We start from the raw sequence: 56,764 nt of genomic DNA on the forward strand, positions 1-56,764 counted from the left end.
TGGACCTGGCAGCAGGTGAAGCTGCACCGGTTGCAATGACTGCACCTGCCATCAACGCGTAGTCGTCACCTGATAACTACTCCTTGATTGGATAGCGAAATAAAAGCCCCCCGCACGCTGCTTCTGGCAGGCCGTGCGGGGGGCTTTTTGTTTGATTTGATTGGCAGAGGACGGGACTGGCGCGATTCGAACGCGCGACCTAGCGCTTAGGAGGCGCTTGCTCTATCCATCTGAGCCACAGCCCCATGTAAGTTAACTGCTTGATCGGGTGGATTAGACCGACTCTGACAGCTAATCACACAGAACAATATAGCAAGTCACTTAGGATTTTTATTTCAGATTTTGTCAAGATTTTGTCCAGCGATCGCCCCACGGCCCGCCGCCTACCTCCAATCCGGCGAGCTGACTGGTCGCCTCTAAAATCATCTTGTCACTAGAAATATCCCATAGCTGTAGTTGCAATTCGCCATGAGTCGTATCCCGGCACAGCCACTGCAAGCCAGTTTGCGTCGGCACTCGCACCCAGGCTCCGGCATCGGTAGCGCTGCCTGTGAGCGTCACTCGATAACGATAGTCGCGCGCCGTCATTTGCCAGTAGCCCCAAGGGTCAACTGCCCAGGTAAAGGCGGTTTTAGTTGAGAGAAATTCGTAGAACTGACCCTGGTAATGAATGCCAATCAGTCCGACATCTTCTTGCCAGGTAATCACGTCGCGGACGCCGCCTACTGCCGTAACGCTCAGCCCAGGGACGTTCGCAAAGGCATTGCACTGTATCCAAAACCATTTAATGGGAAAAGCGCCGCCCCAGTTTTTCTCAGCGTAGGCCGGTACGGTTTCGAAGTGATAGCGTTTGCCCTGCCAGTCAATCCAGCCTGAGGCTAACCCGTGGGCCATTAGCACCTGCCAACCGGGCTCGAAGACGGGCAGATAAGATAGCCAGCCTGCGGTGGACTGCGACTTAGGAGCACCCCAGCCAGCTATCGGACTAATTTGGTAACACCACTCGGCTTTGGTTTTCCCAGCAGGATCTAGCAATTTGCCCTGATGATGGTTAGGGCTGACCTGATAGCCTTCTTTGATATGACGAGTAAACGCTGCAGGGGAGAGGTAGCGAGCCGGACCGGATATATTAGCGCTGCGCCAGTGGCCTAACCCTAGCTGGTGCGGCCAGGCCCAAAACTGATTGACATCTGGAAACGTGCGGCAGTAGTAAGCTTCGTCAGGGCCTAAGATCTGGGCTGCGCCACCGCTGCGATCGCTTCCCCCCGCCGGATCGTCAATCGAATACATAAAGGCAAACGTCTGCGCTGTCTCAGGCAGCGTCAGCCGCAGATACCAGCCCTCAAAGAAACGACCTGACTGACCTCGCCAGTGGTAGCCACTGTGAGGCGTTTGCAGGTCTTCACCCGCCTTGACTGCGATCATGTTTCTACCCAACGCGGCACATAGCGCCAGCCGGTTTTGAGCTGGTCGCGCCACTGCTGGTAATCGGGCTGCTTTTCACCGACGAGCCGCCAAAATTTTGCCGAGTGATTCATATGCACCGTATGGCAAAGCTCGTGGACTAATACATAGTGAACCAGCGGCCTGGGCAGAAATAGCAGTTTGTAGTTCAAGCTGATGTCTTTGTGATTGGAGCAGCTTGCCCAGCGGGTCTTTTGGCCGCGCACTGAGATGCGGCGGCAGGGCAAGTCAAGCTCAAAGCCGAGCTGCCGTAGCCAGGGCGTGAGATCTCGCTGGGCTCTGTGAGCGAGCCATTTTCTTAAGACGGCCTGGCAAGCGGGCAGGTGCTCTGTGTTGCCGCGAATGGTCAGGCGATCGCCCAATGAGGGAATGCAAAGGGTTTTATTGCCCGCACTGGGCTGATAGGCAACTGACCAAATTTCTAGATCGCTGGGGTCTGCTGAACTGGGGCCTGCCGAACCGGGCTGGTTAGGGTCATCTAGCGCGGTTGACTGCCAGCGCAGCGCGATGGTTTCGGGTTTTTCGGCCTGCCAGTCGCTTGAGGTTTGGGCGCGATCGCTGGTCAGACGTGATCGCGTTTTCGCAATCCAGTCCTGCTTCTTCTCTAAAATACCGGGCAGCTGCTTACGATCAAACTTGGGGGGTACGACGACTTCCACCTCACCCTCTACCGAGATTTTGATAGAGACGTGCTTAGCTCGCTTACTCTCGCGTATTTGATAGGCTGGCGTGGCCAAGTGAGAGACGGAGTCTTCTGGGTCTTCAAAAGGGGAAAATAAGGCTAGCTGAGGCATTGTTTTCTAAGCGATCGCCGCACTGATCACAGACCGCAGACTGCGATAAATCTGGGGGCCATCAGCATTATACCTGTTATAGCCTGACATCAAGCTCATCGCGCTGTGGCGCGAGTAACCGGCCATCGGGTGCCCGGATATCTTCCCTCAAGTGACAGAGTTTTACCGGTTGTCGCTGGTAGCGATGTCTGTCTGCAGAGCATTTAGTCACGCAGGCAACTTGGTTAGGCTAGAGCAGTAAAGAAATCGGATAGTGGGCTAGCATAGTCCGCTAGATCGGTTGTACAAATTTTGAGGTATCCCATGACGTATACAACTGTTGATAGTGTCAAGCAGCCGCTAGATGAATTCCAAAAGTTTGACGCTGATACTAAGCTAGCGCTGCTGTGGTACGGCTACTTAGATCTTAAAGAGAACTTGAATCCCGCCCCTCCGAATGATGTGGAAGTGCTAGGTAACACCCTGTTCGACAAAGTAAAGGCTTTGTCAAAAGAAGAACAGCTACAGGCGCAGAGAGATGTTGTCGAAGGCAATGGAACAGACATCAGCAAAGAGTACGGCGCACTCAGCTCAAGCGGAGCACTGGAATTCTGGCTGCTGCTAGCCCAAGGCATGGAAGCCGGTACGATTGTTACCGTCCCTGATGACTACAGTCTGCCCAAGCAAACCAATAGCTTTGTTGAGATGGTGAAAAAGCTCGACTTTGAAGAGCGAGTTAACTTCACCCGCAATGCGGTTACTCAGATGGGTGGCTAAGCCCAGCCATGGCGGGCTTGTAGAGATTCCCTTCGGCAAGCCCGCCAAATCTTCGCATTCTATGGTGAACAAGGCCGTCAGATGGTCTACTACGACGCAATTAAGTGCGCTATCTTTGTCTCGCATCTATTCTATTGAGCGACTAACAGACGGGTTTGCTGCAATCTTGAGCCCTGACTGTGTCCAGATCGCGATGAACTCCTGACTCACGGCTAGCCGATAGTTCTCTGAATACCAGCCTAAAACTGACATCTCAATTTCATTCGATAGGTCTGCCTGCTGCCAGTTACCTCGATGAGTCTTTGGAAAAAACGTGGTGCCATAAAGCCCGGTAGCTTCACTGCCTGGTACGACTGGCAGCGGGCCTGCTGGCTCAAACGGACCAGTAATTTGATCTGAGATATACCAGTACAGCGTCGAATCAGACACGTTGTCAGAACCAATTTCTTCTAGCCAAAGCGGATTGACAAATTCTTTGAAGCAGGAGAAAAACAAATGATATTTGCCTTGAAAATAAATAACCTGAGGCCGCTCTAGATGATAGAAAGGCCATCGTGCGCTTGCGTCTGCTGGCTCGTCAGCAACACTATCCGATACGCTGTCCGATGTAGAGGAAAGCTCTTCTGCAACTACGCCAGGCCCTGCTACAGGAGGGAGTAACCGGTAGGGACCAGCCAGATGATCAGCCGTAGCAACCCCTACGCCTCCCTGATAAAGCGCTGATCCGGTGAGAGACGCACAGAAAAACAGGTAGTATTTTTGCGTGGCAGGCGCTTTTAAAATGTAAGGGTCTCGCCAATGTAGATGGCTCGCCCAGTTACACTTTCCGGCATAGCCAATACCGGTGTTAGTGCACACATCGCAGTCATCTGCGAGCAAGAGCAAGGGTTTATCAAAGCGGTGCCAGTGCTGCCCATCTGTGGAGGTGGCTAGACCAATGGCCTCTTTTGAGATCTCACTTTTGCTTGCCGCTGAATAAAATAAGTAGCGGGTGTTTTCTTCTTGGTAGGCGCTGCCTGCAAATATTCGCCCAGACTCCCAACCTTGACCAGCGAGAGGCTCTAGAACCGGCCCAGTATGATGCCAGTGGCACATATCTTGAGAGTGTGCCTCGCAAATCCAGCTAGTTTGCCACCAGGGGTCTTGGTCGGTGCTGCCGCTGAGATAGAACAACCGATAGGTATCACTTTGCCCAGACCCGTCTTCCTGAAGGAGCCAGGGGTCCCAGCAAGGCGGTTGGGTGGCAGCAGGTGGGGTTGGCATAGGCTTGGCTGCAAATAAAGTTTATTGTCTTAAGCGCGATACGCATTTACATTAGCTAGAGCGTAAAGTTTTATATCACCTTTTCATAATTATTTCTAAAGATAGGGCAGTCCTTCTACTCTAAGACATAATATTTTAAGAGGTCTCGAAACTCTCTTACACCCAAATAAATAGGGATGTTTGACTTATAAACTTCTAAGATTTATGTTTTCTCTCTTACAGCAGTGTTCATCCATTCAGATTACGACAAGACCTGCTGGGAGAATGGTCAGGTATCTGACGCTGGGGTTGGCGATCGCCCTTCCCTTAGCCAGCTGTAGCCAGCCCTCAGAGACAGACCCGTCAGCAACCAGTCAGCCCGCTGGCTCAAATACGGTCAGCGTATTAGGCGTAATCGTCGGTGACCAGCAGGCCAAACTAGAAGAGGCGCTGAAGCCCTTTGAAGAGGAGACGGGCATCGACGTTATCTACGAGGGCACAGACGCCTTTACAACGCTGCTGCCAGTGCGGGTCGATTCGGGTGATTCGCCCGATATTGCTATGTTTCCGCAGCCGGGACTGATGCGATCGCTGGCCGCAGAAGGCGCACTGGTGCCGGTCACCGAAGTGCTTACCCGCAGTGAACTCGAAGCCTACTATCCCGATAGCTGGATAGACCTCTCGACGGTAGACGACCAGATCTACGGTATCTGGTATCGCTCGGCGGTTAAGAGCCTAATTTGGTACAACCCCGAGCAGTTTGCAGAAAAGGGCTACTCAATTCCCGATACCTGGGAGGAGATGACTGCCCTCAGTGACAAAATCGTTGCCGAAGGCGGGAGCGCTTGGTGCTTGGGCATGGAGAGCGGTAACGCCTCTGGCTGGCCGGGTACTGACTGGGTAGAAGATATCTTGCTGCATACTGCTGGCCCCGAATTTTACGATCAGTGGGTGCAGCATGAGGTGCCTTTTAACGCCCCTGAAGTGCAGGAAGCTTTTGGGTATTTTGCTGAGATAGTGCGATCGCCCGGCTATGTTTGGGGCGGTAAAACGGCAGCGCTGAGCATTCCCTGGGGCGACTCGGTAGCAGGGCTCTTTGACGATCCGCCCAAGTGCTATATGCATCATCAGGGCAATTTTATTAGCACCTTTTTCCCTAAAGATGTCGTCTTAGGAGAAAACGTAGACTTTTTCCCGACGCCGGTGATCAATCCTGAATATGGCAAGGCGCTGCTGGTAGCGGGCGATATTTTCTCTATGCTCAACGACACGCCCGAGGCGCGTCAGCTGATGGCCTATCTGGCAACGCCGACACCGCACGAAATTTGGGCAAAGCAGGGCGGCTTTCTTTCTGCCAATAAACAGGTTGACCTGAGCGTTTACCCGGACGAGATCAGTCGCAAGCAGGCTGAGCTACTGACTACTGCAAAGATTGTTCAGTTTGACGCTTCTGATGCGATGCCCGGCGCGGTCGGGACAGGGACTTTTTGGTCAGGAATGATGAACTTTGTAGCGGGTTCGTCGGCTGAGGAAGTGACTGACCAGATTGAGTTTTACTGGCCCGAAGACAGTTCGGTGGTAGAGGGTCCGTAAGTTCAGAAGGCGGGTAAAGCAGCCATCTGTTTTTAGGTGTAGCAGCAGCTCAGTGGAAAGACGATAGAAGAAAGGCTATGGACAGTAACAACATATCGCTAATTTTGAAGGCGCTGCTGGCGATCGCCATCGGGTCAGTCGGCATCATCGCTGTCTTTTATGGGCTGAATATCTTGGTCGAAAAGACTTTGCCGCAGCGGGCACGGCTGAAGGTGCTGCCCTGGATTTACGTTGGCCCATCGGTGCTGCTGCTGACGGCTTATCTGGTGATTCCGGCTATTCGCACCTTTTATCTCAGCTTTTTTGGCAATAGCTCAGATGATTTTGTCGGGCTAAAAAACTACATTTTTGCCTTTACCGCTCCCGACATGCTGATTACCTTTCGCAATAATCTGCTGTGGCTGGTGCTGGTGACGGGCATTAGCGTCGGGCTAGGGCTGATTATCGCTGTTTTAATCGACCGGGTGCGCTATGAGCCTCTGGCCAAATCGCTGATCTTTTTGCCGATGGCGATTTCGTTTGTCGGAGCCAGCGTCATCTGGCGGTTTATCTATGCTTACCGGCCCATCGGGGCTGAGCAGATTGGCGTACTCAATGCGATTGTCGTGGCGCTGGGGTTTGAGCCGGTGGGGTGGCTGGTAAATCGCGGCATTAATAATTTTGCCCTGATTGCGATTATGATCTGGCTGCAAACGGGCTTTTGCATGGTGCTGCTCTCGTCGGCTGTGAAAGGTGTGCCTGACGATGTGATTGAGGCGGCCAGAGTGGATGGGGCCAGTGAGATTCAAATTTTTAGGCGGATTACGGTGCCGATGATCATGCCGACGGTGACCGTGGTAGCCACAACAGTGGTGGTGCTGGTGCTCAAGGTGTTTGATATTGTCTTTGTGATGACTGGCGGCAATTTGCAAACCGATGTGATTGCCAGCCGCATGATCCGAGAGATGTTTAATTTTCGCAACTATGGGCGGGGCAGTGCGATCGCCGTCATTCTTCTGTTCGCTGTCATCCCCGTCATGGTTGCCAATATTCGCCGCTTTCGCCAACAGGAGCTTAACCGATGACCGTCGCTCAGCCGCAACCCCCCGCCCCCCAGCGACCGCAGCCCGACCCCCAACCAGACTATGTGGCCAAGCGTAAAGAGAAGTCTAAGTTTGAGCGCTTCATGGCCAAAGCGCCTGTGCATATTGCCGTTGTGGCGATCGCCATTCTCTGGACACTGCCGACGCTAGGGCTACTGATCAGCTCTTTTCGGCCTGCAGATGATCTGGTTAACAGCGGCTGGTGGACGGTGTTTCTCAATCCGTTTGAGTTTACGCAGTTTACGCTAGAAAACTACAGCACCGTGCTCTTTGACCAGGGGATGGGGCAGGCTTTTCTCAACAGTCTGGTGATTTCGGTACCGGCGACGGTGATTCCGATTGCGATCGCCACTTTCGCCGCCTACGCGCTGGCCTGGATGGAGTTTCCCGGTCGTCAGGCAATTTTCATTGTCACCGTCGCGCTGCTGGTAGTCCCGCTACAGATGACGCTGATTCCAATTTTGCGGGCCTACACCGCGCTGGGCATATCAGGCACCTTTTTGGCGGTCTGGCTGGCCCATAGCGCCTACGGCCTGCCACTGGGCGTATACCTGCTGCGCAACTATATCGGATCACTGCCGCGCGACCTGATTGAGGCGGCGGCGGTCGATGGCGCGTCTCACCTGAAGACCTTTACGCGCGTGATTGTGCCGCTGAGTATGCCGGCGATCGCCTCTTTTGCCGTCTTTCAGTTTCTCTGGGTGTGGAATGATTTGCTGGTGGCCCTGGTGTATTTGGGCGGCAACCAGGATGTGGCTCCGGTGACGCTGGTGCTACGGAATATTGTGGGCGATCGCGGTCAAGATTGGTACCTGCTCACGGCGGGCGCATTTATCTCTATGCTGGTGCCCATGGCCGTCTTTTTTGCCTTGCAGCGCTTCTTTGTACGTGGGCTGTTGGCAGGCTCTGTCAAAGGGTAGTCCGCAATTCTCTTCTCAACCTGTTTATCCTCGGAAACCCATCATGTCTAGCGTCGTTTTTGAAAAAGTCACTAAACAGTATGAAAACGGCTACGTGGCCGTCAAAGATCTCAGTATCGAGCTTGAAGACAAGGAATTTTTAGTCTTGGTCGGGCCTTCGGGCTGTGGTAAAACGACCTCGCTGCGAATGCTTGCTGGCCTGGAAGATATCAGCGACGGCAACATTTACATTGACGGGCAGCGGGTGAATAATGTGACGCCCAAAGACCGCGATATCGCCATGGTTTTTCAATCTTACGCGCTCTATCCGCATATGACCGTGGCCGACAATATGGGCTTTAGCCTGGATCTTAAAGGCATCAATAAAAAAGAAATCAGAAAGCGCGTGGAAGATGCGGCCCGGCAGCTCGGTATTGAACAGCTGCTAGATCGTAAGCCAAAGCAGCTATCGGGCGGGCAGCGGCAGCGGGTAGCGCTAGGCCGGGCAATTGTGCGATCGCCTGCCGTCTTTTTGATGGATGAACCACTCTCTAACCTCGACGCCAAGCTGCGCGTACAGGCCCGCGCCGAACTCAGCCAGCTCCACAAAAAAGTCGGTACTACCTTTGTCTATGTCACCCACGACCAGGCAGAAGCGATGACGATGGGTACCCGCATCGCCGTGATGAACAAAGGCATTTTGCAACAGATTGACACGCCGCAAAACGTATACGACCACCCTAACAACATTTTTGTAGCGGGCTTTCTCGGTAGCCCCTCAATGAACTTTTTTGAAGCGCAGCTGATTGAGAAAGATGGCGTCCCGGCGATTAAAACCGACGGCGACCTCACCGTCCCGGTGCCGACCGACCGGCAGCAGCGCTACCGCGAATTTATCGGGCGTCCGGTGATCTTTGGCATCCGCCCAGAAGGGATTTACCACCCGCAGTATGTGCCGCCGGGCATTGAGCCGGTGAGTGTCAAAGCAACGGCTTCTGTCGTAGAGCTGATGGGTCACGAAGAGATCGTCTACTTTACGCTACCCAACGACATTGAGTTTATCGCTCGCGTAGATCCTCGGGCCAAAATTACGCCGGGCGAAACACTAGATCTGCAGTTCGATCTCACCCGCTTTCATCTGTTTGACAAAGAAAGCGAGCAGGTAATTTAGACGGCTTTGTTGTGTAAGGCTAATAGACAGACGTAGCAGCTTCTACAGAGTCTTGGATCGAGATTGTGTCTAAAGATAGAGACTTTTTGTAGGTCGCACGGGTGGGCAGGCGCAGCGCACCGGATGACTCCGTTTTGAGTTCAGCAGAAAAGATTCTGCTGTAGGTAGCCAACTTTAGATAGACGCTTTTTTAGGGCAACTTTAGTAAATTTAGTCTGCAATACAGTCTATTTTTACATCAGAACTCTTGCAAATTGACCTACTGACCGCGCCTGATCTCAGCCAAAAAGCGATCGCCATTCATCACCGCCTCTGCGAAGCCTATGGTTGTCCGATTGCCTATTTTCATAATTTAGACCCGCTGAGCGAACTGGTATCTTCACTGCTATCGCACCGGACTAAAAACAAAGACTCTGGCCGGGCGTTTAAGCAGCTTAGGGCGGCGTTTCCGACCTGGGAAGCAGTGCGTGACGCGGAGACGGCGGCAGTACAAACAGCGATCGCCCCCTGCACCTGGCCTGAGCAAAAAGCCCCCCGTATTCAGCAAGTCTTGCGGCAGATTACCGCCGAGCGCGGCGAGCTATCGGTCGATTTCCTGACGGAGCTTCCTGTCACCGAAGCCAGAACCTGGCTGGAAACTTTAACAGGAGTTGGCCCTAAAACCAGCGCCGCTGTGCTTGCCTTTAGCACCCTGAGACGACGCGCTCTACCAGTCGATAGCCATCATCATCGGGTGGCGATGCGCACGGGGCTGATCTCCGAAAAGGTCTCCGTCGGGCTCTCTCACAAAATTTTAGAAGCGCAGCTCCCGGCAGACTGGTCAGCTCAACAGGTTTATGATAATCACGAGGTGCTGATGCTGCACGGTCAGCGGTGCTGCTATTACCGGAAGCCGATGTGCGATCGCTGCAATATTTTAGACCTGTGCCCTCACGGTCAGCAGCTCACCAAAGCCCAGCAGCGGACGTGATCAGGGCAGCTCGCTAGCGGCGGACCCGTGCCCCCCGATAGCGCAACTGACTTTTTGCCGCCGACCGCTGCGCAAAGTTGGGCATATCGCCCTGGTGCCCCATGATCATCACCGTGTCGCCTTCATACAAAGCTTCCTGATGGCCCGGATGAATCACAATAGTGCCGTCAGCCCGCTTTAGCGCCACAATGATAAACGTCCCTTTTCCGTGGATCTCGACATCGCCGATAGTCCGACCTAGCAGCGCCGAATCAGCCGATACCGCCAGCTCATTCACCTGTATGTCAATTTCAGCTAGCAGTTCGTTCAGATTGGCCCGGCCATCATCTTGAGCAATAAAGTTCACCGCGTTTGGGTGACTGATCAGGTGGGCCATTCGCAGCGCACCAATCGTCGCCGGTAAAACCACCTGATCCGCGCCCGCTAGCCGCAGCTTTTTCGCTGAAGAGGGCAGCGTACCCCGCGCCACCACCACCAGCTGAGGATTTAGCTCGCGGGCCGTCAGGCTAATAAAAACATTGGCCGCATCGTCTGGCAGTACGGTCGCCAGCACTCTAGCCCGGTCAATGCCGACGGCCTGCAGATGATTTTCATCGGTGGCGTTGCCCAAAAAGACCAGGTAGCCTTTCTCTTGAGCGGCGTTAATCCGGTCGGGGTTGCGGTCTAAGATGATGAACCGCTGATGATCTTCCTGGAGCTTTTGCGTCAGCATTTGCCCCATGCGGCCATAGCCACAGACAATCACATGATTGGTTAAGTTCTGAATTTCTTGAGTCATTTGCCTCACGCGCAGCGTCCGACGAATTTCACCAGCGGTCACCATTTGTACAAAGCCCGCCAGCGTGTAGGCCACCGACAGTGCCCCTGCGATGATTACCAAAATTGTAAACACTCGCAGCTTAGTCGAGTCGAGCGGCTCTACCTCGCCATACCCCACCCCAAACACGGTGATCACCACCATATAAATGGCGTCCAGCGGCGTCCAGCCCGCCAGAATATACCCCACCACCGCAACGACAATGGTGGTAGAGAAAAAGAGGGTACCGGCAAATATGCGCTGAAATGAGCTTTGGATAGGCGATCGCACTCAACTGAATCCTAAGCAGATCTAAACCGACATCTTACTAGGCGTTCATTCATCACATTGTAATGAGCATGACCTTAGTAAGAAGCTGCCATGAGCGTTCTAAAGTAACTTGTCAAGCTCACTAAGCTTTGCTAAAAAGTCAATATAATCGGGCTTGTTAGGCCGGGCCACCAGCTCAAAACAACTAAATAGCGGTTAATACAGATACGGGCTGTCTGAGTCATACGTTGTTTGTGTATGCTGGCGAAATGCTTTATTTTCTATCGGTTAATTACTATTCCACCGAGCTATTGCGTCACCTGCTGCGGTCTGTAGCGGCGCTCTCTTTCCCGCTACCCTACCAGTTTATTATCGTCAATAATTCTCCTGACGATACGTCTGTCTACGTTCTGCAGCAGGAGTTTGAGAATATAGCAATTCTTCCAGCTGCGGGCAACTTGGGGTTTGGCGGGGGCTGTAATTTGGGGTTGGCGTATGCCTATCAGCGGGATCCGCGCGCTTGGGTGTGGCTGATCAACCCGGATGCGGTTTTGGTGGTGGGGGCGATCGCTTACGTCCACACCTGCTTCGAGCACCGGCCCACGCTCAGCATTTTAGGCACCCGCATTCGAGCGAGTAGCAAAGATATCTGGTTTGCTCAGGGCCGCTTCAACCCGTGGACGGGGTCTCTCAAGCATCGATTGCCCGCCGCGCAAACCGTCCACCAGTCAGCAGAGCAGCCTGCTAACGTGCTCGCCAGCCGTTGGGTATCGGGTTGCAGTATGATTTTTAACTTGCATCGGTTCGACCATTGCCCTGAGTTTGATCCCACCTTTTTTTTAGACTACGAAGACGCCGAGATCTGCGAGCGCTACCGCCGTCAGGGGCATGAAATTGGTGTGACTCAGGCGGTGTTGGTAAACCATGCGGTATCGGCCATTACCAGCCGCAACCGCCGCGCGAAGTTTCGACATGCGACCTTTAGCAAACTGTACTTTCTTTTCAGGCATGGCTCCTGGACGGCGCTTGGCCTGAACATTCCCTACCTGCTGATCTGGAGCATCAAGCTACTGCTGCGTGATCGGGAAACGGGTATCGGCCGTTTTCAGGGCTGGATAGACTTTATGAGCTGGTGGGCAAAGTCGTTAACCCATCGGCTACCGCCCACTCCGTTCCGTCCGAGGACGGCTTTTACCCAGTCGCAGCAGCCGCATGAGTAAGTGATAGAGCGTTTGCGGGTAGGCATACCAGGGGCAGTAGCGGAGGAAAATGTAAATAATGGCCGGCACAAACAGGTGAGATTTAGGGTGAAAGAAAGCGTACTTCAGCCCCGCGATCCGCTTGAAATCTTGTTTTTTTTGTGCAGCCGAAAAGTCGTCTTGCAACACCACATGCGGAGCCACGTACGCCTCGATTCCAGACCGTCTGGCCCGCAGAATAAGCTCAGAATCGGCATGATAGTGCGGCAAAAACGCAGCCTGATACAAGCCCACCTGCTCAAAAACGCTGCGATGGATGAGAACGCCATCTCCGGGTAGCGCATCGACCGCTAAAATCTCCTGAGCCATGATGTCTGCGGGTAAATCTTCAGCAAGCGTATTGACATACTGTAGCTGTAAGAATCTGGGCGTGCCCCAGACGAGCTGAGTGCCCAGCGCCCAAACTTGATGAGGCGGCTCCAAATAATCAATGCGGTTTCCGATTATTCTCAGGCTGTGTTTCTGCGCCAAGGCGATCAGGCGCTGTATGTGGTCAGGGGCCACCACCGCATCGTCGTTAATCGTAAAAATATAGTCGTAGCCATGTTCTAGGGCATAGCGGACGCCTGCGTTAGTCGCACCTGCCCAATACTGTTGATCGCTGACCTGCAGCAAGATCACGTCAGGATAGTGTTGCTGTACCTCCCTCGCCGTACCGTCGGGAGAGTCGGCATCGACAACAATAGTAGTCAGGTCTGCATACGTTTGCTGGACAAATTGTCCTAAAAATCGCTGTGTTTTGGGCCAGCGATTATAAGTCGGTACAACTGCGGCTACCTTAACCACTAACGGGAACCTCTTTGCTGGTTACGCCCATCGGGCCAGGCAAGTTGAAAGAAGGGGCGGCGCGAAGACAAATTAGGGTTGTAGTAAGGGTCATTTTGCAGGTAACAACTTCCTGCAAATTTCTCATGAAGGCGTTCTAGCTCTCCAGGGATTCCAGGGCTGAGTCCGTTAGCGCGGCTTACCGACTCGTAGTGAATGAGTTCTGCGTAGGGGGTAAACACATTGCGATAGCCTGCTTGATGGGCTCGCAGACACAGGTCTACGTCGTTGTAGCTCAGAGGAAAGCTTTCGTCAAAGCCATTGAGTTCTTCAAACAGGCGATGGCGCATCATCATACAGGCTCCGGTTACGCCCAGGTAGTCGCGGTTGACAATGTTGGAATAATAATATCCATCATGGTTGCCTGAACCATTGTGAAATGCATGGCCAGGTTTTCCGGTCAGGATTAGCATTCCTGCGTGCTGTAGGCGACCATTGGGATAAAATAGCTTAGCCCCGACAGCACCGATCTCTGTTTGCTGAGCCAGCTCTAGCATGGCTTCTATCCAGTTGGAAGTCATGATCTCTGTATCGTCATTTAGCATCAGCAGGATTTCGCCGTTAGCACTTTGCGCCGCCAAGTTCATACGCTGGGAAAAATTGAAGGGCTGATCGCTGCGGACGAGTTTTAGATCTGCTCCTTGAACTAACTTGAGAGTAGCTTTTGAAATATCGTAACCATCTACTAAAATGATTTCCAAATTTTGGTAGGTACTGAGGCGGCGAATGCTGCTCACACATTGCGCTAGCAGACAGACTTGCTGACCCCGTATTTTTAAATGGGTGCCTGCGCTAGGGATGACAATACTGACTAGCGGGCGGCGCTGAATATGGCGACGGACTCTAAACAGACCTGATTTCGCACCTTTTTCAACCCAACCTGGATATGGGCTGCGATCCAGCATGTCTTGGAGTGCTCTTTGCGCAGCCCGAGAGGCCCGCAGATTGGCATCTACCCCAGATGACAGCGAAGAGGGTAGCGTGCGCCGATGATACAACACCTTGGGAACATGGTGAATCTGTGATGTTTGCTCGCTGATACGTAGTGCTAAGTCCCAATATTGGGCTCCCTCGTACTCGCTTCTAAAGCCTTTGATTTTACGAACCAAACTGGTGCGGTACACAGACAAATGCAGGGTGTACATATATGAATGAAAATAGTCTGGTGACCAGTCAGGTTTGAAGAAAGGGTTTTGGCGATCGCCTGCCTGAGTAATCTGGTCTACATCGGTGTAGATAAAGTCAGCTTTCGGGTGAGCCCGCAGATAGGTAGCAACTTCGTAAAAAGCGGTTGGAGCAAGTTCCGCATCGCTCTCTAATAGCGCAACAAATTCACCTTTGGCTAACGTTAAGGCTACATTATTAGCGGCAGATATGCTCCGGTTCTGTTCTAAAAGAACAAAGGTGATGCGCTGATCTTGCTGAGCATAGCGTTCTAAAATCGGGCGGATATGTCTAGCCGTAGAGACAATGCCGGTTAAATATAGCTCCCAGCGAGCGTATCGCTGGTTCAGAACCGACTCAATCGACTTGATCAACCAGATAGCATCAGTATTGTCGAGGGGCAAAAGAACAGAAATGAGGAAACCGTTTGCCTCAGTATCAGCTACCTCCTCAGCGGTTTCTTGCTGTGAAACATTGGCTGCTGCGCGCAACCATTCTGGATATGAAGGCGGATGTATTCTGGCCCATAACCGTTCAACGACGCCAAAAAAATCACCGGTTGCTAGGATTAGAATCAGTCGCCTTAGCTTGGATATCATGCTTGTAAACAGAGGCTGATGAAGGTGCGTATTTTTGTAAGTTTTTCAAATGCATATCTCGCTATTTAGAAAAATAGGCTTCTCTAAATAGTGAGGCATATCCTTCGGTCATCTCTTCAAAGGTATTAAGGCTGTTCAGTACAGAGTAGGAGCTACAACCAAAGGCTAGCCGTATTGCTTCATCGTCTAGCATCAATTTTATCTTTTCTGCTAGCTGATCGATTTCTCCTGGCTCATAAAAGAGAGCATTGATACCCTCTTTTACCTGCTCTTTAACACCGAAAACAGGCGTTGTAATAATGGGCAGTCCGCAGGCCATTGCCTCTAAAATAACTCTTGGGAAGCTTTCAATTCGAGACGTAAATACGAAGATGTCGGCAGCTTTATAGTAATCAACAACATTTGATGTTTCTGAGACGACAGAAACTCTATGGCGAACTGAAGACGGTAGCTGCTTTATTAGCTGCTTCAGCTTGGTGCTGTATTGACTCGGGCGATCGCCCACCATAAATACTCTGATCCTAGAGTGTAATTCCAAAGGTAGTTTGGCCAGTGCAAGGGCAAGATCGTGCTGGCCTTTACGTTCACAAATGGTTCCGAGTGAAAGCAAAACAATATCACCCTCGGTCACTTGCAAAGAGTGGCGAGCGGTTTTTCTAGTCATGGCTTTTTGAGAAGGCTCTAACCGTTCTAAATTTAAGCCATTGTGAATAACGCTGAAGTTGTGATGAGTATTTAGAGGCAAGTATCTATCCCTGGTTGCATCTGCTACGAATATGACACGGTAAGGAAACTGAAATGACTTTAGCGCATGAGCTAAAAGCTGTGTGCCAAAGTGGGATAGGTGAAATTCCCATTCTTCGCTCTCGTGAATGTTCCAAATAGAGGGAACATTTGCTTGATGGGCGGCGGCGATCGCGTAAAAAGTACTGATCGTATTTCCATAGACCAGCTCTATGGATTGACTTTTAATAAAATCTGCCAGAGCAGAGAGACTCTCACAATAGTTTTCAACCCTGAACACACCCTGTAAAGGATGTGGCCTGACGTATACGGTAATTCCTGCCGATTCGTATTCCTGGCGTAGTGGGCCGTCTTCAGGCGCATACACGATTGGTTCAATAACACCCGACTTCATGAGTGAAATCGTTAATTCACACTGGTGATAGGTTGCCCCTTCCCAGTTCAGATTATGAGTAAATACCAGCGTTTTAACGGGTGACGATATCTCAAAAACGACCTTTCGAGGCACAATCTTAAACTGTTCATCTTCTAGGGATAAATGAGGACTGTAGAAAGGGTCAACTTTACTTGCGTACTTGCGCTTAAAGGCAGCTATCTCTTGAGGATTGTCTCTGAACCCTCTTGTTGTTCCCTCCTTATGGAAAAGCTCAGCGGTAGAACAATACACGCATCTGTACCCTGCCTCAACAAGACGATAGCAATAGTCTGCATCGTTATAGGCAACTGCAAATTGATCGCTATCAAACCCGCCTGAATCTAAAAACAACTCTCTCGGTGTTAATAGACAGGCGGCTGTTACCGCCGAGTAGTTGCGAGAGACCTTAGCATACGAAAGGTAACCGTTATCCCAACTAGGAACCAGTTTAAAGGCATGTCCGGCTAGACCATGATGCAAACCATGTATGACACCAGCATGTTGAATTTTGCAATCTGGGTATAGCAGGCGAGCACCGACAGCCCCCACCTTTGAAGAACTGGCAAATCCAACCATTTGGCTAAGCCACTGAGGAGAAATCGCTTCAACATCATTATTCATGAAAAGTAAGTAATCGCTATTGACCAGTTCAGCCGCCCTATTGTTAATCGCAGCAAAGTTGAAGCCTTGGCCTTCATTACCAATTTCTAAGACGGTATGAGGAATTGAATTCAAATAGTCAAGCGTTTCAGGGTCGTCACTCTCATTGTCAATGATGACAATTTGATAGTTTTTATAGGTGGTTTTTTCTAAAGACTCAATACAGTCTCTGAGCAAACACAACTGATTTTTTGTTGGAATAATGATGGAAACAGACGGACCATCATCTGCAAAATAGTATGCAAAAATACCACAGCTAGCCGCTTGTGCCCACTCCGGATGATAGACTATTCCGCTGAGATCTCGACGTTCAAGCGTCTCCTGCAGCGCTTCTTTGGCTGCCAAAAAACTTTCTGGCTTAGCGGCCCCCGAAGTCGCTGTAGACCCTTCTACAGCCCGCCAGTGATACAGAACCAGGGGCAAATGCCCCACCTGACGGCACTTTTCTGTTGCCCTGAGCGCAAAATCATAGTCTTGCGATCCCTCAAAGCCTACTCTGATACCGTCTACCTGATCAAAAATAGTCCGCCTGACAGCGCAAACGTGGCCCATGTACATATACGACAGAAGCAGCTCAGGTGACCAGTCAGGTTTGAATTGAGGCGCGTAGCGTTGTCCCTGCGTATTGATCTTGTCATCGTCTGAATACACAAAATCAGTCTCTGGATGATTTTTCAAATATAATGCAATCTCACCAAGAGCATCAGGGGTGAGTTCATCATCATGGTCAAGAAACAAAATAAACTCGCCTGTCGCTAAGCTTGCAGCGCTGTTGGTAGCAGCGCTGATGTTGCCATTCTCCTCGCGCAAAATCAAGCGAATGCGATCATCTCTATCAGCCCAAGCCTTTAGGGCCAGCTGTATATCTGGATTAGGGCTGAAATCATCGGCAATGCATAGCTCCCAGTTATCGTAAACCTGACTGATGACACTGCTGATCGCAGCCTCTAAAAAAATAAGCGGCGGGTTGTAAACCGGCATCACGACTGAGATCTTAGCTAAAGGTGAGACATCCTCTTGCAGCCTTTCTCGTAAGTATCGCTCGGTTTTTGCAGTCCATTGGTTAGCTGCTTGCCAAGCCTCGTACGGGTCGAGCGGAGCGGGAGGTTGAAACCCTGGAACAGAAGCTAGTTCCTTTCCTAAGCTTGTTTTTTCCCGATAGAAGAGGATCAACTTTTTAGTCAATAAGGGAAGCTCACTCAGCCGAACAAGGTATCCTAGCCTTGATTGTCTTTCGATAATTCTTTGACGCAACCGCGCTAAAAAATAAGTGTTCTGCTTGAATACGATTCTCAAAGCAGACAAAGGGCTAGCCTGTCTTCCCTTCCGTGAGTTTTTATTTTCTTCGGCTTTATTGCTCATTATATTCTTAGGTGTGACTTGTGTTCTAGTTCATCCCTATCGTGACAGATACTCACAAATTATCGGAGTGACCGACGCAGCAGTTGCGCTACACAAACTCATCTATCATTTTGCTTTAGAAGAAAGTTAAGCTAACTTTAATATTGATGCATCGATTTCTGTAAGCGATCATCGAAATATTTTTCAATCAACGATAGTGCATTGGGTCACATTAGCAGAGATAATTCCGGGTTCAACCAGACGGTTTCGGATTAATCAGGCGCTTGACTTTGAACCAAGCTGTTCTGATCTTCCAGAATTTGCTGGATTCCATTGCTCGAACAACCTGTTTAGATTCTGCTTGAGTTTTCTGTAGTTCTGCTTGAGTTTTCTGTAGTTCTGCTTGAGTTTTCTGTAGTTCTGCTTGAGTTTTCTGTAGTTCTGCTTGAGTTTTCTGTAGTTCCATCCCTGCCTGATTCATCTCCCTTCGAAGCTCGCAGCATTTCTCCTGAAGGGCAATATGCCCGTGGGTCGTTGAGCATGAATATGCCCGAACTACAAATTGCAGCGAGTCCGAAAACTTATCTGCATGGATAAACTCTAATAGCTCATCAGAAACTTTCTCTCTGTTCAAGTTTGGTGTCAGAGGGGACGCATCGAATATTGGCAGTCTAGTACTATCCTCTGACTCTATATAATAACCTGAAGATTCAAATAGATGACGCAGAGAATCATGAGTAAAAAAACGTAGATGAGTGTTGTCAAGTAGACCTAGTTCTGAATATTCAAAACGACCCTCAAGCAAAGCCAATCGAACAGAACCATGTGCAACATTAGGTATTGAGGCGATTACACAACCATTGGGATTCAGGATGTCCTTGACAGACTTTAATACCTGCCATGGATCTCTCAAGTGTTCCAGCACGTCTCCAAATATAGCGACATCAAATTTTTGCTCTCCTATAATAACTTCAACTTTGTCGTAGTCGAGATCAGCTACTATGACACGTTCACAGAACTGTTCAGCGGCTTTGGCAGCATCCGGATTTATTTCGATACCAACAGTTTTACATCCCTGCTCTGCTAATAGTTTCGCGAGGTATCCCGTCGCACATCCAAAATCAATGACTTGCTTATCATTCCCAACAAAAGCCAATATTTTGGCTAAGCTAGTATTCTCATCTAAATGTTCTTTAGAGATGTGTGTAATATCAGGATAGCCTTTAAATTTTTTATCTGACATGTTTAGTTTAGTGCGATACGAAAAATCTCTGAACAGTAATCGAAACCTTAAATAAAGACTAATTTATTCCCATGTTTTTTTCGATGGAGACTTCCATAGGTATATTTATCGCTGCGGTAATAAATTTTCCACTTTGAGGTATCTGAACCTGAAAAATGGTGACATTATCTAGCCAATCACAAGTCGTAGTTGTATAGCTTTCTGCACCTGCAACGGTCAAGCTATAACCGCCTGCCTTCAGAGGTAACCGGAAAGAAAACTTAACTGCAAATTTATCAGTGGCCCTCAGTGAGCCCATCGAAACATTCTCCTCTTTTGTGTTACTGCCTATCAACTCATTGCCGTTCTTATCACAGATAAAAAACCCAATAATAAAGTCTTCTAGCGATGCGTTGACACAAACATCAGTCACAAGCGTAATCATTTCATCGAATTTAAACACTGGGCTAGCAATGGCTAAGTCACCATTCTCATGAAAAATCCGAATATGCTCAATCGTTGCTCGTCCACTTCCTCTGCGGCTTGCGTTTTCTGTCAACAATTGAGAATTATCCTCATGATTCAATATTGATGGCTTGCTGTTGTTGGGGATATTTACTTCAGATTGTTGTAGCTCAATCTGAGTGGCTAGCTTCATATAGTCAATAAAAACGTCATTTGGCCGTCCACTTGTATGGACCTTTCCCTGCTCTAACATAAACGCAGATTTACATAACGTCTTTACAGCGTTTGCGTCGTGCGATACAAATAGTGTAGTCACTCCTAAATCCATCAGCGTTTTGATACGACGCATGCACTTGTGCTGAAACACGACATCTCCAACAGCTAGTGCTTCATCGACAATAAATATCTCTGGGTCCACATGTACGGCTACCGCGAACCCCAACCGCACAAACATCCCACTCGAATAAGTTTTGATGGGCTGCTCGATAAATTCTCCTATATCTGCGAACGCCGCAATCTTATCAAACTTCGTCTCAATCTCCGCCTGGCTTAATCCTAAAATTCGTCCATTAAAAAAAATATTCTGCCGTCCCGTAAACTCGGGATTAAATCCGCTCCCTAGCTCCAACAATGCCGAAACTCGCCCATTGACACTCACATTACCTGTTGTCGGCTGTAACGTTCCCACAATAATTTGCAGTAGCGTACTTTTCCCAGACCCATTACGGCCAATAATCCCGATCGTCTCTCCCTTAGGAATCTCCAGATTAATATCCCGCAGCGCCCAAAACTCCTCTGCCCGCTGTTTCCCTGGCAGCAAAATCTCTTTCAGCCGATCCACCGGATGGTGATATCGCTTGAATACCTTGGAAACATTTGTTAGAGAAATCGCAGTACTTTCAGCCATAAGGTTTGAGAAAAGACAACCGTAGAGCGGGATTCTCCACCCTACAACACATCTGCAAATGCCGGACGCAGCTTTTTATAGCACCAAAATCCAGCCAAAAACAGGCCCAATGACGTTGCTGTTGCCACTCCCCACTCGCCCCAATGAGTCACTTGGCCTACCAATATCGTATCTCGATACATCTCCCCGATCGCCGCCAATGGATTTAACCAAAATACCCACTGCTGGAAAGGGGGTGGAATCATGTCAGCGGGGTAAATTAGCGGCGTTGCGTAAAACCACAGATTAAGCAATACCCCCAGCGTCTGGGGAATATCGCGAATAAACACCGTCAGCCCAGCCGTTAAGTAACCCAGTCCTGCTGTCAGCAGCAACTGCGGTATCCACACGAGGGGCAAGAGTAAGAGCGTTGGATGGAGCGTGTTGCTTATAGATACTACAAACACAATCAGCGCCATCAGGCCGAACGTGCTTTCTAAAAAGCTCGATAATATCGGCACCAGCGGCAGCAAGCTCAGTGGAAAGACCACTTTCTTGACTAGGTTAGGCTGTCCCACGACCGAGCCGGACGCCTGGGTTATGCCGCCGCTGAAGGCAATCCAGGGGACTAAACCGGCAAACAACCACAGCCCAAATACAAACGAATTGTCGGCAGGTAACCCTTTCAGGCTAAGCTTCACCCGCAGAACAATGGCAAACACATAAGTGTAAATTAACAACTGCGCTAGCTGATTCAGCAGCGGCCACAGATTCCCCAACATAGAGCCCTTATAGCGAGCATCCATGTCTCGCTGTACCAGCGTTTTCAGCAGCCCTACCTGAGCCCACTGTGGTTCACTTAGCGGCAGCAGCAGCTTTAGAGACGCCATCTGTCGCCATAGCAAACGTTTGAGTGCTTTGAGAGACGCTTTGATGGGTCTTAATACCACTGTCATAGACCATGCCTACGCAATTGCCGAATTATTTTATCAAAAAATAAGGGGGTGGTTCATCACTAGGTAACACTTATACGGAATAAGTAGGTTGGGCCATGGATAACGATGGCCTAATTTGAGCTACCAGTGTGACCCTGAATCGACCGAAAATGAACCACGCCCGTTTCACTTGCTGCATAAACCGTTTCATCGGCCATCTGCCAGGCCGGATCGACGATCGCTAAGAAGACCAGCGGCTCCTCTCCGCAGCTGTGAATGTACTGCTTAGCATCGGGTGGAATGTAGACGGCGTCACCCGGCTCTACCTGCTGCATTTCGTCATCAATGTGCATTTCGCCCTGGCCAGACAAAATGTAATACACCTCTGACGTTTTTAGAGAGTGAGGGTCGGAGGTTTGGCCAGCGGGTAGCGTCGCGTGGGCCAGGCTATAGCGTAGGGCTAGCGGCTGCTTGTCGGGGTGGAGCAGCTCTCGCAGCAGGGTGCTGTCTCCGGCAACAAATTCTTCGCAGTCGTGGAGCGATCTGACCAGCATAAAGGGTTCCTCGGTCGTGAATTCAAATAAATTTAGCTGATATTGCGTAGATCAGCCCCCTGGCCAGTCGATTGATCTACGCCAGTCTGCGTAAAATCCGCAGAAGTTCCTGACAGATAGATACGGTGCAGAAAGCATCACTTAGCCTGCGCCAAGGCTCTTGCAGATAGGTAGGCTGCTGCTATCTATAGCGTTGGCCACTTTGCTCACTACACCAATAACGGCCAGAATAACGGCCAGAACCGTTGTGTACGGCGGGCAAAGTGGCGCGCAAGCATACGTAGGCGTAGCCTTCTCTGCGAGTATGCATCCGTACGCTTGCTACATACCAAAATCAGGAGCCACCCGTCATATCTTATGCTACGGCCCCCTTCGCTTATGACGCTTAACCTCGGTTCTACAGGCCCTACCGTCCGGCGGTTGCAGCGCAACCTCAATTCGCGGTTTGAGCAGCTTGGCATGTTTGCTGAAATGGCGGTGCGGGTCGATGGGTTCTTTGGCCCTGCAACGCTAGCAAGCGTGAAATATTTGCAGTGTGTGGGTGGTTTGCCGGTGGACGGGCGGGTATGCGATCGCACACTTGCCTTTATCACTCAGGGCGCAGCCGGTTTACCCGCTTTATCTATCGGCAGTACGGGCACTCAGGTCGCCGCCGTTCAGCAGATGCTCTCAGCCGCTCAGATCTGGCTGGCAGTCGATGGTGTCTTTGGCAAACAGACAGAGCAGGCGGTAAAGCTGTATCAGCATGAGTTAGGGATTGCATCTAGCGGCATTGTTAGCAGGGAAACTTGGGAGATGGTTGTGCGATCGCGTTTAGACGGGTTGCCTTGTGTGGCGCTGTTGCCGCATTTGTATGCGAGGGGGCGTTGAGGAGGCAGGGGGAAAGGGGTAGGGGAAAGGGGGAAAAGGCCGAAGGATCGTTATTTTCGGCTGTTATGATCGAGGGACTGCCTTGATTGATCACCGCTATGCCTCTCGATTTGCCCCGGTTCTATCGCGCTGCTAATCCTAGCCGTCCGCTGAAGGTGGCGCAGCCGGAAGATCGGCGGTATTACGTGGATTTTTCTTCGGTGCGGGGCGGCGATATTATCAGCGAGCTAGGCCGCACGATTGTCCGGCTTTCGCCCGATCAGCCGACGACTCAGCTGTTTACCGGGCATATTGGCTGCGGCAAGTCTACGGAGCTATTTCGGCTAAAGGGCGGGCTTGAGCAGCAAGATTTTCACGTCGTCTATTTTGAATCTGACCGCGATTTGGAAATGGCAGATGTGGATATTAGCGATATTTTGCTGATGATTGCCCATCAGGTGACCCAGAGTATGGAGACGGTGGGCATTCGCCTGCGCCCCACTTACCTGGAGAATTTGTTTCGCAATCTTCTAGAGACGCTGCGATCGCCCCTAGAAGTCAGCGATGTTAGCTTTTCGGTAGGAATCGCTGCTATCACCGCTCGGGCTAAAGAAAGCCCCGAGATGCGCAGCCAGCTCCGGCAATACCTGGAGCCTCGGACTAAAGGTATTATCGACGCGATTAATACAGAGATTTTGGGAGCGGCGACAGCGAGGCTCAAGGCTCAAGGCAAACGCGGCCTGGTTGTGATTGCCGATAACCTGGATCGGATTGACCCCATTAGCCGAGCAGACAGTCGCAGCCAGTCAGAATATCTGTTTGTAGATCGCGGTGAGCAACTTAAGCGGCTGAATTGCCATGTGGTGTATACCATTCCGCTGGCGCTAATCTTTTCAGATGAGCTGCCGCGCCTGTCTAATCGGTTTGGCACTGCGCCGAAGCTGCTGGCAATGGTGCCGGTAGCCACTCGAACCGGCGATCCTTTTCTAAAAGGACGACAGCTTTTGGAAAAGATGGTGATGGTGCGGGCTTTCCCGACGCTAAAGACGCGCGATCACTGGCAGCAAATCGAACAGGTATTTGACTCGCCCGATACCCTCACTCGCCTGGTAACGATCAGCGGCGGCCACATGCGCAACCTGATGCGACTGCTCTATGGCTGTTTGCAAAAGGGCGATCCGCCGATTCGCCGGGAGACCTTGGAATCGGTCATTCGCGATGAGCGCGACGCCCTACTGGGCCTGATTGGTGCGGGCGAATGGCGGCTGCTCTTAGAGGCAGTGAGCGAAGGCGACGAGCAGGGCAACGAAGCTTACAATCCTCTCCTACGCAGTCTGTTTTTATACGAATACCGCGACGATGAAGGCCGCTGGTTTGGTCTCAACCCCGTACTGGCTGAGACTAAGCGCTATCGCCTCTGGCAGGCCAGTAATCAGGGCCAGTGATCAGGGCCAGTGATCAGGGCCAGTGATCAGGGCCAGCAGGCGGGCGGGAAGGTAGAATAGCGCAGACCGCTATTGTCTGCACCGCTGCTGTCTGCACCGCTGCTGTCTGCACCGCTATTATCTGTTTAGAGCTTATGGTTGATACGCATTTAGACATTCTTATCTATAACCAAAATGCCCTGAACAATCTGCGCCGGGCGATGGTGCTAGGGCAGGGACAGTTCTCTCTGATTTTAGCCCGAGTGAATTACCGGCGGTTGCAGCAGTTGCTACTGTCAGAACTTGGTGACCGCCTCCGCTTTGATACCATCCCACTTCCACCCACCGCCACCCGGCTAAAAGACGCCATTCTCGACGCCACATCCGACGCTGCCCCCACTGGTCAGCGGCAGGCGCTGATGGTCACCGGGTTAGAGGCCGTGCGATCGCTAGAACCTTTGCTGAAAGCCGCCAATCTGGGCCGTGATGAACTGCCGAAAGTCTTTAACTGTCCGGTAGTGCTGTGGGTAAATGACACGACCTTGCAGCAGCTCAACCGCTATGCCCCCGACCTGAAAAGCTTTGCCGCCACTCCCCTCCGATTTGAATATCCGACGCCGTCGCTGATTGCGATGCTGAGCGCCCAGGTAGACGACACCTTTGCTCAGATATTAGATACCAGCCAGGGCATTTCGCTGAGCGATCGCCTACCTTTCAGCACCAGCCTGACCCAACCGCTCGCCAGACAAGAGCTATCGTTTGCCCTGACCCAGCTCGAAAGTCATGAGCATTGGGTCAGCGATGATTTGACTGCCGACTTACTCTTTTTAGAAGGGCGTAATCTGCACCAGCGGCAAGACCTAGATCGCGCCCGCAGCCACTACGAAGAGAGTCTAAAGCACTGGCAGCACCGCAACAACGCTGATCAAGCTGTCAGGTCAGCCATTAGCAGCCTCGATAAACAGGCTGTTTTACTGTTTCACTTAGGGCTGTGGTGGCGCGTTCAGGCGGTCTCAAAGGCGATTGATCCCGTCTACGCCTATCAACAGGCAAAACAGTATTTTGAAGACTGTCTGGCGATTTTTCGGCAGCAAGATCGGCCCGACCGGGTGGGTCGGTTTATCTTGGCCCTGGCAGAAGTGTTACAAAAGCAAGCAGACTGGTCGGGGCTAGCAGCGATCGCTCAGTCCGGCATTGATCTGCATCAAAGTGACCCTGCCAGACTAGCGAGAGACTATGGCTATCTGGCTGAAGTTGCGATCGCTCGCTATGACGCCGATCCGCATGCGAACTATTTGGGTGAGGCACGGGGGTTTGCGCAGCAGGCTTTGGAGATTTCGGGGCGGGTTGTTGAAGGGAGGGGGACAGGAGAGCAGGAGACAGGAGACAGGAGAGCAGGTGCGATCGCTTTGCGCTACCATCGCGGCTATTATTTTTATTTGCTGGCGGTGGCGGGGCAGCTTCAGGGGGAGCCAGCGACGGCGATCGCTCAGCTCGAAAAAGCCCGGCAGCAGACCGATCCACGCTACGACCTCGTCCTTTACCGCAACGTTTTAAGTCGGCTGTGGCAGCTTTACTTTGAACATCAGCACTATGCTGAGGCTTTTGAGATTAAGCTGGCGCAGCGACGGGTAGAAAATCTCTTTGGGCTGAGGGCTTTTATCGGGGCCAGCCAGATCCGGCCACCGGTTGCTCGGTCGCCTTATCCAGGATTTGTGAACTCGGATAATGGCTCAGATGAGATATTGGCAGCGGAGATTAAAGCATCCGGGCGGGCTCCAGATATTGCAGCGCTAGTCAGCCGCCTCGCGCAGCCGCGCTACCCGATTGTGGTGATTCACGGTCAGTCGGGCGTGGGCAAAAGCTCTACGCTCAGCGCTGGGCTAATGCCTCGGCTGCGCAGCCTGATCAGTGAGGGGCGCACTACCTGGCCAGTCTTGATTGGTAGCTATAGCGATTGGGCCCGTCAAGTTTTGGGCGCGCTGACCCCCTCGACCCATTTGCAAAAGCAAGAGAGTGATGCAGATATCTCTGTTCATCACCTAATTGACCAGCTAAAGACGCTCACTCGCGAGAAATATCAGCAGATTGTGCTGATATTTGATCAGTTTGAAGACTTTTTTTATGAGCACCCGGCGATTGAGCAGCGGCGCGATCTCTATATCTTTTTGCGTGACTGTTTAGATTTGCCCTATGTCAAAGTGGTGCTGGCGCTACGAGAAGATTTTTTACACTACCTGCTGGAGTGGGATCGCAGCGCCGATCTGAACGCGATTGAAAACGATATTCTCAGCAAAGAGATTCGCTACTACCTGGGCAATTTCACACCTGAAGCGGCTGAAACGGTGATCTGGCAGCTCACGCAGGCGGCAGAGTTTTATTTAGAAGAGGGTCTAATTACGACGCTGGTGAATGATTTGGCCGCAGAGACGGGAGAGGTGCGCCCGATTGAACTACAGGTGGTGGGCGCTCAGCTACAGCGCGAGCAGATTACGACGCTGGCCCAGTATAAACAGATGGGGCGATCGCCCAAAGCTCAGCTACTCAACAACTTTTTAGACAGTGTGATTCATGACTGCGGCGCTGAAAATGCCACCGTTGCTAAATCTGTGCTCTATTTGCTCAGTGAAGGGAGCAACCGCCCGGTCAAAAGTCTCTCTGAACTGGAAGAAGCCCTGATGCTAGCCGGTATCCGCACGGCCTCTTTGCAGCTGGTGCTGACTATCTTTATTGGCTCAGGCTTGGTCTTTGAAGTGTTAGAAGTCTCGGGCGTGCGCTATCAGCTCGTACACGAATATCTAGGCGGCTTAATTCAACAGCTGCCTGGCCTGGAAGAGGCGCTGCAACCCGAGCACCGCCATCGCCAGCCCGCTCTCGCTCTTGACCAGCCAGCCCAGCCAGCCGTTCCGCTAGAGCCAACAGCTCCTGCTGCAACGGTTTGTCGGGGGCACGCGGGCACAGTCTGGGCAGTGCGATGGTGCCCGCAAAACAGTTCGCTGCTGCTGACGGCGGGGGGCGACGATACGATTGGGCTGTGGAGCGATCGCGGTGAGCAGTTAAAGTCAATTGTCGGTCATCGGCGCGGGGTACATGGCGTAAACTGGAGCCCGAACGGCGACTTTTTTGCTTCGGCCAGCGCCGATCACTCAGTGCGACTCTGGAGTAGTGAAGGCGACTTTGTGCGATCGCTCCTCGGTCATGAAGCGGCAGTTTGGCAGGTCTGCTACAGTCCGGATGGCAGCCGGTTAGCGTCGGTGAGCAGCGATCGCACTCTGCGCTTATGGCACCCCGAGGGCACCCTGCTCAAAACCTGGCGCGAGCACACAGACACCATCTGGCACGTCAGCTTCAGCCCCGATGGTCAATATTTGGTCACCGCCAGTGAAGACCAGACCATTCGCCTGTGGCAGGTCGAAACCGGGTTAGTGCAAACGCTGACAGGTCACAGCGGCGGGGTCTGGTGCGCCCTCTTTAGCCCAGACGGTCAGTGGGTGGCTTCGGGTGGTGCAGACGGCGTCATTCGGCTGTGGTCAGTAACGGGACAAGCCGTTCACATCGAGCCCGATCCGCTGACCTGGCAAGGCCATCACGACTGGGTCAGAAGCCTCAGCTTTAGCCCAAATGGAGAACTTTTGGCGTCGGCCAGTGATGATGGCACGGTGCATCTGTGGTCGCTCTCGCCAGCAGCCCTAAAGTCACTGGGCCCGGCTGATGGGACTGCCAGACACAGCACAGCTACGCTGACCGGGCATGAGGGGGTAATTTGGGAGGTGGCGTTTGATGCGTCGGGCGATCGCCTGGCTTCGGCCAGTGCCGACGGCACCCTGAGAATCTGGGATTTACGGTTAGATATATTGATAGAAAAGGGCTGCGACTATCTATCAGGCTAGCTAACAACACAGCCTAAGCTAAATTTACGTGCCTGACCAATTCTCTATAGCCGGATTCTAGATAACCTGCTCTTCGTAAGTGATAAAGGAGCCGTGCCAGGTGCCGATATTTTGCTGGATGCACTGCCATTGGGGTTTCATTTGAGAGAAGGGGGGAAGAGACTTTAGGAGGATGCGGTGGCGGTGGTGGAGTCTGTGGTGATCAAAGGCGGGCGCACAGATAGATAGAAGACAATGCCTAGCAGCGGAATCAGGGTCGCTATCCCAAAAATGATGGGGCTGTTGATTTTGCGTTTGGCCATGTCGTCTTTTACTAGCGGGGCAACGACGGCACAAAGGAGGCAAAAGTCCAAGCTCATCACGTTGATAAAGCGGCTGGTTTGCCACTGCGCGATAAAGTTGCTCCAGTCGCCTTCGAGCAGGCCATAGCCGAGCAAGGCAATACTGCCCGCAGCGAGCAATCGACCTACCCAGGGGGAATCGACTAGGCTGAGCAGGGTACTTTTGGAGCCGGTAAAGGTGGTGTGGGGCTGGCGCAGCGCCAGGTAGGGCAGAAGCGCAAAGGCCCCGACCGCAAAGGAGCTGAGGACGAAGGGCCAGGCCGGTATGTTTTGATCTGCACCGTCAATCAGGACCAGGCAAGCGTAGATCATCGGCCAGATTCCCATCAGGTTAAACAGAGCGACGATGGTAGGGTTAATGCCTTCCCACTGGCCGGATGAGAGCTGGGTGATCAGCTCGAACGTGTCGGGTTGATTGGGAGGTGCAAACGCGAAGGCATAGATGACGAAGCTAAGCCAAAGTATAGCGAAACCAATTCTAAGCATGGTAAATAGGGAGTGCAGAGGTTTACTTTAAGTGAACTTTAAGCGCGGCTATGGCTGTTGAAAGAAAAAGCTGAGAGCGTTTCTAAATGTTTACGGCGCTTTTTAAAGTTTTTAGTGGCTATGTAACCATGCTGAATCATTTGGCCACGCCTGAGATAGCTACGCCCTATCTTAATATCAGAATACTCAGACAGAGGCCTGCTCTTATACCCAATAGCGCAGGTTTTATCAGGCTACCTTATGCGATCAGACGATGTCCTACGCCTCTATGAAGAAGGCTATCGAGACTTTAAAGGCTGCAATTTAGCTGGGGTAGATCTGAGCGGCCAAATTTTAATGGGGGTCAATTTTGCCCGGGCTGATCTGAGTGGGGCAAACCTGAGCCGGGCCAATCTCCAGTTTGCCAAGCTGAGCGATAGCTGCACCAAATTTAACCGGGCTGATCTGCGCCGGGTCGATGTCACGCATGTCGATTGGGCAGATGCCGATCTGACGGGAGCCTGCATGAGCGATCCGGTGGCGCGGGCGGCAGCGGCGGTGAAGCGATGACCGCCTACGCCATTGTTTTGACCACAACAGGATCGGAGGCTGAGGCGGAAGCAATTGCCACCGCGCTGGTCGAAGCCAGATTAGCCGCCTGTGTCAATCTTTTTCCAATTCAGTCGGTATATACCTGGCAGGGAAAATTGCAGCGCGAGGCCGAGTGGCAGCTTGTAATCAAAACGCGGCAGGACTGCTTTGATGAAGTAGCGGCAAAAGTGCGATCGCTCCACAGCTACGACACACCCGAACTGATTGCGCTGCCGATTGCCGAGGGTGCAGCTGACTATCTGGGCTGGATGGGCGCTCAAGTCAACGCATCTGGAGAAGCAGGCTAAAACTTGTCGGCTACGAGCGTGTCGGGGTCGTACTTATACCGGCTGCTGCGATCAGTCACGCCATACAGATTAAATGAGATAGTCGGCTCATCGCCCACCGGCGAAACCCGGTGGACGGCGTTGCTCGTAAAGCCGATGATATCGCCGGGGTAGAGCATCTTTTCGCCGACGACTGTAATCTCTTTAGGGTCGTCAGCCGCCTGTCGCCAAAATGTATTGCTTTCTTCGCCGCCAATCATCGCGACGATGCCCCAAGTGGCATGATTGTGAATTTTTGACTGGCTTCCCGGTGCCCAGGCAACCATCTGCACAGTAATCGGATACTCATGCTCGCGGTAGAGAAAGTTAACCGACCAGCCGGTTTTCTTTGAGGGGGGTTTGTACTCCATCTGTAGCCAGTAGGCGCTAATCAGCAGCTTGCGCACTAAGGGGATGATCGCCTGCACCCTTTTAGCATCGTCCGGTTCGCGCTCTAAAATGTCTTCTAGCTCGGTTAAAAAGCGATAGAGCCGGTAGGTCTGCGCTGGCGGCTCATTGTCAACCGTGCCAAAGGACTCGCACTGTCCATCGTCGGTGACTAGCCAGTTATAGTGGGTCATAGATTTAGGTTACAGCAGGCGGAGAGACGTTAGGGACAATCCTTATGATAAAGCCAAGAAGCGGCCTGGCACTGGCGTTGCTGGTAGGCTGTCAGTCTGTCGGTTCAGAAGGAGCGCTGACTCAGGCGGACTGTGAGGCACAGGCGGGGTTTGCCTTCGTTGAGGGGGGTGATTTTATAGCGGGCAGCGATCGCCTCGAACGCGACTATGCCTATGAAATCACAGCCATGGGTAGAGCAGATTCACCGGCAGAGATTCCCGAAACTGAGGCCAAATACCGACAGCAGGGTTGGTTTGACCGAGAACCAACGCGCCAAACAGTAAACTTACCCGCCTTTTGCCTCAGCCAAAATTTGATTACTAATGCCGACTACCAGCTATTTGTGCAGACCATCGGGCACCGCGAGCCAGGCATTTCGGCAGCGGACTATCAGGCGCAGGGATTTTTGGTGCATGACTATAGCGAAGTAGAGCCTTACCTCTGGCAAAACGGGCAGTATCCGGTAGGGCAGGGCCAGCATCCAGTCGTGCTGATCTCTTATGAAGATGCGCTGGCCTATGTGGAATGGCGATCGCAGCAAGATAACGTAAGCTACCGACTGCCGACAGCGCTGGAGTGGGAAAAAGCGGCGCGGGGTACTGACGGACGCTACTTTCCCTGGGGCAGTGAATGGCAAAACGACGCGACCAACTGGTCTAAACACGGGCCCAGAGGGACGAGTGCGATCGCCGCCTACCCCGCTAGCCGCAGCCCCTACGGCATTGAAGACATGGCCGGCAACGTCTTTGAATACACCAGCACACTCACAGACGAGTCAGAAGTCATCCTTAAAGGCTGCGGCTGGGACGACTATCCAGGATTTTGCAGAGCTGCCTATCAGCACGACCGTCCGATAGACTCAAGGCATATCTTATTTGGCTTTCGCCTGGTAGTGGAATAATTCTATGTCAGATTTCGACAACATCGCCCCTTCGAACCAACAGACAAACCAACAAACAAGCCAACAGACACTGGCAGCACTACAGCAGCTAATCACCGTAATCGCTCAGCTCCGCAGCCCCGAAGGCGGCTGCCCTTGGGATCTCGCTCAGACGCCGCAAAGCCTGACACCCTATGTCATTGAAGAGGCTTATGAAGTTGTTGATGCCATCCAGAGCGGCGACAAAAAAGACATTGTCGAAGAGCTAGGCGATCTGTTGCTGCAAGTTGTTCTCCAGGCTCAGATCTTTCAAGAACAAGGAGACTTTGATTTGGGTGATATTGCTCAGGGCATTACCGAAAAAATGATTCGCCGCCATCCTCACGTCTTTGGCGATGTCACAGCTGAGACAACAGAAGCTGTAAAAGCCAATTGGGAACAGATCAAAGCGCAGGAAAAAGCCGACACCGAAGATCCCACTCGGCTCACACCCAAGCTGAAGCGCTATGCCCGGTCAATGCCGCCTCTAGCTGGTGCGATGAAAATTTCTAAAAAAGCGGCCAGGGCTGGCTTTGAGTGGGATAGTTTAGAAGCCGTTTGGGCCAAAGTCGATGAAGAAATGGCGGAATTTAAACATGCCCTGGATCACGAATCTCAAGCCGCACAGGAAAGTGAGCTAGGCGATGTCTTCTTTTCGCTGATTCAGATTGCTCGCTGGCGGGGGCTAGACCCTACCGCTGCCTTGAAGGGCACTAACCGGCGATTTGTCCAGCGGTTTGAACAGGTCGAAGCGCAAGCGAGTGGGCCGCTGACTGACTATAGCGCCGCAAATCTCGAAGCTTTTTGGCAAAAGGCAAAACAACAGATTGCCTCAGCGACAGAGACTGTTCCCACCGAATAGCGGATGCTGCTGGTCGCTATAGTCTTCCCATGTCTGGGCTGACCTGCAGGCGCAGGGCGATCGCACTGATATTGTCATGGCCGTTGACTTCGTTAGCGAGATTAACAAGATCATCGAGTCCGGCCTCAAGCTCTTTATGGCCTCGGGTCAGCGGGTCGATATGGCTCTGAAGATGGTCTTCTACCAGGTTGTTGTCGCTGAGCCCATCCGAACAGAGCAGCAGCAGCGCATCCTCAGAAAAACTGAGATAGCTCACGCTTGGTGACAGTTCTTCCTGGCTGCGAGGCCCCAGTGCCTGGGTGAGCTGATAGGCATCCGGGCGGTCATAGGCAACATCAGGCGCGACCCCTCGCTGAATTTCTCGCTGCCCGACTTCGTGGTCGGTGGTGATTTGCCGCAGGCCAGTGCGCCGCGTGTGCTGATACAGACGGCTGTCGCCAACATGTACAACGACAGCATCAGTATTTTGTAAAAGCACCATAACCAGCGTGGTGCCCATCCGCTCGTGGCCCGCCCGCTCCTCTTTCTCATTAACGTCATAAATCGCCTGATTTGCCTGCCTGACGGCTTCGATCAGAGTAGCTTTGGCAGGCAGAGGGAGCGATCTGCTATCGGCCTGAGGCTGAGGCCAATGTTCTGCAAAGTAGGCGATGAGGGTTTTGGTTGCTAGCTGACTGGCCACTTCTCCGCCCGCATGACCGCCCATGCCGTCGCAGAGCACGTAGAGGCCGTGGGCCTGGGTGCGTTGCTGGCCGTTGCTGGCTTGCTTGTAAGCGCTACTAGCGATCACAAAATAGTCTTCATTGTGATCGCGCTGACGGCCTACATCTGTTTGGCCAGCGTCGGCTAGGGCCACCAGCTTCATCGGCAGTACCACAGTATTGTCGCTGCTGTCGGTTAATTCAGGCAAAACGATATCGTCTATATCATCCATCGGCTCTAGAGCGGTAGGGTCTTCTTCTAAGTGAATCGGTTCGAGATTAGCCGTTTCCGGTTGGGGCTCGACAGATTGGGAGGTGTCTAGCTGGGTAGTGTCTAGCTGGGTAGTGTCTAGCTGGGTAGTGTCTGGCTGGGTAGTGTCTGGCTGGGAGGCTGCGGATTGGTCGGCATCCTCCGGCTGAGTAGAAGGGGCCTGGGGAAATGGCCGCTCAGCCGCAGGCGACGAGGCAACATCTGGCGTGATCGCATCTGGGGTGGCTAGCAGCGCTTCGCCAATGGTTTCTAGCTCATTTCTTAGCTGCGTCAGGGTCTCTGCCGAGGTGACGGTCAAGATCAGCTGCCTGATTTGACGGAGAGGGGCGATCGCCCCTCGGTGCGGCTGAGCTAGCAGCGATTGCAAAAAAGCCTTCAGATCTGAGAGCTGAGGCGGCTGTTCGCCCGGCATGATGAACTGCTGCACCCGCACAGACTGATCGCTATCAATGCCCAAGTTGTCGGCTTGCAGCAGACTAGAGCGCCACTGAGGAATCGGTTCTAGAGCCATCCATAAGTCAGTCAGCGTATACATCCAGTAGACGTGCTGTAGCGGATCGACAGCGGTAGAAAAGGCTTTGATCAGAGAAGAGAGCGCCGGACGAACCCGCACGATTAAAACCGTGGTTTCGCCCTCTTGCCAAACGTCGTAGAGGGGCGGCGCAGAAGCGGGCAGCAGCAGATAGGGATAGGCCGCAGCGGGCAGAGCGGACGACGCTTGCAGGGTAGATAAAGGCGCTTGGGTGAGTTGAGATAGCTGGGTCTGTAAGGGCGATCGCACCTCAGGCGTCGTATCTGTGATGTTGGCGCTGCCCTGACTGAGAACGGTCAACACCTGGTAGCGTTTGTCACTGCCTAGATAGGCGACTGGGCTAAGCTCAATTTCGTCAGCGGGCAGCAGTCGGGCCTGCAGCAGATCGGTGGCTGACCGGTTCAATGGCTCAGAAGATTGATCGGACATCTCTACTGTCACCGCTTCTGACCCGTCCTCTGGAATATCTTCGGGCCTATCTTCGGGCGCATCTTTCGGCAGTTTGCCCGACGTTTTTCTGACGGTAGCGACGACTGAAGGCATCAGCGGCTCGCCGCAGCGCTGACAAAACTTATGATCGCTGGGATTGGCGAACTGGCAGTTAGGGCAAGTAAGCATGGGTTCTTAAACGCTCAGGTTTTACGAATTGAAGCCTGGTTCACAGCTGCTGACAGTCTCTTCTCACAGTTTTTTAGGCCCTGATGCCGCTATTAGCCTTACGCAAGGATTATGCCCGATAATGGCGGTCATTTTTACCAGTGGGGCCAGATAGCCGTCAATCCAGCTAAGGGCGAGGGAGGTGTCGCTGCTCTTCGGGCGTCAGGTCTCGCCACTGCCCAGGCGCGAGTCCCTGTAGGCTGAGATGTCCCTGAGGCAAAAAGATCGCACTCCGTACCAGTCGCAAGGTCGGAAATCCAACGGCAGCAGTCATCCGACGAACCTGGCGGTTTTTGCCCTCAGTGAGCACCATTTCTAACCAGGCAGTCGGCACCTGTTTACGATAGCGAATGGGTGGGTTTCTCGGCGGCAGATTGGGCGGCGCGATCGCGCTTACTTGAGCCGGGCGAGTCCGATAGTCGCGAATGGTCACGCCGCGCCGCAGCCGCTCTAAGCTCTGAGCATCAGGCTGGCGCTCTACCTGCACCCAATACTGCCGCCCGTGACTAAATTTAGGATGGCTCAGCCGGTGCTGCATCGGGCCATCGTCTGTTAGCAGCAGCAGTCCTTCGCTATCTCGATCTAGCCGACCGACCGCGTACACCCCTGGCACAGTCACAAAGTCTTTGAGCGTGGCGCGACCTACCTGATCGGTAAACTGACTGAGAACGCCATAGGGTTTGTAGAAGATTAGATAGCGATAAGCCACGTAAGCAATCTTATTAATTCTTGAACTCTATTGATAAATCGCCCGCAGACAAAGGACAGTCGATATCCTATGAAGACAATTTTGTTAAATGATTGGTAGATGCGGGCATCGCTCTCTTCTACGACGACTCGGCTAACTAACCCCTTTAAAACTACGGGCCATGGATAACGTTAAAAAGTACCGGATGATCTGCACACTCACCTTTGGTGATATCTACAGCCAGATTATTGTTTGGCTAATCGTTTTATTCGTCAGCCTGGCCGCCGCGCTGGCTCTGATGGGAGCGAGCCGCCCAATCTACGCCCTGGCCACAGTTGGGCTAATCTTGGTGCTATCGCTGCCGTTTTTGCTATTTGCCTTTGTCACCACCTTGCTCAACCACATCGAGTTTAAGTCGGTAGACATTCAGGCCGAAGCCGACGCGAGTCTTAAACCGCAGCCCAGCAGCCAAATGACCAGCCAGGGCGCGGTCTAAAGCACTTCAGAGAAGCGATAAAGCGATGATCGTTCTTAATTTATTTTATTAGCTGCTATTCGGCGGCTGGCGCTTCGGCTTCATCGGGGCTCTCACCGGCTGCGTCGCCACTGGGAGAGGGCGCAGTTGGGGTAGCGCCCGTCTTTTCATCAATCAGCTGCTGAACGCCATCTTTATATTGAGTTGGCGTCAGGGCTAGGGCTTGATCAAAGAGCGCGGTAGCTTCAGTAGTTTTTCCCTGCTCTTGTAGGACGAGGGCTTTGGCCAGCGTCGGGCGAAAATCGGGCTGAGTGGGCGTAGCGGATTGGGCATCGGCGATCGCCTCATCATAAATTTTCAGCGCTTGGTCATAGTTCTGCTGCTCCACATACACCTGACCTAGCAGCAGCTTCACTGAGAGCTTATCAATGCTGCCGGGGGTAAGCTCATTGGTCTGGTCGGCAGTCGTGAGGGTATCTTGCAGCAGCCCAATGGCTGCTTCTGAGCGCTCCTGACTGATTAGCAGCGCCACTAACCCTTCTAGCGCCGGTACGCTGCCAGGTGTTTGCGTCAGCACGCGGCGATAGACTTGCGCGGCCCCTTCTAAATCGCCTAGCTGCTGTTTGGTTTGGGCAAGAGCGATCGCATACTCAGGCGTCTCAGGTCTCAGATTAGCCAAGCGCTCCAGCGGCTCGACCGTCCCCTCCAGGTCACCCAGGGCGATTTTGGCTTCAATCAGGCCAATCAAGGCAGTTTCGTTTTCGGGTTCCCGCTCTAGCACGGCGGTATAGCCATCAATCTGCCCCTGAAGCTTAGTCGCCTGGTCAGCAGCCGTTTGGGTTTGAGATGGATTCGCCTGCTGACTAGAGGAGCGACCGTTAAAAGCAAATAGCACTGGCACCGCGACAAACGCCGCCACAGCTAGAATTAGTACTCCTCTCACTAGCCAGCTATCGCGTTTCAAAGTCACAGCACTTTCCTCAGAAGATCTATTTATCAAAATAACTTGCTCATACTAACCCTAACCTTTCCCTTTATCACTTGCCCGATAACTTACCGCAGCAGATCGAACCATTTGAACGGGATCACTCAGCAGCAGCCGGAAAAAAGGTACGGATTCGCTTCGGTATGGATGAACTATTAGTCACTGGATTTCGCCAGACGACAAGGCGTTTACCCCTACTTAAAGCTGATTTTCAAGGTTTTTCGCAGGCAGGTGTGCCCTTTGCAACAAGAACCGTGAACTATCAGGCTGAAGGCAACTGCCTGCGCTAGCCTGAGAGCTAAACGACCCCTCGGAATTGGATGAAGACTCGTTAAGCTGCCTGTAAAACAGGACTAAGCGCAGACGAGAAAGTAGCCAATGCCATAAACCAGATTTGGCGCTGATGTTAACCTGGTTTAAAAAGTGACGTCGGTTTTTTGCTTCGTCATTTTTTTACCATCAGTGCCGCAGGTACAGTTTCAGGAGTTTGAGGATTGATGAGTTCTGCCGCTAGTCGCCCCCCACAGTCAGTTAGCCAGTCAGTCAGCCAATCGGTCAGCCAATCGGTCAGCCAATCGGTCAGCCAGTCAGTCAGCCAATCTTCGGAGCAGCCGACTGCGGCATCTGCCCAAAATGGCACTACCGCTGCTTCCTCCTCCGACCCCACCCCTGACCGATCAGTCAGTCAGGCCGCTGAGCAGGCCAAAAAAGAAGCCAGCCTGCGTCAGCCGCCGCGCCGTCCTCAGCTCATAGGGCCACCCTCCCGGCCCAAGCCGCCTGCTGCCCCTGCACCCGAGCCAACTCCAGCGCCAGTCAGTAGTGATCCGCCCGCGCCCGCTGAGCCCGCCCGCATCGGCCCGATCTCACCGCCGAGTGAGCGTATGCAATACCGGGCGATCGGCCTGCTCAAAGGAAAATACGTCGCATCCGAAGAGCAGTTTAACCGGGGCGATATCGCCGCTGAAGACGGCACGCTAATCGACGCGGTGCTATTAGGGCGAGTGACGAGCCTGATCAAAAAGCATATTGATCTAGAGAAAGACCATCTCTGGGTAGTGTATCCCCGCACGCTATACAAAGACGACGAGTCGCCAGCGCTGCACGTACAGATCGTCGGCGTCTGGGAACCCGAAACGCTGAATGCCGACGATGATGACGAGACAGAAGCAGAACCAGCAGTTGATCCTAAGTATCTGTCTACCGCTGAAGCGGGAGAGCAAGCTGACATCTTTTCAGTTCGGGGTGAAATCGCTAAGTACGATGAGGAAAAGAGCGAAATCACTGTCAACATCGTTCAAAAAAGCAAGTCTGAAAACGTCAAGCCGAAGCGCCCCTTTAAGCTGCTGATTAGCGGTCTGCTGAACGGCAGAGCCACCGGCTATTTTTGGGACTTACAGGTAGAGCGCCAGGCTGGCCAGCTACTGCTCAAAGAATCCACTCAAATCGCCGTCGTACCGCCGAAGAGAAAAGCTAAAGACGCCCGTGGCAAAGGCGGAGATCGCCGCCGTTCGGCCCCAGCCGGTAAGCCGCGCAGCGCTGGCGCACCTGCCCCCAAGCCAGTGCCTAAGCCTAAATCTGCCGACAAACTGACTGACAAACCCGCTGAAACTGAGCCAGCCGCCCAAACTACTGACCAGACTACCCGTCAAGCGACAGAATCAACGATCACTGAGTAGTCTGCCGCACTGGCTCTGCATCCTGACTTTCTTCGACTAGCTGCGATTAACGCATGTCAAACTGGGGTCCCCAGCTGTCTTGGGGCAGGAAGCGAGTGTCAGTTGGGAGCGGGGCGATCGCTTCACTCAGCAAAAACTCCCCATCGTCAATTCGCTGCTTTAGATCCAAAGCAACCTGCTGAGCCAGGTAAAGGCTAGACAGGGGCGCGGTGCGGACGGGTCTGCCATCCAGCACAATTTTGCCCGACTTGAGCTGGGCGTAGGTGACCAGGCCAAAGGTGGGGCGCACTCGCCGAGGAATAGAAAAATCAACCACGGGGGCGACCAGGTCTTCATCGCGGACGGCGCAGTGGGCCAGCACCTGCTCATTGAGGATGGGAATGGGCACGCCGACGCCGAGCATCATCGAGGGGCCGTAGCCTTTGAAGTAGCAGCCGCGCACCCAGTGAGCATCCATGCGTTTGGCGTCACCGATCAGGGCAAGAGTGGCCGCCGGGCCGATGGGGGCGCGGTTGGGTAGGCGGCGCTGTAGGGGGAAGTGTTGGGTGCCCTCCCAGGCGATATAGCCTTCGCCGCCACCGAGCAAAATCCGGGTGCCGATGCCGATGGTTTGCAGATCGGGGTCGTTGAGCAGGGGGGAAAGCGCGCCGCTATTGGCATAGACGGCGTTGCCGAGGCGGGGCTGTAGGGGGCCAAGGTAGGTAGCGAGGGGGCGATCGCCGCCATTCACCCCGACAATAAAATTTTGGTAGAGATTGCGCGGATTAAATAGGTAAAACTGATTGATGCGATCGCGCGTAATCGTCGTATCTAAGCTGGCCCGAGGGTAGCAGTCAGTCACCTGGCCGGTAGCCGTCAGCGTTACCGGTTTATCGGCGACCAGGTCGGCAATCACATGCCCGCCGCCGCGCTCCTCGGCATCGCCATCGCGTCCGGGCGTCACCATTTGTCCGGCCCCAATGTAGAGATCCACTGCGCCAAAGCCCGCGTAGGCCAACACGCCCTCTAAATGACACTCGACAATTTTGATCGGCGGGTCAGTGTGGCCCAGGTTGAGCATGGCCCCGGAGCCTTCCATCGGCTCAAAGGTGCCGGTAGTGATGACATCGACGGTTTTAGCGGCTTGGGCAATGCCAATTTCAGCGATCCGAGCCTTAGCGTCAGTAATCGTCCAAACGGTGGCCTTCCCCTGGCGAATTTTGTCGTTGATGTCGGCAACTGTACGCATGGGGAAGTATTCCTTTGGTGAATCTCTTTTAAGGCGTTTTCTTTAAAATACTCACCAATCCGATACCAAACACGAAGCTAGGCAGCAGCACGATCGCGATCGCCCACTGATTGAGGTTGTCAGCCGCTGGTAACGGCAGCAGCGGCCCACCATACTTCACTAGCAGGCTCAGCACCGCCGAAATCACAATGACTTTAAGAAGAAAGCTAGCGGTGTCATTCATAGTGGGGAAGCGCTACAGACGCCGCTGAATGGTCATGGCACACCACTCATCTTGCTCAGTTAGGTCAACGACCTGCCAACCGCAGACGGTAAGGTGTCTCTCTACCCAGGGGGCTTTAGCCGTGAGTATACCGCTCAAAATGCCCCAGGTCGGCGGCTGACCAGCGGGGGCGGCGAGTTCTCCCAGGCGAGGAATAATTAGCGCCACGATAATTTCAGCGAGAATATTGCAAACGATGCCGTTCACCGGCTTGTCAGTCATCGCAATCACTTCAGGCAGACTGCCCAACTGCACCTGAAGCTGCTCTAAAGAAATGCCGTTAAGCTTAGCGTTGGCACGAGTAGAGGTTACCGCTAGGGGGTCAACGTCGGCGGCGTAAGCCCTGTTCGCTCCATAGAGTAACGCAGCAATAGAGAGAATACCTGAGCCGCAGCCAATGTCAGCAACGGTCGCACCTACTAGATCTTGCTTTTCTAATACCTTCAGGCAGAGCTGAGTTGTGGCATGAGCGCCCGTACCAAAGGCGCTACCCGGGTCGAGTGTGAGAATGGCGCGTTCGGTGGCCGGTGGGGTCATCCAGGCGGGGTTGATCAAGAGGCGATCTCCAATCTCCTCTGCCTGCCAATGCGTCTTCCAACTGCTGGCCCAGTCTTCATCGGCAATCAATCGCCAGCTTACCCGTACATCCGGTAGATTGCCCTCCGCAGCATTCTGGTTCAAGGTCGCCTGTAGCGCCTCAAAATCCGACGGTTGATATTGGCTCTGGAGCAAATATGCGGTCACCGTACAGTCACCATTCTGTTGCTGGCTGGCAGTGCCTTTGCTGCCCATCTGCTCAAACTGCCAATAGACGCTGTCTTCTAACGCCGGGGAGCAGGCGACGCTGACGGCCCACCATTGATTATTTAAAGCACTTCCTGAAGGGCTCGCCGATGGATTGACCGGTGAATTAACCGATGGTTTATTTGAAATTGTCATGCAACTTTTGAACAGCGTTACCTAGAGCGCGACCGTATAAGCGTCACGAATACCCGGCTCTTTTTTGATCTCGCTCAAAATGCCGTCGGGCAGCGGATCGTCAATGCTGAGCACCATCACCGCGTCGCCACGAACAATTTTACGACCGACCTGCATACTGGCGATATTGACATTGAAGCTGCCCAGCAGCGAGCCGATTTTGCCGATAATCCCCGGCATGTCGCGGTGCAGGGTAAAGAGCATGTACTTAGTCGGTGGCACGTTGATAGGAAAGTTGTCCATATCAATGATGCGGACTTCGCTGCCGCCTAGCAGCACGCCCGTCACCGAATGCTGACCCAGAGAGCCGGTTGCCGACAGGTAGAGCGAGCCGGTGTAGTCTTCAGCGCTGGTATCACGGGTTTCCACAACGCGAATGCCGCGCTCTTTGGCCTCAATCGAGGCGTTGACGTAGTTGACTCGTTCTTGCAAAGCGTTGGACAGCAGCCCTTTTAGTGCCGCGATCACAATTGGCTTGGTGTCATTCTGAGCCAGTTCTCCTTGCAATCGGATATCCAGCGCTTCGATGCGACCACCCGCGAGCTGACCGACGAAGTTGCCCAGCGTTTCAGCCAGCCGCAGATAAGGACGCAGTTTTTCTAAGACATCGGGCCGCAGTCCAGGAATGTTAACCGCTGAGCGGGCCGGTAGACCGATGAGGACATCGCGGATTTGTTCGGCGACATCTACTGCAACGTTGACTTGAGCTTCGGCGGTAGAAGCACCCAGGTGAGGGGTTAGGACGATCGCTTTGCCCTGCGATCGCAAAGCAGATTCTCCCAGTGGCTCTTGCTCATACACATCCAGCGCTGCGCCTGCAATCACACCGTCTGCCAGCGCCTGAGCCAGCGCCGCTTCGTCAATAATGCCGCCGCGAGCGCAGTTGACAATGCGAGCCGTGGGCTTCATTTTGGCCAGCGCTTCGGCGTTGATCAGATGGGTGGTCTCTGAGGTTTTGGGAATGTGCAGAGTGATGTAGTCCGATTCGCGCAGCAGCAGGTCCATCTCGACTAGACGACAGCCCAGTTCTTCAGCGCGATCGCTCGAAATAAACGGGTCAAAAGCCAGCAGATTCATCCCCATCGCCCGAGCGACCGTAGCGACATGTGAGCCAATTTTGCCCAGGCCAACCACACCCAGCGTTTTTTTATAAACTTCTACGCCGGTATAGGCTTTGCGATCCCACTCACCGGCCTTTACCGATTGATTGGCCGCTGGGATGTAGCGCGACATGGAGAGCATCATTGCCAAAGCATGTTCGGCAGCGGCAATCGTGTTGCCCTCAGGAGAATTGACGACGACAATGCCGCGACGAGTGGCCGCAGTCACATCCACATTGTCTACCCCAACCCCAGCCCGGCCAATAATTTGGAGCTTTTCACCCGCCTCAATTACCGCCTGAGTGACCTTAGTCCCCGAGCGAATCATCAGAGCATCGTACTCTGGGATGAGCGCAATCAGCTCCTCTAGAGAAAGCTTGGTTTTGACATCGACACTGGCGACTTGAGAGAGAATATCCAGTCCGGCCTGGTCGATGGGGTCAGAGACGAGTACCTTGGGCATGAATTATCGAGAGGGGGAAACTTTAATTTTAAGACTTTGCACAGAGGCACATCTTACTGCAAAGCGGGGAGAGGACGTTATAGGGATGAGGGCGGAACGAGGAAGGATGAAGGGCGCTCAAATCCGTTTTACTGGCTATTGCCTACTGGTTTAGAGCGCTTCTAATGCATTAAAGGCATCGACGATAACCTGATTAGACATCAAAAAACCTTCGGGATCGCTCAGGCGGATGCGGCTGGTGGGTTTAAACTTCGTTACATTTTGGCCGAACGGAACATCTGCGTCAGGTTCAACGATGACCCACTGCTGGCGGATGTGAGGAGCGATCGCCTTTTCCAGCGCCTTCAGCCCCACCTCTCCATAGACCTGATTAACGCCTGCCAGAGAAATGCCCTGCTTTAGCCGTAGGCCCACCATAATGCTCTCTAGCACACGCTCCGAAAGAGGCAGAACCGGATCTGAAGCCTGGCCTCCCTGCGCGACAAAATCTGCCACCCACTGCCGATAGGTACGCTGAGTGCGGGGCCGATCAATCCGCTGATGATTGAGATAGCTGGTCGCGCCCATGCCAAAGCCATAGCAGGGCTGAGCCCGCCAGTAAGTGAGATTGTGCCGCGCCTCGTAGCCGGGTTTGGCATAATTACAAATTTCGTAATGGTCGTAGCCGCTGTCCGTCAGTAGGGTCTGGGCCGTGCGGTACATCTGAGCAGTGGCCTCATCGCTGGGCAAAGGCGCTTCACCTGGAGAAAAGTAGCGAGCAAAGGCGGTTTGGGGCTCAACGATCAGATCGTAGTGAGAAAGGTGAGTGGGGTTGAGAGCGATCGCCTGCTCTAAAGACACCTGCCAGTCGTCGTCGGTTTGGTGAGGCAAGCCCGAGATCAGGTCAAAGCTAAAATTTGCGATCTGAGCCTGCTGCAAAAGTTCGACGGCGTGAAAAATGTCGCCGCGCCGATGAAAGCGTCCGCTAGCGGCTAAAACGTGATCTTGAAAAGCCTGCACGCCCAGACTGACGCGATTGACGCCAGCCGCCCGATAGCCCTGTAGGTGATCCCGTTCAAAAGTTGCCGGGTCCATCTCCATCGAAATTTCGGCAGTAGGCGCAATGCCAAAGCGCTGAGCGAGCGCGTGCAAAATTGCCTCTAGCTGCGGCACCGAGAGTAAAGATGGCGTGCCGCCCCCAAAAAAAACGGTTTTAAGCGCCGCGCCTGCTGCTGGGGTCGCCCGAATTTCTGCAATCAGCGTCTCCACATACTGGGCCATGGTGCCGGAGGTGTCGCCGCGCTTGTGTTGACCCACGACAGTCACGGCAAAGTCGCAGTAAAAGCAACGCCGCCGACAAAAGGGAATATGAACGTAAGCCGATGTTGCTGGAGGTGATTTGAACCAATCTCTAGACCAATCTCTGGCGATGCTGCGAGGGGAGGTTTCTGATAGCAAGATTACAAAAAATGCGATAAAGGGGGCGATCGCGAACCCACACCCTATAATAGCCGTAATCATAATCACATCAATGCTTTAGTGCTGGTGCCCCATCACCGCTCGCAGGCCCTATCCCCCGCTTATGCTCGACGCACTTATCATTCTTTCATTCGTCTTAACCGGGGCAGGCATCGGCTTTTTTAGCGTCGATTTCTTACCCGACTCTGCCCTACAGCAGGTGACCAATATCAAAGGCTTGGAGGCCGTGACCGGCGGCTTTGGGGCACTAGTCGGCATCGGCACGGGCCTGCTTGTACAAACCAGCTACCGGCGGCTAGAGCGGCAGATTCAAGACATGCCGCCCGATTTACTCCTCTCCCGAGCGGTCGGGCTAGTAATCGGTCTGCTGATTGCCAACTTAATGCTCGCACCTCTATTTTTACTGCCGATTCCTGAGAAATTTGGCTTTATTAAGCCGATAACGGCAGTGATGGGTAGTCTGCTGTTTGCCGTGTCGGGCATGAGCCTGGCTGAAACCAACGGGCGGGCTTTGCTCAGGCTGATCAATCCCAACAGCTATGAGACCATGCTGATCTCTGAAGGGACGCTCAAGCCTGCTAAAACTAAGGTGCTCGACACGAGCTGCATTATTGATGGCCGAATTGAAGATCTGCTGGAGACCGGCTTTATCGAAGGGCAACTGTTATTGCCGCAATTTGTGCTGCAAGAGCTACAGCGCGTAGCCGACTCTTCTAGTGACCAAAAACGAGCGCGAGGGCGCAGAGGGCTGGACATTCTCAATCGTATTCGTCAGGACTATCCTGACCGGGTGGTCATTGACCCGGCCGACTACGACAATATCAGCGCCGTCGATGCCAAGCTAGTCAAGCTTGCCCAGGAAATGAACGCCCAGCTGCTCACGACCGATTACAACCTCAACAAAGTCGCCAGCGTGCAGCAGGTCAGCGTCTTGAATATTAACGACTTAGCCAAAGCCATTCGCCCCAACTACCTGCCCGGCGACGACATTGCCATTAGAGTCCTCAAAGAAGGCAAAGAACCCTCTCAGGGCGTGGGCTATCTCAATGATGGCACGATGGTCGTGGTCGAAGAAGGGCAAGACTTCATCGGCGATGAGCTAGTCGTGGTGGTGACCGGCGCACTGCAAACATCAGCAGGCAGAATGATCTTCGCTCGGCCAGATCGTTCGGCGTTGGCCTCTTCTTAGGTTGCTTTGGTCTTTCTAGAAAAGCCCCATTGATTTGTTGCATACGCTGCACTACGCAGGGACAGCGCCGTGAAGCGTGGTTGTGAATAGGCCGTGAGTCTGTTGCGCAGGCAGCTACGCAGCTAGTAGTGTCTTGATTGGAAAATGACCGAGGGCTGAGCGCAGTCGAAGCCCGGCTGGGTTGTGGCTTCGGCTACGCTCAGCAAGCGGAATGTGTCAGTACCCGAGCCCTGAGCGTAGTCGAAGGGCAGTTTACTTGACAGCAAGCCTCTTATCTTTCGCGCAAGTCCTTAACTGAGCCCCACAAACCTTACACCAGTGCTTCTTCTTGATGCGTTTGAATAGTGCAGTCGGAAGTGGGGTAGGCCACGCAGGTGAGCACGAAGCCTTCTTCGATTTGGTCTTCTTCTAAAAAGACCTGATCGGACTGATCGACGGTGCCGGAGACCATTTTGCCGGTGCAGCTAGAGCAAGAGCCCGCACGGCAGGAGGCGGGCAAGTCGATACCGGCTTCTTCAGCGGCTTCGATGATGTACATGTCATCAGCACATTCAATCGTTTCGTTGATGCCTTCGTCTTCGTTGATGAGTGTGACTTTGTAAGTCGCCATGGGAAACCCTCTGAATAGATATTGATGCGCATTAACTACTTAAACAATAGTTAAGCTTTCATCACAATACACCGCAGGCTGCGACGCCGGAATAGGCATAAAGGTAGGGACTGACAACGGTGCTTTCCATAGCGCGATAAGATAGATAGCTGTTTCTCATCGCTGCGATCGCCCTCAGCCGCCCCTATGTCTTCCCCCGCTTGCTCGCCTGAAGAAATCGCCTCAGAAGGGCTAAAACCCGACGAGTACGCAGAAATTGTCCGGCGCTTGGGCCGTCACCCCAACCGGGCTGAGCTAGGCATGTTCGGCGTGATGTGGTCAGAGCACTGCTGCTATAAGAACTCAAGGTCGCTGCTGAGTCAGTTTCCGACTGAGGGCGATCGCATCTTAGTCGGCCCCGGCGAAAACGCAGGCGTGATCGATGTCGGCAACGGCATGCAGGTCGCTTTTAAGATCGAATCTCACAATCATCCGTCTGCAATTGAACCTTTTCAGGGCGCAGCGACCGGCGTAGGCGGCATTTTGCGAGACATTTTCACCATGGGCGCAAGACCGATTGCCGCGCTGAATTCTCTGCGCTTTGGCAATTTGGACAGTGCTCGCACCCGGCAAATTTTTACGGGCGTGGTCTCAGGGATTGCGCACTATGGCAACTGCTTTGGGGTGCCCACCGTCGGCGGCGAAGTCTCCTTCGATGAGGCTTACAGCGGCAATCCGCTGGTGAATGCGATGGCCATCGGCCTGATGGAAATCCCAGAGATTATGAAATCTGGCGCGGTGGGTATCGGCAACCCGGTGCTGTACGTTGGCTCCACGACCGGGCGCGACGGCATGGGCGGGGCCAGCTTTGCCAGCGCTGAGCTGAGCGATGAATCCGAGGCGAATCGACCGGCTGTGCAAGTGGGCGATCCGTTTTTAGAAAAGTCTCTGGTCGAGGCTTGTTTAGAAGCGTTCAAAACAGGCGGTGTGGCAGCGGCGCAGGATATGGGCGCAGCGGGCATTACCTGCTCTACAGCAGAGATGGCGGCAAATGGCGGCGTCGGCATTGAGCTAGATCTTGACCTGATTCCTGCACGCGAACCGGGGATGGTGCCCTACGAGTATCTGCTTTCAGAATCTCAGGAGAGAATGCTGTTTGTTGCTCATGCGGGCCGCGAGCAGGAACTGATTGAAATTTTTCATCGCTGGGGTCTGCAAGCGGTGGTCGCAGGTTCGGTGATTGAAGAACCTATCGTGCGAATTTTGTTTGAAGGGAGCGTGGCGGCGGAGATACCGGCGAAAGCGCTGTCGGACAATACGCCGATTTACAAGCGGGAGCTGATGAAGGAGCCGCCTGAGTACGCGCAGAAGGCTTGGGCCTGGCAGGAGAGCGATTTGCCTGAGGCGACGATTGCCGGCATTGACGGTAAATCCTGGAAACAGATTTTGCTGAACTTGCTTAGCTCGCCGACAATTGCCTCTAAGCAGTGGGTATACCGCCAGTATGACCACCAGGTGCAAAACAATACGGTGACCATGCCAGGTGGGGCAGATGCGGCGGTAATCCGGCTCCGCTCTCAAATCACCCCAGATCCCAAAGCCAATGCGGGCCTCGCCGCTACCGTGGACTGCAACGCCCGCTACGTATACCTCAACCCCTACGAAGGAGCCTTAGCCGCCGTCGCCGAAGCCGCCCGCAACCTGAGCTGTGTTGGCGCAGAGCCCGTGGCCGTCACCGACAACCTCAACTTTGGCAGTCCCGAAAAGCCGGTGGGCTACTGGCAGCTTGCCGAAGCTTGCCGGGGACTGGCGGAGGGCTGTCGCGGTTTCTCTACACCTGTGACGGGCGGAAACGTATCGCTCTATAACGAAACCTTAGATAGCAATGGCAAGCCGCAGCCGATCTACCCCACGCCTGTAGTCGGTATGGTGGGCCTGATTGACGATTTGACGAAGGTTTGTGGGCAGGGATGGCAGGCTGAGGGCGATCTGATTTACTTGCTGGGCTTGGGCGCAGAGAGGACGGGCGACAGCAACGTCACGCTCGGCGGATCTGAATATCTCAAGGTCATTCACCAAACCGTGGCGGGACAGCCGCCCAAAGTTGATATCGAACTGGAACTGAAGGTGCAGGCCGCCTGTCGTTATGGCATTCGTCAGGGGTGGATTCATTCGGCGCATGACTGCGCGGAAGGGGGACTGGCGATCGCCCTCGCTGAGTCCTGCATCAGCGGCCAAAAAGGGGCAACCATCACCCTGCCTAACTCTCGACTTCGACGAGACACATTACTCTTTAGCGAGGGCGGTGCCCGCATTTTAGTCACCGTTTCCCCCCAGTATCAGGCTGCCTGGGAGAGTTACTGTCAGACGCACCTGCCTGACCTGCAGCAGATCGGTAGCGTAAGAGCAGCATCCGCGCCCCTGACTATTCAAAAAGGGGACAGTGAGACCTTGATTTCGCTGGCAGTTGCCGACTTAGACGACGCTTGGAGCCACGCGATTGAGAGAGCCCTAGCCAAAAGCAGCTCGTAAATAACAGGTTCAGTAGAGCGTAAACCCGGCCCTGAGACAACCGTGAAAACAGTCTTCAAAAAGCAAATCTGCACAGGGCAGATCTACACACTGCAGATCTGCCCGGCCATCGCGGCAGGGAATGATAGGATCTGAGCGTCAGTTTAACAAAACATTAAATTAAGCTAAACCCGCCGTAACTTAGCCTTTCTCTGTCATTAATTTTATCTGAGCGGTTTCCAGCCGTTTAAAGGCGGTCTTCTTTGTTAGAAGAGTAGTAGTAGATAAATTAACCGATACTCAGTTTTCGTTGGTTTCGTTCGTTGGTTTCGTTGGAGTTTCAACCCGAGCATGTCCCAGTTCCCTGATCCTGCTGTCAATCTTGAGCGCCCCACTCTAGCGGAACGACCCGATAAACCAGAGGAAGCCTGCGGCGTATTCGGCGTTTATGCCCCCGCCGAAGCAGTCGCGACACTCACCTACTTCGGCCTATATGCGCTGCAGCACAGAGGGCAAGAATCAGCAGGCATTGCCGCTTTTGACCAGGGCCAGGTACATCAGCATAAGGGCATGGGTCTGGTCTCGCAAGTCTTCACTGACGATGTACTCAAAGAGATTCCGGGGCAGTGGGCAGTCGGCCACACGCGCTATTCAACAACGGGATCTAGCCACGCGGCCAATGCGCAACCAGCCGTCTTAGAATCGCGGCTCGGTAAGCTGGCGCTGGCGCACAATGGCAATATCGTTAACGTCAACAGCCTAAGACAGGACCTGCTGAAGCGCGACTACAACTTGGTCACGACTTCCGATTCGGAGCTGATTGCGATCGCCCTGATGGAAGCAGTCAACGACGGCAAAGATTGGATTGAGGGCGCGATCGCTGCTTTCAAACGTTGCGAAGGCGCTTTTAGTCTGGTGATTGGCACATCTGCTGGCATTATCGCTGCCCGCGACCCGCACGGTATTCGGCCATTGGTGCTGGGCTACATGGGGAGTCAGGAGCCAGAAGCGCAGGAGAAGGGCTATGGCCCTGGTAATTTTGTCGTAGCTTCAGAGACTTGCGGGCTTGATATTGTCGGCGCGACCTACCTGCGTGATGTGGCCCCCGGCGAGCTGATCTGGATTGACAGTACCGGCATCAAGTCGGTGCAGTGGGCGCATGCCGAGCGCAAGCTGTGCGTCTTTGAAATGATTTACTTTGCCCGGCCCGACAGCCAGTTTCACGGCGAGAGCCTGTATAGCTACCGCAAGCGCATTGGCCAGAGGCTAGCGCAGGAGTCGCCCGCCGATGTCGATCTGGTGATGGCCGTCCCGGATTCGGGCGTACCCGCCGCCATTGGCTACTCAGAAGCTTCCGGCATTCCCTACGCCGAGGGCCTGATCAAAAACCGCTATGTTGGCCGCACCTTCATTCAGCCCACCCAAGCCATGCGAGAAGCCGGCATTCGCATGAAGCTCAACCCCATGCGCGACGTGCTAGAAGGCAAGCGTATTTTAATCGTAGACGACTCGATTGTGCGCGGCACTACCAGTCGCAAGCTGATTAAAATGCTGCGCGATGCCGGGGCGACAGAAGTGCATATGCGCATTTCTTCGCCGCCAGTGACCCATCCCTGCTTTTACGGCATTGATACCGACAATCAAGATCAGCTGATTGCCGCGACCAAGTCAGTAAAAGAGATTGAAGCGCAGCTAGGCGCGGATTCTCTGGCATACCTGAGTTGGGAAGGCATGTTAGAAGCCACCGCAGTCGATGTCAACAGCTTTTGCTCCGCTTGCTTTACCGGTAACTACCCGATTGATATTCCTACTCAGGTGAAAAGCGCCAAGCTTTTGTTGGAGAAGGTTCCGGCGGAGGTTGGGTGAGGGCTGGCTTGGGATGGGAGGCAGGAGGCAGGAGACAGAAAACAGGAGACAGAAAACAGGAGTACAGTTAGTTACGATCTTTGGCTTCTGAAAAATTGCCTTCTGACTGTTCGCTCAGGCAATTTTTCCTAGCTGCAGCTATTACTCTTTCGAGACGGCTGTTCAGGCGTTCAGCAGACGGCTGAACAAGTTGCTCATTGACTGCTTTACCTGCTGCCGCCGCCGCCAGTTTTCAAAATCTTTTTGGTACTTGAAGCCCGACGACTGATAGGCTTTCCAGCCGTGCAGTGCCAGAACAATTCCCCAGGTTAATGCCACAAAAGCCGCGATTCCGTAGCCGCCTGCGAGCAAATTGAGCAGGAGCAAAAAGCCGTTAAAGATGCCGTAGCGAATCAGGTGATGCTGGAACTTTTGACGACGCTCCTGGTTGAACAGCATCTGCTGAGTCGATTCGCTCTTTAGGGCAATCCACTCGCGCTCGGCTGTCCAGAGGGTCTCGGGGGCGATGTTGAGTTCGGAAGCAATTTCAGCAAGCTGCAGGCGGGTGAGTTCGCCAGATTCGGTTTCTTTGGCGATCGCAATCTGCAAAATCTGCTGAGCGTCCTCGCTAGCGTATAGGTCGGCCATGGCGGGTTCGGGCTAAAGGTGGGTAAAAGGGGCAGTTCCCTCTATTTTATAGACAATTTTTCTGGCGATGCGTAGTGAGGAAAACCAGATCGCAACTTAACGACATCTTTTGCTACTCATTCGCAGCGACAAAATTTGATGCTAGCTCAGCTCACCGGGAGAACTCTGGGGGAACTCTAAGCGCAACGTGAAGCTCGTCACATCATCTTGCGAAGCTTCACCTGTTTCTACACTCGCATCTACACCAGGAAATTTTCATGGCTCAGCTTGTCCCTATTCGGCTAGAAGACGGTACCGAGATCTATATCGAGGCAACCGAAAACGTCGATGTGCCGCCCGCTGCCCCGTTTGGTAACGAACTCGAAGAGGGGGAGTCTTACCGAGGTGGGGCAAAAGGCGGCGGCAGTGCAGCGGTGATTGCCGCCCAAAGCTTCAAAGCCATCGAGAGCACCATTCGCACCTATACGACCCACACGCTCAGCGCCTTTAAAGATATGGCTTATGCCGATGTCAAAAAAGTTACGCTCCAGTTTGGCATTCGCATAGGTGGTGAGGCCGGGGTGCCCTACGTCACTAAAGGCACTGCCGAGAGCAATCTCAGCATTACGGTCGAGTGCGCTTTCGATAAAAACTAACGCCTGACCGCTCTGCCTCTGACTACTCCACTACGCTAGGGCGACCTACTCCACTACGCTAGGGCGACTGCCCACTGCATGCCGGTCAATCACCTGGTCTACCAGGCCATATTCCATTGCCTCTTGCGGCGACATGAAGAAATCGCGCTCGGTATCTTCTTTGATCTTCTCTAGAGTCTGACCGGTATGCTTGGCCATCGCCTCGTTCAGCATGGTCTTCAGATACAAGATCTCTTTGGCCTGAATCTCAATATCAGTGGCCTGCCCCTGAGCGCCGCCCGACGGTTGGTGAATCATCACTCGCGCGTTGGGCAAGATCATCCGCTTGCCTTTGGCCCCTGCGCTGAGTAGGAATGCTCCCATACTGGCTGCTAGGCCGACACAAATAGTCGCCACATCGGGTCGGATGTGGTTCATCGTGTCGTACAGTCCGAGGCCCGCAGAGACAGAGCCACCGGGAGAATTGATGTACAGGTAGATGTCTTTTTCGGGGTCGTCGGATTCTAAAAAGAGCATTTGGGCGACAATCAGGTTCGCGGAGTCAGCGGTGACTTCCTGACCCAAAAAGATAATGCGCTCTCTGAGCAGGCGCGAATAAATGTCAAAGGCGCGTTCGCCGCGACCCGATTGCTCAATAACGGTGGGAATCATTAGCAGCTACTCAAGCTATGCGTTTTTCTGATTGTACAGACTTCACCCCGCTCTTTGCTGAGGTTTTCAGGGTGTGGATAACCCGAAATTATAGAGATTGGGCACTCGTGAGGCGATTGATTGGTCGGCAATAGGTTGAGGGATGCTGCGATCGCAAAAAGATGTCATATTTAAATCTATCCAGCCTACGGACTGCGAACTTCAAATTTTTAACATCGTCGCTTGTAAGCACTTCCTTATTAGCACCTAACCTATGAGTCAGATCTTTTTAGCGGGGGCCAGTCGGGGCGTCGGGCGCGAGATTGCCAAACAGCTCGTTGCTAGAGGCCATCAGGTGATCGCTCTACTGCGCAGCGACCAGGCCAAGGCAGAACTCACAGCGATGGGGCTAACCGTCGTTAAAGGCGATGCGCTAGAGGCGGCGGCAATGATTGAGGCGATCGCCGCTCATCCGCCCGATGCAGTCATCAGCACCATCGGCGGCTTACCCGAAGACGGCAGCACCCGAGCTGACTTTTTAGGTAACAAGCATCTGATCGATGGCGCGGTAGCAGCGCAGGTCAAGCGGTTTATTCTAATCAGCTCAATTGGCAGCGGGGATAGTGCCCAGGCGCTGCCGCCCAATGTGCTAGAGGTGCTCGGGGCCGTGCTTGAAGAAAAAGCGCAGGCTGAAGACTATCTGCGTGAGAGCGGGCTGGCCTATACCGTCATTCGTCCGGGCGGGTTACTGTCTGGGTCGGCCACGGGTGAAGAGGTGCTGACAGAAGATGTCACCGTCGCAGGCTCCATTCCCCGAGCGGCAGTAGCTCGTTTGGCCGTGCGCTGCCTGGAAAGTGACCGGGCCGTCAATAAAACCTTCTCCGCGATTGACCTCTCAATGCAGCGGTCTAAAACTGATTTTGAGCAAGCTGAGCTGTAGGGGCCGGTGGCCTAATCGAGCGGCTTTACAAGCTTGCGGCCAATTGCCCAGTCCAGGGTGTAGCGAGCAGCGGCAAACCATAGGAAGCTCTCGCCAGTGATGAGCAGCCAGGGGAGGAAAGCAAAGCTGTCATTCCAGGCAGCTTCGATTTGAGCTAGCGACCGGGTTAAAGCAAACGCTCCCACCGCGCCGCTACCCAAATGTAAGTTGTCATCTTGACGGACGATATAGCGATAGGTCACACCAAAAAAGAAGCCTGAGCACAGAGCCACCGCCAAATTGACCAGATAGGCCCACAGACTATGCGGCAGCGCTAGGGGAAACGCAATAGCGCTAGCATGAGATAGCAGGCTCACGCCGATCAGCGCCATTTCTACCAGACCCACGGCGATCACACCCAAAAGCCCGGCTTTAATAGACTCTAGCCGCGCCGCTGCGATATCCATGTCGGCAGCGGTGCAATTAGGAGGGATCGGGGCGGCGACATTTGGGCCTTTTAACTGGCTCATCTCTTAGGTTTGTCTCTCAGCGGCTGATTTCGTTTGCTTACTTTTAAGCCGGACTAACTTTACCGTATGATAGAAGGTGAAGAGTTTTTGCTTTAGAGCGTTCATATGGATATTGTGACACTGGGCTGGGTTTCGCTGCTGGGCTGTTTTACCTTTTCTATCTCTATGGTGGTCTGGGCTCGCAACGGCTTCTAAATAAGCTGGCTTAGCATCTGAGCGATCGCCCTGATAGGTCGCCTCCATTCCTTCTGTCGAGTTCTTGAGTAATACATTTTGGCTTCTTTAGTAGATACCGCCCTGCAAAATCAGCTGCTTGCTATTTTGGCGCTGCTGTCTTTTATCTTGCTAGTGGTCGTGACCGGGGGCGTCATTTATTTGACTGCCGTTGAATGGCGCGATCGCAGACGACGCGGCAGAGAAGCCAGTACGCTGCCGGGGCGGGCTAAGCGTAAATGAGCGTTTGATGCGATGGGAGTCAGTAGGCAGAAGTCAGTAGGCAGGAGTCAGCAGACAGGTTTTAATGACTCAAGAGATTGCGAAACCGATCATTCAAACCAAAGTAGGACAGGCCGCTAGGCAAACTGCTTTTGAAGCGCTCCGGGCGATTGATCGGGGCGCTTTTGCTGATGTCGTGCTAGACCGTCAGCTTAATCAGTCTCAGCTCAGCTCGCAAGATAAAGGGCTGGTCACTGAGCTGGTATATGGCACCGTCCGGCGCAGACGAACCTTAGACGCGCTGATTGATCAGTTTGGTAAACGCGAAGCGAGCAAGCAACCTGCCGACCTGCTACAGATTTTACGGCTGGGGTTCTACCAGCTACGCTACCTGACTCATGTGCCCGACCATGCGGTGGTCGATACCATGGTTAAAGTGGCTAAAGCGCAGCGCCTTGGGAAACTTAGCGGCGTGGTCAATGGCATGTTACGCCAGTACATTCGCCAGGCAGAAGGCCAGGCAGACAGACAGGCAGACAACCAGGTAGACGGTCAACCTGACCCGCTACAGCTACCGCCAGCCCCGACTGTGCGGCTTGGCATTTTACACAGCTACCCTGATTGGATTATCCGGGTGTGGCAGTCGATGCTGCCCGAGGCAGAAGTCGCGGCGCTGTGTGAATGGTTTAACCAGCCGCCTCAGCTAGATTTGCGGATTAATCTACGGCGCTACTCTCTGGCTGAAGCTCAAGCCATCTTTGCGACGGCAGGCGTTGAGACAGAACCGGTAACAGCGGTGCCGTCGGCTTTGCGATTAAAGGAACATCAGGGAGCGATCGCTCAGTTCCCCGGCTACACAGAAGGCTGGTGGGCCGTGCAGGACAGCAGCGCTCAGCTGGTTAGCTATTTACTCGACCCGCAGCCGGGGGAAACCATTATTGATGCCTGCGGTGCGCCGGGGGGTAAAAGCCTGCACATGGCAGAGCTGATGGGCGATCAGGGAACGGTATGGAGCTGCGATCGCACCGCCGCCCGCACCAAAAAAATTCAGCAAAATATTGACCGACTCGGGCTCACCGCCGTCCGCCCGCTGATGTGCGATAGCCGCGATCAGCCTACGTTTGCTGCTAAGGCTGACCGTGTGCTGCTAGATGTGCCCTGCTCAGGGCTCGGTACGCTGCACCGTCATGCCGATGCTCGCTGGCGACAAACCCCAGACTCGGTAGCGGGCCTGGTGACTTTGCAAAGGCAGCTATTGAGCCACGTTGCCACCTGGGTCAAGCCGGGCGGCATCATGGTCTATGCAACCTGTACGCTGAATATCGAAGAAAACGAAGCGCAAATTCAGTGGTTTTTAAAAGAGCATCAAGGCTGGCAAATAGAGCCGCCGCCGCCAGAATTTAGCCAGATAGCGACAGCACCCGGCTGGATCAAAGTGTGGCCTCATCATCAGCAGATGGACGGTTTCTTTATGGTGAAGCTACGGGCATCCGAGGGTTGAACCTCTGGAAGTCTCTAAGCTTCTCCAAAGTTTCTAAGCTTCTCCAAAGCTAAGCGCGGTTCCAGAACCAGCCAAAGAGATTGGTGTCATTCGCCATCGCTTGGTGCTCAGCCTGAACCTGCCGCGCAGCTTCGTAATACCACTGACAGTATTCTTCATGAGCCTGACGGCGCTCTACTTCCAGACGAAATTCTTGCGCCGCCTGATGCAGGTCTAAGGCGTCTGCTTGCCACTGAACGTCTGCTGATTTGGGTAAAAGATATTCAAACATACGGCAAGGGGCTTTCTTTGCTGGTTTTATCCTAGCGGCTACACCCACCCTCGCAGACGATAAATCACCAGCCCCACATATTCTTTTAGCGCCCGAGTAAATTGGCTCAGGGCTTCAGCCTCAGGCAGTAAGGAGAGTATTCGTCCTTCGACTGTGGCGATCGCCTGCCCGTATGATTCAGTTGGGACGAGATAGTCAGTAGGGGCCGGAATCACATTGATGCCGAGCTTTTTGAAGATGGCGACAGCGCGGGGCATATGTATAGCCGAGGTGACTAACAGCACGGAATCTATTGACTGCGCTTTAAGAATTTTTTGGACGTTGACAGCGTTCTGGCGCGTGTTTAGAGAGCGGCCTTCGAGCACAATGGCCGATTCTGGCACATTCATTGCCAGCGCAAAGGCTTTCATGTCGTCTGCTTCGGAAGGGCCACCGCCGACGCGCCAGGTCACTCGCCCGCCGCTGAGAATCAGCTTAGGAGCCTTCTTTTGGTTGTAGAGCCGTGCGCCGTAGAGAATGCGATCGCCCCCTTCGGACACCTCTACCCACGGACGCGGGGCCAGGGCTGGCTGAGTTGCCCCGCCCAGTACCACAATCGCATCGGCAGTGAGCACCGGATCAGGCGGAAAATAGCGCCATTCTAAAGTGCTGACAAACTTACCGCTGACAATAGGGTTGCTGCTGAAAAAGAGGATGAGTAGGGCGGAGGCGATCGCCATCGCAGCCCGCTTGGGCCGAGGCCACAGCCACACCAAGCCCAATATCAGCAGCAAGCTACTTAGACCCAATGGATAGACAAATAGCGGCAGCAGCTTGGAGAGAAAAAACATATTGAATGAGCGACGCTAGCGCAGAAGACCTACTTTACCCGCCGATCTCGGGCTCGCTTCTGACGCTCTATGTAGCGCTGCTTGGCCTTGTTCGTCTTCATAAAAGGCACCTCCCAGCGAGGGTTCACATCGGAGCCGTCGGGATTAGGCCGGATGAGCTTGTCGGTAGGCGGCATGCCTTTGGGTGTTTGAGGCGCACCGCCTTTCACCTGTGACCAGGCCGACAGCAGCCCGCCCGCAACGCCCCCAATCGCCCCAAACAAAATGCTAAAGGGCACCGGATACCTGAGCAGGACAAACACTAGCAAAAACACCAGCCAAAGCCGCAGGGCCGCTGGAATAATTAAATCAGCCACGGTGATT

Annotated in this window: 53 protein-coding genes and 1 tRNA gene; 25 read left to right on the top strand and 29 right to left on the bottom strand. The window is 53.3% G+C overall.

Annotated elements, in window-relative coordinates; all coding sequences use genetic code 11:
- Positions 1-171: 171 nt before the first annotated feature.
- The 3 genes from CKL79_RS12975 to CKL79_RS12985 form a co-directional block, all read right to left on the bottom strand.
- A tRNA-Arg gene (locus CKL79_RS12975) sits at positions 172-245 on the bottom strand.
- 100 nt (positions 246-345) lie between these two features.
- Complete coding sequence (locus CKL79_RS12980; protein ID WP_121970003.1) at positions 346-1,425, bottom strand: tocopherol cyclase family protein; 1,080 nt, start codon at positions 1,423-1,425, stop codon at positions 346-348.
- Positions 1,422-2,258, bottom strand: coding sequence for a SprT family zinc-dependent metalloprotease (locus tag CKL79_RS12985; protein ID WP_121970004.1), 837 nt, complete (start codon positions 2,256-2,258; stop codon positions 1,422-1,424). The genes CKL79_RS12980 and CKL79_RS12985 overlap by 4 nt, the downstream gene beginning before the upstream one ends.
- A 303-nt stretch (positions 2,259-2,561) precedes the next feature.
- Here CKL79_RS12985 and CKL79_RS12990 point away from each other — a divergent pair, with 303 nt between their 5' ends.
- Positions 2,562-3,014: an orange carotenoid protein N-terminal domain-containing protein gene (locus tag CKL79_RS12990; protein ID WP_121970005.1), complete on the top strand. Its 453-nt coding sequence runs from the start codon at positions 2,562-2,564 to the stop codon at positions 3,012-3,014.
- Between the two features lie 126 nt (positions 3,015-3,140).
- Here the strand turns inward: CKL79_RS12990 and CKL79_RS12995 are convergent, their stop codons facing one another.
- Entirely contained in the window at positions 3,141-4,277 is a 1,137-nt protein-coding gene (locus CKL79_RS12995; protein ID WP_121970006.1) for a beta-fructosidase, read from the bottom strand.
- A gap of 204 nt (positions 4,278-4,481) precedes the next feature.
- On the opposite strand from CKL79_RS12995, the gene CKL79_RS13000 reads away from it, so the two are divergent.
- The 5 genes from CKL79_RS13000 to CKL79_RS13020 all read left to right on the top strand — a co-directional run bounded on the left by CKL79_RS13000 (position 4,482) and on the right by CKL79_RS13020 (position 9,971).
- Positions 4,482-5,849: an ABC transporter substrate-binding protein gene (locus tag CKL79_RS13000; RefSeq protein ID WP_240518848.1), complete on the top strand. Its 1,368-nt coding sequence runs from the start codon at positions 4,482-4,484 to the stop codon at positions 5,847-5,849.
- 77 nt (positions 5,850-5,926) lie between these two features.
- On the top strand, positions 5,927-6,913 hold the full coding sequence (locus tag CKL79_RS13005) for a sugar ABC transporter permease (RefSeq protein WP_121970008.1): 987 nt from the start codon (positions 5,927-5,929) through the stop codon (positions 6,911-6,913).
- 101 nt (positions 6,914-7,014) lie between these two features.
- The gene (locus CKL79_RS13010) at positions 7,015-7,851 is read left to right on the top strand and encodes a carbohydrate ABC transporter permease (protein ID WP_121970062.1); all 837 of its coding nucleotides are present in this window, start codon (positions 7,015-7,017) and stop codon (positions 7,849-7,851) included.
- A gap of 43 nt (positions 7,852-7,894) precedes the next feature.
- A complete protein-coding gene (ugpC, locus tag CKL79_RS13015; protein WP_121970009.1) occupies positions 7,895-9,001 on the top strand; it encodes a sn-glycerol-3-phosphate ABC transporter ATP-binding protein UgpC in 1,107 nt (368 codons plus the stop codon).
- Positions 9,002-9,248: 247 nt separating this feature from the next.
- The gene (locus CKL79_RS13020) at positions 9,249-9,971 is read left to right on the top strand and encodes a Fe-S cluster assembly protein HesB (protein WP_240518849.1); all 723 of its coding nucleotides are present in this window, start codon (positions 9,249-9,251) and stop codon (positions 9,969-9,971) included.
- Positions 9,972-9,984: 13 nt separating this feature from the next.
- On the opposite strand, the gene CKL79_RS13025 is transcribed toward CKL79_RS13020, so the two are convergent.
- Positions 9,985-11,046, bottom strand: a complete 1,062-nt coding sequence (locus CKL79_RS13025) for a potassium channel protein (protein ID WP_121970063.1) — start codon at positions 11,044-11,046, stop codon at positions 9,985-9,987.
- Positions 11,047-11,306: 260 nt separating this feature from the next.
- Here CKL79_RS13025 and CKL79_RS13030 point away from each other — a divergent pair, with 260 nt between their 5' ends.
- Positions 11,307-12,257, top strand: coding sequence for a glycosyltransferase family 2 protein (locus tag CKL79_RS13030; protein WP_141242207.1), 951 nt, complete (start codon positions 11,307-11,309; stop codon positions 12,255-12,257).
- On the opposite strand, the gene CKL79_RS13035 is transcribed toward CKL79_RS13030, so the two are convergent.
- From CKL79_RS13035 to CKL79_RS13065, 7 genes are all read right to left on the bottom strand, one after another.
- Positions 12,195-13,082: a glycosyltransferase family 2 protein gene (locus CKL79_RS13035; RefSeq protein WP_121970012.1), complete on the bottom strand. Its 888-nt coding sequence runs from the start codon at positions 13,080-13,082 to the stop codon at positions 12,195-12,197. The two genes, CKL79_RS13030 and CKL79_RS13035, sit on opposite strands and share 63 nt — an antisense overlap.
- A complete protein-coding gene (locus tag CKL79_RS13040; protein ID WP_170944056.1) occupies positions 13,082-14,689 on the bottom strand; it encodes a glycosyltransferase family 2 protein in 1,608 nt (535 codons plus the stop codon). The genes CKL79_RS13035 and CKL79_RS13040 overlap by 1 nt, the downstream gene beginning before the upstream one ends.
- Before the next feature lie 256 nt (positions 14,690-14,945).
- Positions 14,946-18,065: a glycosyltransferase gene (locus CKL79_RS13045; protein WP_121970014.1), complete on the bottom strand. Its 3,120-nt coding sequence runs from the start codon at positions 18,063-18,065 to the stop codon at positions 14,946-14,948.
- A 232-nt stretch (positions 18,066-18,297) separates the two neighbouring features.
- On the bottom strand, positions 18,298-19,287 hold the full coding sequence (locus tag CKL79_RS13050) for a class I SAM-dependent methyltransferase (RefSeq protein ID WP_121970015.1): 990 nt from the start codon (positions 19,285-19,287) through the stop codon (positions 18,298-18,300).
- 58 nt (positions 19,288-19,345) lie between these two features.
- Positions 19,346-20,638 (bottom strand): ABC transporter ATP-binding protein, encoded by a 1,293-nt coding sequence (locus CKL79_RS13055; protein ID WP_121970016.1) that lies wholly within the window; start codon positions 20,636-20,638, stop codon positions 19,346-19,348.
- Positions 20,639-20,679: 41 nt separating this feature from the next.
- The gene (locus CKL79_RS13060; RefSeq protein WP_121970017.1) at positions 20,680-21,507 is read right to left on the bottom strand and encodes an ABC transporter permease; all 828 of its coding nucleotides are present in this window, start codon (positions 21,505-21,507) and stop codon (positions 20,680-20,682) included.
- 176 nt (positions 21,508-21,683) lie between these two features.
- Positions 21,684-22,106: a cupin domain-containing protein gene (locus CKL79_RS13065; protein WP_121970018.1), complete on the bottom strand. Its 423-nt coding sequence runs from the start codon at positions 22,104-22,106 to the stop codon at positions 21,684-21,686.
- 378 nt (positions 22,107-22,484) lie between these two features.
- Here CKL79_RS13065 and CKL79_RS13070 point away from each other — a divergent pair, with 378 nt between their 5' ends.
- The 3 genes from CKL79_RS13070 to CKL79_RS13080 all read left to right on the top strand — a co-directional run bounded on the left by CKL79_RS13070 (position 22,485) and on the right by CKL79_RS13080 (position 28,269).
- Entirely contained in the window at positions 22,485-22,976 is a 492-nt protein-coding gene (locus CKL79_RS13070; RefSeq protein WP_170944057.1) for a peptidoglycan-binding protein, read from the top strand.
- A 98-nt stretch (positions 22,977-23,074) separates the two neighbouring features.
- Entirely contained in the window at positions 23,075-24,400 is a 1,326-nt protein-coding gene (locus CKL79_RS13075) for an AAA family ATPase (RefSeq protein ID WP_170944058.1), read from the top strand.
- A gap of 134 nt (positions 24,401-24,534) precedes the next feature.
- Entirely contained in the window at positions 24,535-28,269 is a 3,735-nt protein-coding gene (locus CKL79_RS13080; RefSeq protein ID WP_121970020.1) for a WD40 repeat domain-containing protein, read from the top strand.
- A gap of 164 nt (positions 28,270-28,433) precedes the next feature.
- Here CKL79_RS13080 and CKL79_RS13085 read toward each other — a convergent pair whose 3' ends face one another.
- Positions 28,434-29,096 (bottom strand): DUF2834 domain-containing protein, encoded by a 663-nt coding sequence (locus tag CKL79_RS13085; protein ID WP_121970021.1) that lies wholly within the window; start codon positions 29,094-29,096, stop codon positions 28,434-28,436.
- Positions 29,097-29,336: 240 nt separating this feature from the next.
- On the opposite strand from CKL79_RS13085, the gene CKL79_RS13090 reads away from it, so the two are divergent.
- Together CKL79_RS13090 and cutA are read left to right on the top strand one after the other, a co-directional pair.
- Entirely contained in the window at positions 29,337-29,645 is a 309-nt protein-coding gene (locus CKL79_RS13090; RefSeq protein ID WP_121970022.1) for a pentapeptide repeat-containing protein, read from the top strand.
- Positions 29,642-29,974 (top strand): divalent-cation tolerance protein CutA, encoded by a 333-nt coding sequence (cutA, locus tag CKL79_RS13095; RefSeq protein WP_121970023.1) that lies wholly within the window; start codon positions 29,642-29,644, stop codon positions 29,972-29,974. Before CKL79_RS13090 ends, cutA begins: the two co-directional genes overlap by 4 nt.
- Here the strand turns inward: cutA and CKL79_RS13100 are convergent.
- The gene (locus CKL79_RS13100; protein ID WP_121970024.1) at positions 29,971-30,573 is read right to left on the bottom strand and encodes a cupin; all 603 of its coding nucleotides are present in this window, start codon (positions 30,571-30,573) and stop codon (positions 29,971-29,973) included. The genes cutA and CKL79_RS13100 overlap by 4 nt on opposite strands.
- 44 nt (positions 30,574-30,617) lie before the next feature.
- On the opposite strand from CKL79_RS13100, the gene CKL79_RS13105 reads away from it, so the two are divergent.
- Together CKL79_RS13105 and mazG are read left to right on the top strand one after the other, a co-directional pair.
- A complete protein-coding gene (locus CKL79_RS13105; RefSeq protein WP_121970025.1) occupies positions 30,618-31,514 on the top strand; it encodes an SUMF1/EgtB/PvdO family nonheme iron enzyme in 897 nt (298 codons plus the stop codon).
- Positions 31,515-31,518: 4 nt separating this feature from the next.
- Positions 31,519-32,394, top strand: a complete 876-nt coding sequence (gene mazG / locus CKL79_RS13110) for a nucleoside triphosphate pyrophosphohydrolase (protein ID WP_121970026.1) — start codon at positions 31,519-31,521, stop codon at positions 32,392-32,394.
- Positions 32,395-32,410: 16 nt separating this feature from the next.
- Here mazG and CKL79_RS13115 read toward each other — a convergent pair whose 3' ends face one another.
- Positions 32,411-34,516 (bottom strand): serine/threonine phosphatase, encoded by a 2,106-nt coding sequence (locus CKL79_RS13115; protein ID WP_121970027.1) that lies wholly within the window; start codon positions 34,514-34,516, stop codon positions 32,411-32,413.
- A 166-nt stretch (positions 34,517-34,682) separates the two neighbouring features.
- The gene (locus tag CKL79_RS13120) at positions 34,683-35,264 is read right to left on the bottom strand and encodes a pseudouridine synthase (protein WP_121970028.1); all 582 of its coding nucleotides are present in this window, start codon (positions 35,262-35,264) and stop codon (positions 34,683-34,685) included.
- Positions 35,265-35,424: 160 nt separating this feature from the next.
- On the opposite strand from CKL79_RS13120, the gene CKL79_RS13125 reads away from it, so the two are divergent.
- Positions 35,425-35,739, top strand: a complete 315-nt coding sequence (locus CKL79_RS13125; protein WP_121970029.1) for a hypothetical protein — start codon at positions 35,425-35,427, stop codon at positions 35,737-35,739.
- Positions 35,740-35,794: 55 nt separating this feature from the next.
- Here CKL79_RS13125 and CKL79_RS13130 read toward each other — a convergent pair whose 3' ends face one another.
- Positions 35,795-36,688, bottom strand: a complete 894-nt coding sequence (locus CKL79_RS13130; protein WP_121970030.1) for a tetratricopeptide repeat protein — start codon at positions 36,686-36,688, stop codon at positions 35,795-35,797.
- A 71-nt stretch (positions 36,689-36,759) separates the two neighbouring features.
- On the opposite strand from CKL79_RS13130, the gene CKL79_RS22900 reads away from it, so the two are divergent.
- Complete coding sequence (locus CKL79_RS22900; protein WP_141242208.1) at positions 36,760-36,993, top strand: hypothetical protein; 234 nt, start codon at positions 36,760-36,762, stop codon at positions 36,991-36,993.
- 207 nt (positions 36,994-37,200) lie between these two features.
- The gene (locus CKL79_RS13135) at positions 37,201-38,379 is read left to right on the top strand and encodes a hypothetical protein (protein WP_121970031.1); all 1,179 of its coding nucleotides are present in this window, start codon (positions 37,201-37,203) and stop codon (positions 38,377-38,379) included.
- A gap of 46 nt (positions 38,380-38,425) precedes the next feature.
- Here the strand turns inward: CKL79_RS13135 and CKL79_RS13140 are convergent, their stop codons facing one another.
- The 5 genes from CKL79_RS13140 to hemW form a co-directional block, all read right to left on the bottom strand.
- Positions 38,426-39,607: a homocysteine biosynthesis protein gene (locus CKL79_RS13140; RefSeq protein ID WP_121970032.1), complete on the bottom strand. Its 1,182-nt coding sequence runs from the start codon at positions 39,605-39,607 to the stop codon at positions 38,426-38,428.
- A 28-nt stretch (positions 39,608-39,635) separates the two neighbouring features.
- Positions 39,636-39,830, bottom strand: coding sequence for a hypothetical protein (locus tag CKL79_RS13145; RefSeq protein WP_121970033.1), 195 nt, complete (start codon positions 39,828-39,830; stop codon positions 39,636-39,638).
- 12 nt (positions 39,831-39,842) lie between these two features.
- The gene (gene prmA / locus CKL79_RS13150; protein WP_121970034.1) at positions 39,843-40,808 is read right to left on the bottom strand and encodes a 50S ribosomal protein L11 methyltransferase; all 966 of its coding nucleotides are present in this window, start codon (positions 40,806-40,808) and stop codon (positions 39,843-39,845) included.
- A gap of 21 nt (positions 40,809-40,829) precedes the next feature.
- Positions 40,830-42,410, bottom strand: a complete 1,581-nt coding sequence (gene serA, locus CKL79_RS13155; protein ID WP_121970035.1) for a phosphoglycerate dehydrogenase — start codon at positions 42,408-42,410, stop codon at positions 40,830-40,832.
- Between the two features lie 150 nt (positions 42,411-42,560).
- Entirely contained in the window at positions 42,561-43,910 is a 1,350-nt protein-coding gene (hemW, locus tag CKL79_RS13160) for a radical SAM family heme chaperone HemW (protein ID WP_121970036.1), read from the bottom strand.
- A 61-nt stretch (positions 43,911-43,971) separates the two neighbouring features.
- Between hemW and CKL79_RS13165 the strand changes: the two genes are divergently transcribed.
- Positions 43,972-45,057: a PIN/TRAM domain-containing protein gene (locus CKL79_RS13165; protein ID WP_121970037.1), complete on the top strand. Its 1,086-nt coding sequence runs from the start codon at positions 43,972-43,974 to the stop codon at positions 45,055-45,057.
- A 310-nt stretch (positions 45,058-45,367) separates the two neighbouring features.
- Here CKL79_RS13165 and CKL79_RS13170 read toward each other — a convergent pair whose 3' ends face one another.
- The gene (locus CKL79_RS13170) at positions 45,368-45,667 is read right to left on the bottom strand and encodes a ferredoxin (protein ID WP_121970038.1); all 300 of its coding nucleotides are present in this window, start codon (positions 45,665-45,667) and stop codon (positions 45,368-45,370) included.
- A gap of 186 nt (positions 45,668-45,853) precedes the next feature.
- Between CKL79_RS13170 and purL the strand changes: the two genes are divergently transcribed.
- Complete coding sequence (purL, locus tag CKL79_RS13175; protein WP_121970039.1) at positions 45,854-48,178, top strand: phosphoribosylformylglycinamidine synthase subunit PurL; 2,325 nt, start codon at positions 45,854-45,856, stop codon at positions 48,176-48,178.
- 330 nt (positions 48,179-48,508) lie between these two features.
- Positions 48,509-50,023 (top strand): amidophosphoribosyltransferase, encoded by a 1,515-nt coding sequence (gene purF / locus CKL79_RS13180; RefSeq protein ID WP_121970040.1) that lies wholly within the window; start codon positions 48,509-48,511, stop codon positions 50,021-50,023.
- 162 nt (positions 50,024-50,185) lie between these two features.
- Here purF and CKL79_RS13185 read toward each other — a convergent pair whose 3' ends face one another.
- The gene (locus CKL79_RS13185) at positions 50,186-50,650 is read right to left on the bottom strand and encodes a 2TM domain-containing protein (RefSeq protein WP_121970041.1); all 465 of its coding nucleotides are present in this window, start codon (positions 50,648-50,650) and stop codon (positions 50,186-50,188) included.
- A 257-nt stretch (positions 50,651-50,907) separates the two neighbouring features.
- On the opposite strand from CKL79_RS13185, the gene CKL79_RS13190 reads away from it, so the two are divergent.
- Positions 50,908-51,285: a CU044_2847 family protein gene (locus CKL79_RS13190; protein ID WP_121970042.1), complete on the top strand. Its 378-nt coding sequence runs from the start codon at positions 50,908-50,910 to the stop codon at positions 51,283-51,285.
- Between the two features lie 45 nt (positions 51,286-51,330).
- On the opposite strand, the gene clpP is transcribed toward CKL79_RS13190, so the two are convergent.
- Complete coding sequence (gene clpP / locus CKL79_RS13195) at positions 51,331-51,936, bottom strand: ATP-dependent Clp endopeptidase proteolytic subunit ClpP (RefSeq protein WP_121970043.1); 606 nt, start codon at positions 51,934-51,936, stop codon at positions 51,331-51,333.
- A gap of 253 nt (positions 51,937-52,189) precedes the next feature.
- Here clpP and CKL79_RS13200 point away from each other — a divergent pair, with 253 nt between their 5' ends.
- Positions 52,190-52,855, top strand: a complete 666-nt coding sequence (locus CKL79_RS13200; protein ID WP_121970044.1) for an SDR family oxidoreductase — start codon at positions 52,190-52,192, stop codon at positions 52,853-52,855.
- Positions 52,856-52,866: 11 nt separating this feature from the next.
- On the opposite strand, the gene CKL79_RS13205 is transcribed toward CKL79_RS13200, so the two are convergent.
- Positions 52,867-53,364 (bottom strand): hypothetical protein, encoded by a 498-nt coding sequence (locus tag CKL79_RS13205; RefSeq protein WP_121970045.1) that lies wholly within the window; start codon positions 53,362-53,364, stop codon positions 52,867-52,869.
- 105 nt (positions 53,365-53,469) lie between these two features.
- Between CKL79_RS13205 and petN the strand changes: the two genes are divergently transcribed.
- The 3 genes from petN to CKL79_RS13220 all read left to right on the top strand — a co-directional run bounded on the left by petN (position 53,470) and on the right by CKL79_RS13220 (position 55,300).
- Entirely contained in the window at positions 53,470-53,559 is a 90-nt protein-coding gene (gene petN, locus CKL79_RS13210; RefSeq protein WP_121970046.1) for a cytochrome b6-f complex subunit PetN, read from the top strand.
- Between the two features lie 78 nt (positions 53,560-53,637).
- The gene (locus tag CKL79_RS13215) at positions 53,638-53,820 is read left to right on the top strand and encodes a hypothetical protein (protein ID WP_121970047.1); all 183 of its coding nucleotides are present in this window, start codon (positions 53,638-53,640) and stop codon (positions 53,818-53,820) included.
- Between the two features lie 64 nt (positions 53,821-53,884).
- Positions 53,885-55,300 (top strand): 16S rRNA (cytosine(967)-C(5))-methyltransferase, encoded by a 1,416-nt coding sequence (locus tag CKL79_RS13220; RefSeq protein WP_121970048.1) that lies wholly within the window; start codon positions 53,885-53,887, stop codon positions 55,298-55,300.
- A 49-nt stretch (positions 55,301-55,349) separates the two neighbouring features.
- Here CKL79_RS13220 and CKL79_RS13225 read toward each other — a convergent pair whose 3' ends face one another.
- The 3 genes from CKL79_RS13225 to CKL79_RS13235 are packed head-to-tail and all read right to left on the bottom strand — an operon-like array spanning position 55,350 to position 56,757.
- Positions 55,350-55,571, bottom strand: coding sequence for a hypothetical protein (locus CKL79_RS13225; RefSeq protein ID WP_121970049.1), 222 nt, complete (start codon positions 55,569-55,571; stop codon positions 55,350-55,352).
- Positions 55,572-55,609: 38 nt separating this feature from the next.
- Positions 55,610-56,401 carry a YdcF family protein gene (locus CKL79_RS13230; RefSeq protein ID WP_121970050.1) on the bottom strand — a complete coding sequence of 264 codons (792 nt, stop codon included), beginning with the start codon at positions 56,399-56,401 and terminating at the stop codon, positions 55,610-55,612.
- Positions 56,402-56,430: 29 nt separating this feature from the next.
- Positions 56,431-56,757, bottom strand: coding sequence for a hypothetical protein (locus tag CKL79_RS13235; RefSeq protein WP_121970051.1), 327 nt, complete (start codon positions 56,755-56,757; stop codon positions 56,431-56,433).
- Positions 56,758-56,764: the final 7 nt, after the last annotated feature.

It is taken from the genome of Leptolyngbya sp. BC1307, assembly GCF_002286735.1.
Lineage (GTDB): Bacteria > Cyanobacteriota > Cyanobacteriia > Phormidesmidales > Phormidesmidaceae > Phormidesmis.

What these genes read in the sequence shown, in the direction of transcription:
- serA (WP_121970035.1), bottom strand. Translation starts at nt 42,410, where the DNA reads ATGCCCAAGGTACTCGTCTCTGACCCCATCGACCAGGCCGGACTGGAT.
- CKL79_RS13010 (WP_121970062.1), top strand. Translation starts at nt 7,015, where the DNA reads ATGGCCAAAGCGCCTGTGCATATTGCCGTTGTGGCGATCGCCATTCTC.
- hemW (WP_121970036.1), bottom strand. Translation starts at nt 43,910, where the DNA reads ATGATTACGGCTATTATAGGGTGTGGGTTCGCGATCGCCCCCTTTATC.
- CKL79_RS13205 (WP_121970045.1), bottom strand. Translation starts at nt 53,364, where the DNA reads ATGAGCCAGTTAAAAGGCCCAAATGTCGCCGCCCCGATCCCTCCTAAT.
- CKL79_RS13030 (WP_141242207.1), top strand. Translation starts at nt 11,307, where the DNA reads ATGCTTTATTTTCTATCGGTTAATTACTATTCCACCGAGCTATTGCGT.
- CKL79_RS13045 (WP_121970014.1), bottom strand. Translation starts at nt 18,065, where the DNA reads ATGAGCAATAAAGCCGAAGAAAATAAAAACTCACGGAAGGGAAGACAG.
- cutA (WP_121970023.1), top strand. Translation starts at nt 29,642, where the DNA reads ATGACCGCCTACGCCATTGTTTTGACCACAACAGGATCGGAGGCTGAG.
- CKL79_RS13075 (WP_170944058.1), top strand. Translation starts at nt 23,075, where the DNA reads ATGCCTCTCGATTTGCCCCGGTTCTATCGCGCTGCTAATCCTAGCCGT.
- CKL79_RS12985 (WP_121970004.1), bottom strand. Translation starts at nt 2,258, where the DNA reads ATGCCTCAGCTAGCCTTATTTTCCCCTTTTGAAGACCCAGAAGACTCC.
- CKL79_RS13165 (WP_121970037.1), top strand. Translation starts at nt 43,972, where the DNA reads ATGCTCGACGCACTTATCATTCTTTCATTCGTCTTAACCGGGGCAGGC.
- CKL79_RS13105 (WP_121970025.1), top strand. Translation starts at nt 30,618, where the DNA reads ATGATAAAGCCAAGAAGCGGCCTGGCACTGGCGTTGCTGGTAGGCTGT.
- CKL79_RS13190 (WP_121970042.1), top strand. Translation starts at nt 50,908, where the DNA reads ATGGCTCAGCTTGTCCCTATTCGGCTAGAAGACGGTACCGAGATCTAT.
- CKL79_RS12990 (WP_121970005.1), top strand. Translation starts at nt 2,562, where the DNA reads ATGACGTATACAACTGTTGATAGTGTCAAGCAGCCGCTAGATGAATTC.
- CKL79_RS13080 (WP_121970020.1), top strand. Translation starts at nt 24,535, where the DNA reads ATGGTTGATACGCATTTAGACATTCTTATCTATAACCAAAATGCCCTG.
- CKL79_RS13050 (WP_121970015.1), bottom strand. Translation starts at nt 19,287, where the DNA reads ATGTCAGATAAAAAATTTAAAGGCTATCCTGATATTACACACATCTCT.
- mazG (WP_121970026.1), top strand. Translation starts at nt 31,519, where the DNA reads ATGTCAGATTTCGACAACATCGCCCCTTCGAACCAACAGACAAACCAA.
- CKL79_RS12980 (WP_121970003.1), bottom strand. Translation starts at nt 1,425, where the DNA reads ATGATCGCAGTCAAGGCGGGTGAAGACCTGCAAACGCCTCACAGTGGC.
- CKL79_RS13170 (WP_121970038.1), bottom strand. Translation starts at nt 45,667, where the DNA reads ATGGCGACTTACAAAGTCACACTCATCAACGAAGACGAAGGCATCAAC.
- CKL79_RS13085 (WP_121970021.1), bottom strand. Translation starts at nt 29,096, where the DNA reads ATGCTTAGAATTGGTTTCGCTATACTTTGGCTTAGCTTCGTCATCTAT.
- CKL79_RS13220 (WP_121970048.1), top strand. Translation starts at nt 53,885, where the DNA reads ATGACTCAAGAGATTGCGAAACCGATCATTCAAACCAAAGTAGGACAG.
- CKL79_RS13230 (WP_121970050.1), bottom strand. Translation starts at nt 56,401, where the DNA reads ATGTTTTTTCTCTCCAAGCTGCTGCCGCTATTTGTCTATCCATTGGGT.
- CKL79_RS13135 (WP_121970031.1), top strand. Translation starts at nt 37,201, where the DNA reads ATGAGTTCTGCCGCTAGTCGCCCCCCACAGTCAGTTAGCCAGTCAGTC.
- CKL79_RS13005 (WP_121970008.1), top strand. Translation starts at nt 5,927, where the DNA reads ATGGACAGTAACAACATATCGCTAATTTTGAAGGCGCTGCTGGCGATC.
- ugpC (WP_121970009.1), top strand. Translation starts at nt 7,895, where the DNA reads ATGTCTAGCGTCGTTTTTGAAAAAGTCACTAAACAGTATGAAAACGGC.
- purF (WP_121970040.1), top strand. Translation starts at nt 48,509, where the DNA reads ATGTCCCAGTTCCCTGATCCTGCTGTCAATCTTGAGCGCCCCACTCTA.
- CKL79_RS13090 (WP_121970022.1), top strand. Translation starts at nt 29,337, where the DNA reads ATGCGATCAGACGATGTCCTACGCCTCTATGAAGAAGGCTATCGAGAC.
- CKL79_RS13000 (WP_240518848.1), top strand. Translation starts at nt 4,482, where the DNA reads ATGTTTTCTCTCTTACAGCAGTGTTCATCCATTCAGATTACGACAAGA.
- CKL79_RS13060 (WP_121970017.1), bottom strand. Translation starts at nt 21,507, where the DNA reads ATGGCGTCTCTAAAGCTGCTGCTGCCGCTAAGTGAACCACAGTGGGCT.
- petN (WP_121970046.1), top strand. Translation starts at nt 53,470, where the DNA reads ATGGATATTGTGACACTGGGCTGGGTTTCGCTGCTGGGCTGTTTTACC.
- CKL79_RS13065 (WP_121970018.1), bottom strand. Translation starts at nt 22,106, where the DNA reads ATGCTGGTCAGATCGCTCCACGACTGCGAAGAATTTGTTGCCGGAGAC.
- CKL79_RS13070 (WP_170944057.1), top strand. Translation starts at nt 22,485, where the DNA reads ATGACGCTTAACCTCGGTTCTACAGGCCCTACCGTCCGGCGGTTGCAG.
- CKL79_RS13125 (WP_121970029.1), top strand. Translation starts at nt 35,425, where the DNA reads ATGGATAACGTTAAAAAGTACCGGATGATCTGCACACTCACCTTTGGT.
- CKL79_RS12995 (WP_121970006.1), bottom strand. Translation starts at nt 4,277, where the DNA reads ATGCCAACCCCACCTGCTGCCACCCAACCGCCTTGCTGGGACCCCTGG.
- purL (WP_121970039.1), top strand. Translation starts at nt 45,854, where the DNA reads ATGTCTTCCCCCGCTTGCTCGCCTGAAGAAATCGCCTCAGAAGGGCTA.
- CKL79_RS13145 (WP_121970033.1), bottom strand. Translation starts at nt 39,830, where the DNA reads ATGAATGACACCGCTAGCTTTCTTCTTAAAGTCATTGTGATTTCGGCG.
- CKL79_RS13115 (WP_121970027.1), bottom strand. Translation starts at nt 34,516, where the DNA reads ATGCTTACTTGCCCTAACTGCCAGTTCGCCAATCCCAGCGATCATAAG.
- prmA (WP_121970034.1), bottom strand. Translation starts at nt 40,808, where the DNA reads ATGACAATTTCAAATAAACCATCGGTTAATTCACCGGTCAATCCATCG.
- CKL79_RS13225 (WP_121970049.1), bottom strand. Translation starts at nt 55,571, where the DNA reads ATGTTTGAATATCTTTTACCCAAATCAGCAGACGTTCAGTGGCAAGCA.
- CKL79_RS13185 (WP_121970041.1), bottom strand. Translation starts at nt 50,650, where the DNA reads ATGGCCGACCTATACGCTAGCGAGGACGCTCAGCAGATTTTGCAGATT.
- CKL79_RS13200 (WP_121970044.1), top strand. Translation starts at nt 52,190, where the DNA reads ATGAGTCAGATCTTTTTAGCGGGGGCCAGTCGGGGCGTCGGGCGCGAG.
- CKL79_RS13140 (WP_121970032.1), bottom strand. Translation starts at nt 39,607, where the DNA reads ATGCGTACAGTTGCCGACATCAACGACAAAATTCGCCAGGGGAAGGCC.
- CKL79_RS13055 (WP_121970016.1), bottom strand. Translation starts at nt 20,638, where the DNA reads ATGGCTGAAAGTACTGCGATTTCTCTAACAAATGTTTCCAAGGTATTC.
- clpP (WP_121970043.1), bottom strand. Translation starts at nt 51,936, where the DNA reads ATGATTCCCACCGTTATTGAGCAATCGGGTCGCGGCGAACGCGCCTTT.
- CKL79_RS13100 (WP_121970024.1), bottom strand. Translation starts at nt 30,573, where the DNA reads ATGACCCACTATAACTGGCTAGTCACCGACGATGGACAGTGCGAGTCC.